The 54985-nt window shown below is 73.3% G+C and carries 51 protein-coding genes (1 of these 51 cut by a window edge); 27 read left to right on the top strand and 24 right to left on the bottom strand.

Annotated features, from left to right (window positions below):
• A protein-coding gene (locus ACFV2S_RS19105; protein ID WP_385560097.1) for an acyl-CoA dehydrogenase family protein crosses the window boundary here: on the bottom strand, nt 1-380 show its 5' end (the start). Its footprint begins 772 nt before the window's first position; only the first 380 of its 1152 coding nucleotides appear in the window; the start codon lies at nt 378-380; the stop codon falls past the left edge of the window.
• A gap of 65 nt (nt 381-445) precedes the next feature.
• Between ACFV2S_RS19105 and ACFV2S_RS19100 the strand changes: the two genes are divergently transcribed.
• From ACFV2S_RS19100 to ACFV2S_RS19085, 4 genes are all read left to right on the top strand, one after another.
• Complete coding sequence (locus ACFV2S_RS19100; protein ID WP_383797930.1) at nt 446-1126, top strand: TetR/AcrR family transcriptional regulator; 681 nt, start codon at nt 446-448, stop codon at nt 1124-1126.
• A gap of 18 nt (nt 1127-1144) precedes the next feature.
• The gene (locus ACFV2S_RS19095) at nt 1145-1840 is read left to right on the top strand and encodes an ArsR/SmtB family transcription factor (protein WP_385560093.1); all 696 of its coding nucleotides are present in this window, start codon (nt 1145-1147) and stop codon (nt 1838-1840) included.
• A gap of 168 nt (nt 1841-2008) precedes the next feature.
• Nucleotides 2009-2923: a DMT family transporter gene (locus tag ACFV2S_RS19090; RefSeq protein ID WP_385560090.1), complete on the top strand. Its 915-nt coding sequence runs from the start codon at nt 2009-2011 to the stop codon at nt 2921-2923.
• Between the two features lie 214 nt (nt 2924-3137).
• Nucleotides 3138-3863: a TetR family transcriptional regulator gene (locus ACFV2S_RS19085; protein ID WP_385560087.1), complete on the top strand. Its 726-nt coding sequence runs from the start codon at nt 3138-3140 to the stop codon at nt 3861-3863.
• Here ACFV2S_RS19085 and ACFV2S_RS19080 read toward each other — a convergent pair.
• Nucleotides 3846-4514 carry a TetR/AcrR family transcriptional regulator gene (locus ACFV2S_RS19080; RefSeq protein WP_385560084.1) on the bottom strand — a complete coding sequence of 223 codons (669 nt, stop codon included), beginning with the start codon at nt 4512-4514 and terminating at the stop codon, nt 3846-3848. The genes ACFV2S_RS19085 and ACFV2S_RS19080 overlap by 18 nt on opposite strands.
• A gap of 121 nt (nt 4515-4635) precedes the next feature.
• Here ACFV2S_RS19080 and ACFV2S_RS19075 point away from each other — a divergent pair, with 121 nt between their 5' ends.
• The 10 genes from ACFV2S_RS19075 to ACFV2S_RS19030 all read left to right on the top strand — a co-directional run bounded on the left by ACFV2S_RS19075 (nt 4636) and on the right by ACFV2S_RS19030 (nt 13526).
• Nucleotides 4636-5574, top strand: a complete 939-nt coding sequence (locus ACFV2S_RS19075) for a DMT family transporter (protein ID WP_383797940.1) — start codon at nt 4636-4638, stop codon at nt 5572-5574.
• Between the two features lie 74 nt (nt 5575-5648).
• Nucleotides 5649-6449: an MBL fold metallo-hydrolase gene (locus tag ACFV2S_RS19070; RefSeq protein ID WP_385560080.1), complete on the top strand. Its 801-nt coding sequence runs from the start codon at nt 5649-5651 to the stop codon at nt 6447-6449.
• A gap of 37 nt (nt 6450-6486) precedes the next feature.
• Nucleotides 6487-7188: a DsbA family protein gene (locus tag ACFV2S_RS19065; protein WP_383797944.1), complete on the top strand. Its 702-nt coding sequence runs from the start codon at nt 6487-6489 to the stop codon at nt 7186-7188.
• A 220-nt stretch (nt 7189-7408) separates the two neighbouring features.
• The gene (locus ACFV2S_RS19060) at nt 7409-8587 is read left to right on the top strand and encodes an aminotransferase class I/II-fold pyridoxal phosphate-dependent enzyme (protein ID WP_383799943.1); all 1179 of its coding nucleotides are present in this window, start codon (nt 7409-7411) and stop codon (nt 8585-8587) included.
• Nucleotides 8577-9122 (top strand): DUF6190 family protein, encoded by a 546-nt coding sequence (locus ACFV2S_RS19055; RefSeq protein WP_385560075.1) that lies wholly within the window; start codon nt 8577-8579, stop codon nt 9120-9122. Before ACFV2S_RS19060 ends, ACFV2S_RS19055 begins: the two co-directional genes overlap by 11 nt.
• A 26-nt stretch (nt 9123-9148) precedes the next feature.
• Nucleotides 9149-9955 (top strand): dihydrodipicolinate synthase family protein, encoded by an 807-nt coding sequence (locus ACFV2S_RS19050; protein WP_383799949.1) that lies wholly within the window; start codon nt 9149-9151, stop codon nt 9953-9955.
• Entirely contained in the window at nt 9952-10833 is an 882-nt protein-coding gene (locus ACFV2S_RS19045; RefSeq protein ID WP_383799952.1) for an iron-containing redox enzyme family protein, read from the top strand. The genes ACFV2S_RS19050 and ACFV2S_RS19045 overlap by 4 nt, the downstream gene beginning before the upstream one ends.
• A complete protein-coding gene (locus tag ACFV2S_RS19040) occupies nt 10830-11153 on the top strand; it encodes a Rieske (2Fe-2S) protein (protein ID WP_385560071.1) in 324 nt (107 codons plus the stop codon). The genes ACFV2S_RS19045 and ACFV2S_RS19040 overlap by 4 nt, the downstream gene beginning before the upstream one ends.
• The gene (locus ACFV2S_RS19035) at nt 11150-12601 is read left to right on the top strand and encodes a purine-cytosine permease family protein (protein ID WP_383799957.1); all 1452 of its coding nucleotides are present in this window, start codon (nt 11150-11152) and stop codon (nt 12599-12601) included. The genes ACFV2S_RS19040 and ACFV2S_RS19035 overlap by 4 nt, the downstream gene beginning before the upstream one ends.
• Nucleotides 12602-12605: 4 nt before the next feature.
• The gene (locus ACFV2S_RS19030; protein ID WP_385560068.1) at nt 12606-13526 is read left to right on the top strand and encodes a PDR/VanB family oxidoreductase; all 921 of its coding nucleotides are present in this window, start codon (nt 12606-12608) and stop codon (nt 13524-13526) included.
• Nucleotides 13527-13599: 73 nt separating this feature from the next.
• Here ACFV2S_RS19030 and ACFV2S_RS19025 read toward each other — a convergent pair whose 3' ends face one another.
• From ACFV2S_RS19025 to ACFV2S_RS18980, 10 genes are all read right to left on the bottom strand, one after another.
• On the bottom strand, nt 13600-14679 hold the full coding sequence (locus tag ACFV2S_RS19025) for a Zn-dependent alcohol dehydrogenase (protein ID WP_385560065.1): 1080 nt from the start codon (nt 14677-14679) through the stop codon (nt 13600-13602).
• 25 nt (nt 14680-14704) lie between these two features.
• Nucleotides 14705-16096 (bottom strand): aldehyde dehydrogenase family protein, encoded by a 1392-nt coding sequence (locus ACFV2S_RS19020; RefSeq protein WP_385560062.1) that lies wholly within the window; start codon nt 16094-16096, stop codon nt 14705-14707.
• A 457-nt stretch (nt 16097-16553) separates the two neighbouring features.
• A complete protein-coding gene (locus tag ACFV2S_RS19015) occupies nt 16554-17318 on the bottom strand; it encodes a class F sortase (RefSeq protein ID WP_385560059.1) in 765 nt (254 codons plus the stop codon).
• Entirely contained in the window at nt 17305-18036 is a 732-nt protein-coding gene (locus tag ACFV2S_RS19010) for a hypothetical protein (RefSeq protein ID WP_385560056.1), read from the bottom strand. Before ACFV2S_RS19010 ends, ACFV2S_RS19015 begins: the two co-directional genes overlap by 14 nt.
• A 134-nt stretch (nt 18037-18170) precedes the next feature.
• Entirely contained in the window at nt 18171-19604 is a 1434-nt protein-coding gene (locus tag ACFV2S_RS19005) for a CitMHS family transporter (RefSeq protein WP_385560053.1), read from the bottom strand.
• Nucleotides 19605-19751: 147 nt separating this feature from the next.
• The gene (locus ACFV2S_RS19000; RefSeq protein WP_385560050.1) at nt 19752-21950 is read right to left on the bottom strand and encodes a molybdopterin-dependent oxidoreductase; all 2199 of its coding nucleotides are present in this window, start codon (nt 21948-21950) and stop codon (nt 19752-19754) included.
• Between the two features lie 75 nt (nt 21951-22025).
• The gene (locus tag ACFV2S_RS18995) at nt 22026-22700 is read right to left on the bottom strand and encodes a TetR family transcriptional regulator (protein ID WP_385560047.1); all 675 of its coding nucleotides are present in this window, start codon (nt 22698-22700) and stop codon (nt 22026-22028) included.
• Nucleotides 22701-22795: 95 nt separating this feature from the next.
• Nucleotides 22796-24091, bottom strand: a complete 1296-nt coding sequence (locus ACFV2S_RS18990; RefSeq protein ID WP_385560044.1) for a hypothetical protein — start codon at nt 24089-24091, stop codon at nt 22796-22798.
• On the bottom strand, nt 24088-25050 hold the full coding sequence (locus tag ACFV2S_RS18985; RefSeq protein ID WP_385560041.1) for a hypothetical protein: 963 nt from the start codon (nt 25048-25050) through the stop codon (nt 24088-24090). The genes ACFV2S_RS18990 and ACFV2S_RS18985 overlap by 4 nt, the downstream gene beginning before the upstream one ends.
• Complete coding sequence (locus tag ACFV2S_RS18980; RefSeq protein ID WP_385560037.1) at nt 25047-27122, bottom strand: hypothetical protein; 2076 nt, start codon at nt 27120-27122, stop codon at nt 25047-25049. The genes ACFV2S_RS18985 and ACFV2S_RS18980 overlap by 4 nt, the downstream gene beginning before the upstream one ends.
• A gap of 189 nt (nt 27123-27311) precedes the next feature.
• Here ACFV2S_RS18980 and hmgA point away from each other — a divergent pair, with 189 nt between their 5' ends.
• The 3 genes from hmgA (at nt 27312) to ACFV2S_RS18965 (ending at nt 30830) form a co-directional block, all read left to right on the top strand.
• Entirely contained in the window at nt 27312-28625 is a 1314-nt protein-coding gene (hmgA, locus tag ACFV2S_RS18975; protein ID WP_385560034.1) for a homogentisate 1,2-dioxygenase, read from the top strand.
• A gap of 40 nt (nt 28626-28665) precedes the next feature.
• Nucleotides 28666-29415, top strand: a complete 750-nt coding sequence (locus ACFV2S_RS18970; RefSeq protein ID WP_385560031.1) for a GntR family transcriptional regulator — start codon at nt 28666-28668, stop codon at nt 29413-29415.
• A gap of 263 nt (nt 29416-29678) precedes the next feature.
• Nucleotides 29679-30830 (top strand): type ISP restriction/modification enzyme, encoded by a 1152-nt coding sequence (locus ACFV2S_RS18965; RefSeq protein ID WP_385560406.1) that lies wholly within the window; start codon nt 29679-29681, stop codon nt 30828-30830.
• Here the strand turns inward: ACFV2S_RS18965 and ACFV2S_RS18960 are convergent.
• On the bottom strand, nt 30817-31560 hold the full coding sequence (locus ACFV2S_RS18960; RefSeq protein WP_385560028.1) for a TetR/AcrR family transcriptional regulator: 744 nt from the start codon (nt 31558-31560) through the stop codon (nt 30817-30819). The two genes, ACFV2S_RS18965 and ACFV2S_RS18960, sit on opposite strands and share 14 nt — an antisense overlap.
• Nucleotides 31561-31623: 63 nt before the next feature.
• Between ACFV2S_RS18960 and ACFV2S_RS18955 the strand changes: the two genes are divergently transcribed.
• Genes ACFV2S_RS18955 through ACFV2S_RS18945 form a run of 3 tightly spaced genes read left to right on the top strand, consistent with a single transcriptional unit; the run spans nt 31624 to nt 34602 of the window.
• The gene (locus ACFV2S_RS18955) at nt 31624-32562 is read left to right on the top strand and encodes an ATP-binding cassette domain-containing protein (protein WP_385560025.1); all 939 of its coding nucleotides are present in this window, start codon (nt 31624-31626) and stop codon (nt 32560-32562) included.
• Nucleotides 32559-33335 carry an ABC transporter permease gene (locus tag ACFV2S_RS18950; RefSeq protein ID WP_385560022.1) on the top strand — a complete coding sequence of 259 codons (777 nt, stop codon included), beginning with the start codon at nt 32559-32561 and terminating at the stop codon, nt 33333-33335. Before ACFV2S_RS18955 ends, ACFV2S_RS18950 begins: the two co-directional genes overlap by 4 nt.
• A gap of 49 nt (nt 33336-33384) precedes the next feature.
• Complete coding sequence (locus ACFV2S_RS18945; RefSeq protein ID WP_385560019.1) at nt 33385-34602, top strand: CaiB/BaiF CoA transferase family protein; 1218 nt, start codon at nt 33385-33387, stop codon at nt 34600-34602.
• A gap of 156 nt (nt 34603-34758) precedes the next feature.
• Here the strand turns inward: ACFV2S_RS18945 and ACFV2S_RS18940 are convergent, their stop codons facing one another.
• Nucleotides 34759-35031 (bottom strand): hypothetical protein, encoded by a 273-nt coding sequence (locus ACFV2S_RS18940; protein ID WP_382861354.1) that lies wholly within the window; start codon nt 35029-35031, stop codon nt 34759-34761.
• 322 nt (nt 35032-35353) lie between these two features.
• Here ACFV2S_RS18940 and ACFV2S_RS18935 point away from each other — a divergent pair, with 322 nt between their 5' ends.
• Nucleotides 35354-36307 (top strand): protein kinase, encoded by a 954-nt coding sequence (locus tag ACFV2S_RS18935; protein ID WP_385560015.1) that lies wholly within the window; start codon nt 35354-35356, stop codon nt 36305-36307.
• On the opposite strand, the gene ACFV2S_RS18930 is transcribed toward ACFV2S_RS18935, so the two are convergent.
• Nucleotides 36291-37097: an SGNH/GDSL hydrolase family protein gene (locus ACFV2S_RS18930; protein WP_385560012.1), complete on the bottom strand. Its 807-nt coding sequence runs from the start codon at nt 37095-37097 to the stop codon at nt 36291-36293. The two genes, ACFV2S_RS18935 and ACFV2S_RS18930, sit on opposite strands and share 17 nt — an antisense overlap.
• A gap of 203 nt (nt 37098-37300) precedes the next feature.
• Between ACFV2S_RS18930 and ACFV2S_RS18925 the strand changes: the two genes are divergently transcribed.
• Nucleotides 37301-38431, top strand: coding sequence for a DUF5925 domain-containing protein (locus ACFV2S_RS18925; protein ID WP_385560009.1), 1131 nt, complete (start codon nt 37301-37303; stop codon nt 38429-38431).
• Between the two features lie 48 nt (nt 38432-38479).
• On the opposite strand, the gene ACFV2S_RS18920 is transcribed toward ACFV2S_RS18925, so the two are convergent.
• Nucleotides 38480-38854 (bottom strand): GntR family transcriptional regulator, encoded by a 375-nt coding sequence (locus ACFV2S_RS18920; RefSeq protein WP_383794461.1) that lies wholly within the window; start codon nt 38852-38854, stop codon nt 38480-38482.
• Between the two features lie 73 nt (nt 38855-38927).
• Here ACFV2S_RS18920 and ACFV2S_RS18915 point away from each other — a divergent pair, with 73 nt between their 5' ends.
• Nucleotides 38928-39851, top strand: coding sequence for a GNAT family N-acetyltransferase (locus ACFV2S_RS18915; RefSeq protein WP_385560005.1), 924 nt, complete (start codon nt 38928-38930; stop codon nt 39849-39851).
• Entirely contained in the window at nt 39832-40347 is a 516-nt protein-coding gene (locus ACFV2S_RS18910; protein ID WP_385560002.1) for a DUF402 domain-containing protein, read from the top strand. Before ACFV2S_RS18915 ends, ACFV2S_RS18910 begins: the two co-directional genes overlap by 20 nt.
• Here the strand turns inward: ACFV2S_RS18910 and ACFV2S_RS18905 are convergent.
• The 4 genes from ACFV2S_RS18905 to ACFV2S_RS18890 all read right to left on the bottom strand — a co-directional run bounded on the left by ACFV2S_RS18905 (nt 40308) and on the right by ACFV2S_RS18890 (nt 43851).
• Entirely contained in the window at nt 40308-40682 is a 375-nt protein-coding gene (locus ACFV2S_RS18905) for a DUF6299 family protein (RefSeq protein WP_385560403.1), read from the bottom strand. The two genes, ACFV2S_RS18910 and ACFV2S_RS18905, sit on opposite strands and share 40 nt — an antisense overlap.
• A 149-nt stretch (nt 40683-40831) precedes the next feature.
• Nucleotides 40832-42331 (bottom strand): tripartite tricarboxylate transporter permease, encoded by a 1500-nt coding sequence (locus ACFV2S_RS18900; protein ID WP_385560000.1) that lies wholly within the window; start codon nt 42329-42331, stop codon nt 40832-40834.
• A gap of 3 nt (nt 42332-42334) precedes the next feature.
• Nucleotides 42335-42871 (bottom strand): tripartite tricarboxylate transporter TctB family protein, encoded by a 537-nt coding sequence (locus ACFV2S_RS18895; RefSeq protein ID WP_385559997.1) that lies wholly within the window; start codon nt 42869-42871, stop codon nt 42335-42337.
• Nucleotides 42868-43851 (bottom strand): Bug family tripartite tricarboxylate transporter substrate binding protein, encoded by a 984-nt coding sequence (locus ACFV2S_RS18890; protein ID WP_383794445.1) that lies wholly within the window; start codon nt 43849-43851, stop codon nt 42868-42870. Before ACFV2S_RS18890 ends, ACFV2S_RS18895 begins: the two co-directional genes overlap by 4 nt.
• Before the next feature lie 135 nt (nt 43852-43986).
• Here ACFV2S_RS18890 and ACFV2S_RS18885 point away from each other — a divergent pair, with 135 nt between their 5' ends.
• Nucleotides 43987-44655, top strand: coding sequence for a response regulator (locus ACFV2S_RS18885; protein WP_383794442.1), 669 nt, complete (start codon nt 43987-43989; stop codon nt 44653-44655).
• 124 nt (nt 44656-44779) lie between these two features.
• Nucleotides 44780-45772 carry a lytic polysaccharide monooxygenase gene (locus ACFV2S_RS18880; protein ID WP_385559993.1) on the top strand — a complete coding sequence of 331 codons (993 nt, stop codon included), beginning with the start codon at nt 44780-44782 and terminating at the stop codon, nt 45770-45772.
• On the opposite strand, the gene ACFV2S_RS18875 is transcribed toward ACFV2S_RS18880, so the two are convergent.
• The 3 genes from ACFV2S_RS18875 to ACFV2S_RS18865 form a co-directional block, all read right to left on the bottom strand.
• Entirely contained in the window at nt 45769-46635 is an 867-nt protein-coding gene (locus ACFV2S_RS18875; protein ID WP_385559990.1) for an esterase/lipase family protein, read from the bottom strand. The two genes, ACFV2S_RS18880 and ACFV2S_RS18875, sit on opposite strands and share 4 nt — an antisense overlap.
• A gap of 156 nt (nt 46636-46791) precedes the next feature.
• Nucleotides 46792-47751 carry a hypothetical protein gene (locus ACFV2S_RS18870; RefSeq protein WP_385560401.1) on the bottom strand — a complete coding sequence of 320 codons (960 nt, stop codon included), beginning with the start codon at nt 47749-47751 and terminating at the stop codon, nt 46792-46794.
• Entirely contained in the window at nt 47748-51191 is a 3444-nt protein-coding gene (locus ACFV2S_RS18865; RefSeq protein WP_385559987.1) for a DNA polymerase III subunit alpha, read from the bottom strand. The genes ACFV2S_RS18870 and ACFV2S_RS18865 overlap by 4 nt, the downstream gene beginning before the upstream one ends.
• A 152-nt stretch (nt 51192-51343) precedes the next feature.
• Between ACFV2S_RS18865 and ACFV2S_RS18860 the strand changes: the two genes are divergently transcribed.
• The gene (locus ACFV2S_RS18860) at nt 51344-52384 is read left to right on the top strand and encodes a DUF3533 domain-containing protein (protein ID WP_383794426.1); all 1041 of its coding nucleotides are present in this window, start codon (nt 51344-51346) and stop codon (nt 52382-52384) included.
• Between the two features lie 52 nt (nt 52385-52436).
• Here the strand turns inward: ACFV2S_RS18860 and adhE are convergent.
• On the bottom strand, nt 52437-54985 hold a 2549-nt coding region (gene adhE / locus ACFV2S_RS18855), incomplete at its 5' end, for a bifunctional acetaldehyde-CoA/alcohol dehydrogenase (RefSeq protein ID WP_385559983.1).

The raw sequence follows: 54985 nt of genomic DNA, 5'->3' as shown, positions 1-54985 counted from the left end.
TCGGTGAGGCCGAAGCAGCCGAGGGCCTCGCCGGAGGCGAGCCGGGGGAGCCACCGCCGCTTCTGGTCCTCGTCGCCCCAGGCGGCGATCGTCTTGGCGACCAGGCCGAGGGAGACGGAGACGATGCCGCGCACGGAGGAGTCGCCGCGGCCCAGCTCCTCGGTGACGAGGCAGTACGCGAGATGGTCGCCGCCCGAGCCGCCGTACTCCTCCGGGATCGTGAGCCCGAGGAAGCCGACGGAGCCCAGCTTCTTCACGATGCCCCGGTCCACCTCCTCGGCACGGTCCCACGCGGCCGAGTGCGGGGTGACCTCGCGTGCGACGAAGTCCTCGGCGAGCCGGCGCACGGCCTCCTGCTCCTCGCTGAGTTCCAGATTCATGCGGTGCCACCCACCTCTTTAATTACCACTGCTAGTTTTGTCGTAGCGGGCCTACTATGTGCGCCATGGCCCGACCGCGCAAGCCCCTGCTCAGCCGAGACCGCATCGTCGAGACGGCGGGCGCGCTCGTGGACGCGGAGGGACTCGCGGGGCTCTCCACCCGGCGGCTCGCCGCCGAACTCGGGGTGAGCGGGCCCTCGCTCTACAACCACTTCCGCACCAAGGACGAGATCCTCGACGCGATCGCGGACGCGGTGAGCGCGAAGATCGACCTGTCGATGTTCGCGGAGGACGACGGCCGGGACTGGCGGAGCGCCCTGCACGACTGGGCGGTCTCCTACCGCGCCGCGCTCGCCGACCACCCGCACATCGTCCCCGTCCTCGCCCAGGGCCCCGGCCGCCGCCCGGCGGGCCTGAAGGTGGCCGACGCCGTCTTCGGCGCCATGGTCCGGGCGGGCTGGCCCCCGGCCCAGGCCACCTCCATCGGCGCCCTGATGCGGTACTTCGTCACCGGCTCCGCCCTCGGCTCCTTCGCCCGGGGCTTCGTCGACGACGAGACGGCCTACGACCCCGCCGACTACCCGCACCTGGGCCGGGCCCACCTCCTCGCCGAGCACCGCCAGAAGGTGGACGAAGGCGCCTTCGAGACGGGCCTGCGGGCGCTGCTCGACGGCCTGCGGCTCCAGTACGAGGCGCTCCCCGCCCGCCCCCGCGCACCGCACGGTTCGGCCTCCGCCGAAACGTGAGTGCGGCAGGCTTGGACCATGGCAGCCAGTGATCTCGCCGCGCTCGCGGCGCTCTTCGCGGACGAGAGCCGCGCCGCGTTCCTGCTCGCCCTGCTCGACGGGCGGGCCTGGACCGCCGGGGAACTCGTCCGGCACGCCGGGGTGGCACCGTCCACCGCCAGCGAACACCTCGGGAAACTCGTCGCGGGCGGGGTGCTCGCGGAGGAGCGACAGGGCCGGCACCGGTACGTCCGCCTCGCCGATCCCGGGATCGCGCACCTCGTCGAGGACCTGGCCGCCCGGTCCGAGCCCGAGGTGCCGCAGGCCCCCCGCTCACTGCGGGCCGCGAGCGCGGGCCGGGCGATGGCGCGCGGCCGGACCTGCTACGACCACCTCGCGGGGCGGCTCGGCATCGCGATCACCGACGCGATGACGGAGCGCGGACTGCTGCGCCAGGACACCGGGTTCGCGCTCACGGACCGGGGCCTGGCCTGGTTCGACGAGCAGGGCATCGCCTTCGTACGGAAGGGGCGGCGGCCCGTCGCGCGCGGCTGCCTGGACTGGACCGAGCGCCGCCCGCACCTCGCGGGGCTCGCGGGCGCCGCGCTGTGCCGGCACGCGCTCGACGCCGGGTGGTGCGTACGGATCGGGTCCGAGCGGGCGGTGAAGGTGACGCCGGAGGGCGAGAGCGCCCTGCGGACGGGCCTGGGCATCACGGCGGAGTCGCTGCGCTGAGCGGACCGGGCCCGGCCTGGCACCCCTCGACGCGGAGACGGGCCCCGCCTCGCATCCCTCGACGCGGAGGGGGGCCCGGCTTGGCATGCCTCGATGCTGTGCGGGTCCCGTCTCGTGCCCCTCGATATTGCGGTGGGCGCCGAAGGGTTCGCGCCCTACGGTCGGACCATGCAGAAGCAACCCTCCCGGCTCGCGCTCGTCGCCGCCGGAGTCACCGTCGTCCTGTGGGCCTCCGCCTTCGTCTCCATCCGCAGCGCCGGGGCGGCCTACTCCCCCGGCGCGCTCGCGCTCGGCCGGCTGCTCGCCGGATCGCTGGTCCTCGGGGCCGTGCTCCTGATACGGCGGGAGGGGCTGCCGCCGCGGGCGGCCTGGCCGGGGATCGTGGTCTCGGGCCTGCTGTGGTTCGGGGTGTACATGGTGGTCCTGAACTGGGGCGAGCAGGAGGTCGACGCGGGCACGGCGGCGATGGTCGTGAACATCGGACCGATCCTGATCGCCCTGCTGGGCGCCCGGTTCCTCAAGGAGTCGCTGCCGCCCCGGCTGCTCGCCGGCATGGCGGTCTCCTTCGCGGGCGCGGTGACCGTCGGCCTGTCGATGTCCGGCGGCGGCTCCGGCGGGCACGCCTCGGTGCTCGGGGTGGCCCTCTGCCTGCTCGCGGCGGTCGCGTACGCGGGCGGGGTCGTCGCCCAGAAGCCGGCGCTCGCGCACGGCAGCGCGCTCCAGGTGACGACCTTCGGGTGCCTCGTGGGCGCGGCGGCCTGTCTGCCGTTCGCCGGACAGCTCGTCGAGGAGGCCGGACGGGCCCCGCTGCCGGCGACCCTGAACATGGTCTATCTGGGGGTCTTCCCCACCGCGCTCGCCTTCACGACCTGGGCCTACGCCCTGGCCCGCACGACGGCGGGCCGGATGGGCGCGACGACGTACGCCGTGCCCGCGCTCGTGGTGCTCCTCGCGTGGGGGTTCCTGGGCGAGCTGCCGGGTGCGCTCACCCTCGCCGGGGGTGCGCTGTGCCTCGCGGGCGTGGCTGTATCCCGCTCCCGGGCACGGGCTTCCGCGACCGCCGGAACGGCTGAATCCACCTGACAGGCCATACCCCCGGTTCCGGTCAGTTCGCGGGCGGTCCGCGCGGGCCGGGCGCCCGCGACCTGGGAGGGAGACGCGCGTCAAGCCCCAGTTCCGGCCTGACGGACAAGAAGCCACGTTTCGCCGCTCTCCGGCCGGATAGTTTCGAGTCGGTCACAGGCGCGGGCCGGAAGATAACGCTCCGGCACCTTCTCGCGAGTCCACGGGGGAGCTCATGGCGATTCAGCAGCGGGCGGAACGCACAAGACAGGAGATCCTGTCGTCGGCCGCGAGGGTCTTCGACAGGATGGGCTACGAGCGGGCCTCGCTGGCCCGGATCGCGGGTGAGGCCAGGGTCACCACCGGCGCCCTGGTCTTCCACTTCGCGACCAAGTCGGACCTGGCGACCGCGGTGCGCGGGAAGGCCCGCGCGGTCACCCGGATCACGGTCGAGTCGGCCTGCCTGTCCACGGAGGGCGTGGGCGGCACCGCGATCGACAAGCTGGTGATCACCACCCACGCGCTGATCCGGCTCTTCGAGACCGACCCCATGGCGCGGGCGGGCGAGCGCCTCTCCCGCGAGCTGCAGTCGACCGACCCCGGGCCGGGGCAGGACTGCCCCTGGCGGCGCGAGGTGGGCCGTCTGGCGCGGTACGCGGTGGCGGAGCAGGCCTTACGGCCGGGCGTCGACGCGACGGCGGTCGCGGCGCTGATCGGCTACGTGATCACCGGGGTCGAGCTGGAGATGCGACTCCCGGGCACGCCCGCCGACACGCCCTGGCCGACGGAGAGCGGCGCCCTGCACGACCCCGCGGAGGAACGACTGCGCCGCATCTGGGAGTTGATCCTGCCGGGCCTCGTCCACCCGGCCGCGCCGGCCGCCCCGGCCGGCACCACCACACCGACGCCCCCGACGGCGTCGAAGGCCCCCTCGCAGGGGCGGTCAGCCACCGCCTCCTGAGTGGAGCAGCTGGCGGGCGAAGGCCGTCAGCGAGCGCCCGATGCGCTCGGCCGGCAGGCCGAGCTCGTGCCGCTGGAACTGGAAGAGCTCGGGCGACAGCGGACTGAGCGCGATGTCGATCAGCGGATCCGGGTCCTCGACCCCGTGGTCGACCAGCAGGGTCCGGACGTGGACGCGCCAGAATCCGTACGCGCCCGTCCGGAAGCGCGCGGGACCCGTCTCCGCCCCCAGCGCCAGCGGCAGATGCCGTTCGAGCAGATCGAGCATCGCCAGGTAGAACGCCGCGAGCCGCTCCCCCGCCGGTGCGCCGGGACCGAGCGGCGGCGGCCCGTAGATGAGCTGCCCCTGGAGCCGGCGCTCGTGCTCGTCGAGCAGCGCCACGGCGACGGAGGACGGATCGGGGAAGCTCCGGTACAGCGTCGCGCGGCCCACGCCGGCGGCCTTGGCGATCCGGTCCATGGTCACCGAGCGGGGATCGATCTCGGCGAAGAGCCGCTCGGCCGCGGCCAGGATCTGGGCACGGTTGCGCTCCGCGTCGGCGCGTCTGCGCGGGGCGACCGGCTGCTCGTCCGCGGCCTGCAGATCACCGAGGAGACCGCCGACCCGGTGCACGGAGGCGGCTCCACGACCTCGCTGCTCTTCCTCGCTCATGACCCGACCTTACTTCCCCCGGGGCTAAGTGGACACCTTGTCCGTTTGCCATGTTGCATGGCATGCTAAACGGACTCAGTGTCCACTTATCCGCTCGCCATCCCGCCCCAGGGAGATCCAGATGCACACCGCGCTACTCGCCGCGGCCCTGCTGGTCGGCTGCCTCCTCGCCGTCCAGGCCTCGGTGAACCTCCAGCTCAACGCCGCCGTCGGCACCCCGTACGGCGCCTCGACCATCCAGCTCGGCGTGGCCACCACGCTGCTCGTCGTGCTCGCGGTGGCCGCCGGTGCGCTCGGCGCGCTCGGCAAGCTGCCCGACGTGGAGTGGTGGCAGCTGCTCGGCGGACTCGCCAGTCCCCTCTACATCACCAGCGGCATCCTGCTGTTCCCACGGCTCGGCGCCCTCGCCGCCGTCGGACTCTTCGTCACCGGCCAGATGTTCGCCTCGCTCGCCCTCGACCTCTTCGGCCTCCTCGGGCTGAAGCAGAAGGACCTGAGCATCGGCATCGTCCTCGGCGCCCTGGCCGTCCTCGCGGGCATCGTCGTGATCATCCGGGGCATGAAGGCCGCGGCCCCTCCCGGCGCCCCCAAGATGTCGAGCGCCGGCCGCGTCGGCTGGCTCGTCCTCGGCATCGTCGCCGGCGGTGTCCTCCCGATCCAGGGCGCGGTCAACGCCCAGCTGCGCGCGCAGCTGAAGGAGCCCATCACCGTCGCCGTGATCAGCTTCGCGGTGGCGACCTTCACCATCGCCGTCGTCCTGCTCGCGCTCTACGCGACCCGGAAGACCCCGAAGCCCAAGATCGCCCCGCTCAAGAAGATGCCCTGGTGGGGCTGGCTCGGTGGCGCCTGCGCCGCGGCCTACGTCACCGGCACCTTCCTGCTCATCCCGACCATCGGGGCGGCCGTCACCATCGCCCTGACCGTGACGGGCCAGCAGCTCACCTCGGCGCTGATCGACCACAAGGGTCTCTTCAAGCTCCCGCAGCGCTCCCTGACCAAGCCGCGCGCCCTGGGCCTCGCCCTGCTGATCGCCGGCTCCCTGACCATCCAGCTCGTCTGACCGAGGCCGGCGCCTCCCCCGGGCCCGCGCCCGGGGGACCCCCGGCCCGCTCGGCGCCTCGTGAAAGGCTGCTCATGAAGACGTCCTACACCGCCGGGCCGGACATCCACGTCCTCCCGTCGGCCCTGCCCATCCCCGGCCTCGGCGACCAGCCGGTGAACGCCTTCCTCCTCCGGTCCGGCGAGCCGCTGCTCGTGGACACCGGGATGCCCGTCGACCGGGAGGGCTTCCTGGACTCCCTCTGGTCGCTGATCGAGCCGGGCGACCTGCGGTGGATCGTCGTCACCCACGACGACCGCGACCACACCGGCGCCCTGGCCCGGATCCTGGAGGCCGCGCCGCGGGCGAAGGTGCTGGCCAACGCGATATCACTCACCCGAATATCGGAAGAGTTCAGCATTCCGCAGGAACGGGTGGTGACAGCGAACCCGGGAAGTCGCGTGAAAGTCGGCGATCGTGAGCTGAGTTTTCACCGGCCGCCCACCTTCGATTCACCCGGAACTCTCGCCGTGTTCGACCATTCCGATGGAACGCTCTACAGCTCCGACAGTTTCGGTACCGTCGTCGAAGAAATTCAGCAGGACTTCACCGACCTTTCGGAGGAGGAATTCTTCCACGGCTTCGAGGTGCTGAACCGTGCGATAGCCCCGTGGACCGCGCTGGTCGACGAGGCCAAGTTCCTCCGCCCCGTGCACGAACTGGCCGCACTGCGCCCCGCTCGGCTGCTCAGCGCCCACGGGCCGACCGTCGAGGAGACCGCCGTGCCCCGGCTCTTCGACGCGATGGCCCGCATCCCGTCCCTGCCCGCCTGGCTGCCGGGCGCCGACCTCGACCTCGAGGCGGCCCTGGACGCCCATGAGTCCACCGCGGGCTGAGCACCGCTCCGCCCACGCACCTGAACCGAGGAGAACCATGTCCGACCCGACCACCGCCGACCTGACCCCGCCGCGCGGAGTCGTCACCGTCTTCTCCGACATCTGGTGTTCCTTCGCGCACATCGCCATCCACCGGCTGCACGCCACCCGGACCCGCCTGGGTCTGGAGGAGCAGGTCTCCTTCGACCTGCGCGCCTTCCCCCTGGAACTGCTGAACGACGCCCCGAGCCCGCGCCCCGGCACGGACAGCGAGGTCGCCCGGATGGCCAGCCTGGAGCCGGCCGCCGGCTGGCAGCTGTGGCAGGCCAAGGACTGGCTGTACCCGTCGACGACGCTGCCCGCCCTGGAGGCGGTGCTCGCCGCGAAGGAGCAGAGCCTCAACGCCTCCGAGCAGCTCGACCTCGGGCTGCGCCGGGCCTTCTGGGCCGAGTCGCGCTGCATCAGCCACCGCAAGGTGATCCTGGACGTGGCCGCCGAGACCGGCGCCGTCGACGTCGACGCGCTCACCGAGGCGCTGGACGACGGCCGGGCCCGCCGGAGCCTCGCCGACCAGGCCGCGCTCTCGAAGAGCGACCGCGTGAACTGCAGCCCCCACCTGTTCCTGCCCGACGGCTCCGACCACGCCAACCCCGGCATCGACGTGGGCTGGGAGGGCGCGTACGGCATCGGCTGGCCGGTCATCGCCTCCGACGACCCGAAGGTGTACGAAGACATCCTGCTGCGGGCCGCCACCGAATAGCGAGAACAAGCCGCCGGCGCGGCCGAATAGAGCGAACGACGGGCCAGGCATTCCTTTCGAGGAATGCCTGGCCGTCGTTCCTTTTTTTCTTCCGCAGAACATCGCGGTGATTATTAATTGCGTGACCCGGCCGTTATTCGCAAGGCCGCTCGAAGCTCCTACAGTCATTCACGCCGCCGGAATTCCGGACGGAGATTCGTATCGACAGCGGGAGTTCTTCATGTCGTTGACCGACAAGGCAGACGTCAGCACTTTCGTCGACCTCACCCAGCACGAGATCGAGGCTCTGAAGACCCGGTTCAACCTGGCCGACGCGCACACGCACCAGCGTCAGTCCGACTCGCAGGAGCGGATCGTCTCCCGGCTCCCCGAGCTGTGGCACGAGTCCGAGTCCAAGCAGCAGGCCCACTTCGAGCGCCAGTTCATCGACGCGTTCTTCCGCCTGCACCAGCAGCCCACCGCCCGGGCGATGGACCGGACGCTCCTGTCGTACTCCGCCAGCGTCTCCACGATGGTGGCCGGCATGTTCCTGAAGCAGCGCGGCATGTCCGTGCAGCTGGTGGAGCCCTGCTTCGACAACCTGGTCGACCTGCTGCGCAACATGCAGGTGCCGCTGGGCCCGGTCGACGAGTCGGTGCTGCACGACAAGGACGCCATCTACGAGCGCCTGGTCGAGTCGATCGACGCGGACGCGATCTACCTGGTCGACCCGAACAACCCGACCGGATTCACCCTGCTCGCCGAGAAGCTGGAGGGCTTCGCCGAGGTCGTGCGCTACTGCGTGGACCACGACAAGGTCCTGGTGATGGACTTCTGCTTCGCCTCCTTCGCGCTCTGTGACGAGGGCATCGGCCGGGTCGACATCTACAAGCTCCTGGAGGAGTCCGGCGTCACCTACATGGTCATGGAGGACACCGGCAAGACCTGGCCCATCCAGGACGCCAAGTGCGCCATGATCACCGCCAGCCGGAACATCCAGGAGGAGGTCTACAACCTCCACACCAGCGTCCTGCTGAACGTGTCGCCGTTCGTCCTCAACATGGTCACGCAGTACATCGAGGACTCCATCACCGACGGCTTCGCCTCCGTCCGCGACATCATCAAGACCAACGGCGACGCCGCCCGCGCCGCCCTCGCCGGCACCATCCTGGAGTTCCAGGAGCCGGTCGTCGGCACCAGCGTCGCCTGGTTCCGCATCACCGCCGAGAACCTGACCGCCACCCAGCTGCAGGCCGTCCTCTTCGACGAGGAGGTGTACGTCCTGCCCGGCACCTTCTTCTACTGGAACACCAAGGAGAAGGGCGAGCGCTTCGTCCGCCTGGCCCTGGCCCGCGAGCCCGAGGTGTTCGCCGGCGCGATGGAGCGGATGCGGAAGGTGCTCGAGCGCTATGCCGGCTGACGCCACCACCGCGACCGAGGCGACCGAGCACGCCCCCACGGTGTTCATCGACGCCACGCTCTTCATGGGCATGCACAGCCAGGACGAGACCGTCCGCGTCGCCGCCAAGTCCTTCTTCGCGGCCCGGCTCGCCGCCGGGGACGCCGGCCGGGTCGTCATGAACTGGGAGCAGGTCGGCCGCTGCGACGACCTCGTCTGGGGCTACGAGCGCGAAGTGCAGGACGACTACTACCCGTTCATGGACGTCCTCCACACCGACCTGGCCATCGACCGGGTCCCGTACGACGAGGACGACGTCCGGCGCGCCTTCACCGCTCCCGCGCTCGACGGACTGCCCCCGCACGAACGCCTGCTGCTCGCCCAGGTCATCGGCCGGGAGGGCGTGCTGCACACCGCGAGCCCCCGGCTGCTGAAGGCGGCCGACGGCCTGCCCGTCGTGCCCCTCGGCACCGGCGCGGAGCCCTCGTTCCCCGCGTACCTGGAGGACCTCTACCGGCGCTCGCTGGTGCTGAAGGTCGACTCCGACTCCCTCTGAACCACATCGCGAAGGGCACCCCACTCATGCCTGACTCCTACTCCGGGACCGTCGTCCCCCTGATCACCCCGCTCGACGAGCACGGCACCGTCGACGAGCAGAGCGTCGTCCGGCTCCTGGACCACATCCGGACCGAGGTCACGGGTCTCATGCCGGCCCTGACCTCCGGCGAGGGCTGGAAGCTCGACGCCCGGCAGTGGCAGGACGTCGTCACGTACACCGTCAAGCACGCCGGCGGACTCCCCGTGCTCGCCGGGATCCAGCTCCCCGACACGGCCTCGGTGGTCGACCGGGCCCGCACGGCCGCCGAGATCGGCGCCGACGCCGTCGTCGTCACCACGCCCTTCGGCGCCGACGTGACGCAGGACCAGATCGTCGAGCACTACCGGGCGATCCGGGCGGCCCTCGACATACCGATCTTCCTCTACAACGAGGAGGCGCTGTCGGGCAACCGCATCGAGTTCGAGACCCTGATCCGGATCTGCAAGGAGATCCCCGGGATCGTCGGCATCAAGGAGTCGAGCGGCGACGCCGCCTTCACCCGCAGGATGGCGGAGGCCGGCACCGGCATCCCCGTCTTCGAGGGCTGGGAGAACCTCCTCGTCGACGCCCGCGGCATCCAGGGCTTCATCGGCCCGCTGGCCAACCTCGAACCCGGCCTGTGCAACGCGATGCTGGTCGACCCGACCCCGGACCGCCAGGCGGAGATCAACACGGTCTGCGAGAAGTACGGCGTCTTCCGCGACGACTGGTACCGCTGGGTCAAGAAGGAACTGCACGAGCGCGGCGTGATCTCCTCCCCCACCACGCACGAGGAGGTCGAGGCGGCATGAGCACCACCCCCGCCTCCCCCACCGCCTCCTCCGTCCCGGTGGCCGCGCACTCGATCGCGGCCCCGGCGGCCACCGCCCAGCGCGAACTGCACGCCCTCTACCGGCGGGTGCCCAACCTCGGCGACTACGGCTCGATGACCGCGATCGAGGAGCGGTGGATCCTGCCGAAGGCGCGGGCCTACGAGGCCTCCGCGCCCCGGTTCGGCTCGGCCGGCGAACTGCTCCAGGCGCTCAAGGAGTTCCTCGCCGAGGAGGAGGCCGCGCTCCCGGAGAGCGCGACCTTCCTCGCCGAGCACGCGACGCTCGACCAGTTCAAGCTGATCGTCCGGGAGTTCGCGCTCGACGGGCTCACCGAGTCCGAGTCGCTGCTCCCGGTGGTCCCCCGGCTGCCGTACCGCTCGGCGATGGCGGTCTTCCGCGTCCTCATCGACGAACTGGGCTGCGGCAACGAGGAGAAGGCCCACTCCCAGCTCTACCGGGACCTGCTCACCGAGCTCGGGATGAGCCTGGAGCTCGACGACTACCTCGACGACACGTCCCCGGAGTGCTACGCCTACGTCAACATGTTCCACTGGCTGGCGAGCCGGGCGCCGTCCCCGCAGTACTTCCTCGGGGCGTACGCCTACTTCGAGACGAGCGTCCTGTACGCCTTCCAGAGCTTCGCCCGGGCGGCACGGCGGCTCGGGATCGTCCACGACGCGTACTACACCGAGCACCTGTACATCGACTCGTACCACAGCAACCACATGCGCACGGCGATCCGCGCGCTCGACGAGCCCGACCTGGCGAAGATCTGGGCGGGTGTGCGGCTGGCCTCCGACATCGTCGGCGAGGCCACCGAGACGGCGATCGCGCGGGCGCGGGAGAGCGTCGCGTGACGGCCGTGCCCGCCGGGCGGCGGAGCTCCGGCGAGCCCGTCGTCCGCCAGGTGACCGAGGACCTGGTCCTGGTCGAGGTCGGCGGCCGCAAGGTCCTCGCGGCCGCCCTGTGCCCCCACCGCGGGGGCCGGCTGAAGTACGGGAGGGTCGACGGGGACAGGCTGCGGATCACCTGCCCCCTGCACCACACGACCTTCGACCTGACCAGCGGCGAGCGGACCTCGGGGGCCGCCTGCGCGGCCCTCCGGGTGGTCGACGTGCTGCCCGGCCAGGACCGTCCCGCGGACCTGTCCGAGGAACTCGCCGGGGGCGCCTCATGACCACCACACCGACCGGGGCGGCGTCCACCGTGACGCCGCCCCGTGCGGCGGTCGACCACGACGGCATCGCGCCGGTGCCCGAGGCGGAACGCACCTCGACACCGGGCGACTTCGGCTGGATCTGGCCCTCCGCGCAGTTCTCGTTCGGCACCGTGGTGCTCGGTGCGCTGCCCGTGGTCTTCGGCCTCGGCTGGTGGGCCTCGGCCACCGCGATCGCGGCGGGCGTCGCGGTCGGGACGGCGCTGCTCGCGCCGCTCGCGCGGTTCGGCGTCCGCACCGGCACCAACGATCCGGTGTCGAGCGGGGCGCACTTCGGGGTGCGGGGCCGGGTCGTCGGCAACGTCATCACGGTGGTGACGGCGCTCGGCTTCTTCGCGATCGCGGTGTGGACGGGCGGCACGGCCGTGATGGTCGCGGGGCACCGGCTGCTCTCCACGCCGACCGGCCCGGGCGCGCTGACCGTGGCGATGTTCGTGACGGCGGCGGCGGTCGCGCTGGTCGCCGTGCGCGGCCACGAGACGCTGGTCCGCACGTACCGGATCACGGCCGTCACCGGCGGGGCGGTCCTGCTCGGGACCGCGCTCGTGCTCGCGCCGAAGTTCGACGCGGGCTACGCCGGCGGGAGCCTGGCACTGGACAGCACGCTGCAGACCTGGCTGCTCGCGGCGACCGCGTCCGCGACCGTGCCCCTGTCGTACGCCACCTTCCAGGGCGACTACACCCGCTACATGCCGGCCGGCACCCCCACGGGCCGGGTGGTGCGGGCGAGCGGGATCTCGATGTTCCTCAGCAGTCTCGCCGCGCTGCTCACCGGCGCGTACGTGACGACGCTCTTCCCCGTGCCCGACGAGCCGTGGCTGCAGGGTCTGACGGACGCCGTGCCGGGCTGGTTCGCGGTGGCGGTGGTCGTCTTCGGCTTCGCGGGCACCCTGCCGCAGGCCGGTCTGTGCCTGTACGCGGCCGGGCTCTCCGCCAACTCGGTGTTCTGGCGCTCCTCCCGGGCCGCCGTGACCACGGTGGTCGCGCTGCTCGCGGCGGCCGTGCTGTACCTCGGGGCGGTGGTGTACGACGCCATGGACGCGATGTCGGCGTTCGTGACGCTGCTGCTCACGGTCGTGGCCCCGTGGGCGGCCGTGCTCTCCGTCGGGTACGTGCTCCACCGGGGCCGGTACGACGCGGAGGCGCTGCGCGCGTTCACCACGGGCGGCGGCGGACGGTACTGGTACACGGGCGGGGTCAACGCACGGGCCGCCGCAGCCTTCGCCGCGGGCTCCGTGGTGGGCGTGCTGTGGGTGAACAACCCGCTCTACACGGGCCCGCTGACCGGTCTCACCGGCGGGGTGGACCTGAGCCTGCCGGCCTCCTTCGTGGTCGCCGCCGTGGTCTACGGGGCGCTGTGCCGGGTGTGGCCCGAACCGCTGCTTCCGCCCACCGGGACGCCGAGGTGATGCCATGACCACGGTCCGACTCACGGTCCGCTCCGTCGTCCGGGAGGCCGAGGGGGTGCGGGGGCTGCTGCTCGGCGACCCCGAGGGCGCCGCGCTCGCGCCCTGGGAGCCGGGCGCCCACCTGGAGGTGACGCTGCCGTCCGGGGCGGTACGGCACTACTCGCTCTGCGGCGATCCGGCGGACCGGACCACGTACCGCCTCGGCGTGCTGCGGGAGCCCGCCGGCCGGGGCGGCTCCGAGGAGGTCCACACCTCCGTCGGGGAGGGCACGGTCCTCGACGTCCGGGGCCCGGTCAACCGGTTCCCGCTGGTGCCCGCCGAGCGGTACCTGTTCGTCGCGGGCGGCATCGGCATCACTCCCCTGCTGCCGATGATCCGTTCCCTGCCGCCGGGTTCGTGGTCGCTGGTGTACGGCGGCCGGAGCCTCGCCTCGATGGCGTACCGCGAGGAGCTCGCCGGGCTGCCCGGGGTCACGCTCGTCCCGCAGGACACGGCGGGGCTGCCCGACCTCGACGCCGTCCTGGCCGGGCAGCCCGCCGGGACGGCCGTGTACTGCTGCGGCCCGGAGGGGCTGCTGCGGGCGGTGCAGGACCGGTGGCCGGGGCCGCTGCACCTGGAGCGGTTCGGTGCGGCGCCGGTGGAGAGGCCCTCCGGCGCGGGCGGTTTCGAGGTCGAGCTCCGGCGGACCGGGCGGACGCTGCGCGTGGAGCCCGGACGAACCCTCCTCGACACCGTGCGCGAGGTGGTGCCGGGTGTGGCGTACTCCTGCGAGGAGGGCTGGTGCGGCACCTGTGAGACGAAGGTGGTCGCCGGGACCCCCGAGCACCACGACACCGTCCTCGGCGAGGACGAGAAGGCGTCGGGGACGACGATGATGATCTGCGTGGGACGCTCGCGCGGCGACCGTCTCGTCCTCGATCTCTGACCCGCCTCGGCGGGTCGGACCCGAGGAAGCCCGTACCGGACCCCCGCCGGTACGGGCTTCCGCGTGCCGCGGGTCAGAAGACGACGAGGGCCCGACCGCCCTTGCCCGCGAGCATGTTCTCGAAGGCGCCCGGGATGCCGTCCAGGGTGATCCGCTCGGTGACGAGGGCGCCGAGGTCGAGCCGCCCCGCCCGGATGTGACCGGCGAGCACCGGGAGGTCCTCGGCCGGGTTCGAGTTGCCGTAGACGCAGCCGGCCAGGGTGCGGCCCCAGTGGAAGAGCTCCAGGGCGTTGAAGGTGACCTGCTGGTCCTTGCCCCCGATGCCGACGACGGTGGTGCGGCCGCCGCGCCGGGTGGACTCCCAGGCGGTGCGGATGGTGACCGCGCGGCCGACGCACTCGACGGCCACGTCGACGCCCTGGCCCCCGGTCAGCCGCCGGATGTCCTTGGCGGTGGTCCCGGAGGAGACGACGTACTCGGTGGCCCCGGCGGCCCGTGCGAGCGCCTCCTTCTCCGGGGACACGTCCACGGCGACGATCGTCGAGGCGCCCGCGATCCGGGCGGCCTGGAGCGTGGCCAGGCCGACCCCGCCGACGCCGAACACGGCGACGGTCTCGCCCTCCCGGACCCGGGCGGAGTGGTGGACCGCGCCCCAGCCGGTCAGGACGGCACAGCCGAGGAGGGCGGCGTCGGTGAGCGGCACGCCGTCGGGGACGGGCAGGACGCAGTTCGCGGCGACGACCGTCTCCTCGGCGAAGGCGGCGACGTTGAGCCCCGGGTGGAGCTCGGTGCCGTCCTCGGTGCGGGCGTGCACGTTCGCCGTGCCGGTCAGGGCGTTCGCGCAGAGCCAGACCTCGCCGAGCGAGCACGGGTGGCAGGCTCCGCAGGACGGAGCCCAGTTGAGGACGACGCCGTCGCCGGGGGCGACGTGGCCGACCCCCTCGCCGACGGAGACGACCGTGCCGGCGCCCTCGTGTCCGAGGACGGCGGGGACCGGGACGCGCATGGTTCCGTCGGTGAGGGAGAGGTCGGAGTGGCAGACCCCTGCGGCGGCGAGCCGCACCCGGACCTGGCCGGGTCCGGGCGGGGGCAGTTCGATGCCGGTGATCTCCAGCGGAGAGCCGACGGCGGGCAGGACGGCGGCGCGGATCACGCGTCTCTCCTCGATTCCTGGGAGCCTAGAACTGCAGGGACTTGGTCGTCAGGTACTCGGCGAGGCCGTGCGCGCCGAGCTCCCGGCCGACGCCGGACTGCTTGTACCCGCCGAAGGGGGCCAGCGGGTTGAACCGGCCTCCGTTGATGTCGACCTGGCCGGTGTCCATGCGGCGCGCGAAGGCGACGGCCGCCTCCGGCTCGCCCCAGACCGCCCCGCCGAGTCCGTAGACGGTCCCGTTGGCGAGGGCGAGGGCCTCCTCCTCGTCCTCGTACCGGAGGAGGGAGACCACCGGGCCGAAGATCTCCTCCTGGGCGATGGTCATGTCGGGGGTGACGTCGGCGAAGACCGTCGGGGAGACGTAGTAGCCGGTCTCGCGCGGGGCCTCGGGGCCGCCGGCGACGAGCCGCGCGCCCTCCTCGACGCCCTTCTCGATGTAGCCGCGCACGCGCTGCTGCTGCCGGGCGTTGACGAGCGGGCCGACGCGCTCCCCCGGGACGTACTTGGCGACGGCCTCGGCGGCGAGCGCCACCGCCTCCTCGTACCGGTCGGCGGGGATCAGCATCCGGGTCCAGGCGCTGCACGTCTGGCCGGAGTTGGACATGACGTTCGCGATGCCGACGGAGACGGCCTTGGGCAGGTCGGCGCTCGGCAGGATCACGTTGGCGGACTTCCCGCCGAGTTCGAGGGCGACCCGCTTGACGGCACCGCCCGCGAGGGCGCCGATGCGGCGGCCGACGGCGGTGGAGCCGGTGAAGGAGACGAGGTCCACGCCGGGGTGCTCGGCGAGCGCCTGCCCGGCGACCGGGCCGAGACCGGTGACCAGGTTGAAGACGCCGGCGGGCAGGCCCGCCTCGTGCACGGCCTCGGCGAAGAGCTGCGCGGTGAGCGGGGTGTCCTCGGCGGGCTTGAGGACCGTGGTGCAGCCGGCGGCGAGGGCCGGGGCGACCTTGGCGACGATCTGGTGGAGCGGGTAGTTCCAGGGGGTGATCGCGGCGACGACGCCGACCGGCTCGGCGTAGACGGTGGAGTTGCCGACCTTCTCCTCGAAGGAGTGGGTGGCGGCGAGTTCGGCGAAGGTGCCGGCGACGGCGATCGGGAGCCCGGCGTGGACGGCGGCGGCGAGCTGCGGCGGGGCGCCTAGTTCGGCGGTGACGGTGGCGGCGATCTCCTCCGCGCGGGCGGCGAGCGCGTCGCGGAGGGCGGCGATCCGGGCTCCGCGCTCGGCGGGCGGGGTGGCGGCCCAGCCGGGGAGCGCGGCGCGGGCGGCGCGCACGGCGGCGTCGACGTCCTCGGCGGTGCCCGCCGGGACGTGGGCGATGACCTGCTCGTCCGCCGGGTTCAGCACCGGGATGGTGTCCGTGGAGGAGGCGGGGCGCCACTCCCCGCCGATGTACATCGCGTCGTGGGCCTTCATCCGCTGTCTCCTCACGTGACCGGTTCCTCGTCCGACCCAAACTAGCGCTGTTAGTTTTTGGGCGCCAGGGTCTGCCGGGGTGCCCCCGGTCTCACGGGGCTCACGCGGGACCGGGGGCACACGCGTGACCGGCCGGTCGCACGCGGTCTCACGCGTGACCGGCCGGGGTCCGCAGGGATCAGCCGGGGCCCGCCGGTCGATCGTGCCGCCCCGGACCGCGGAATGTCCACGTCGAACCCGCACAGGCGCACGCCACCGGAACTGGCGGAACCCCCCTTGCCCCGCCGGGCGGGAACGCACGGCACGCCCCGGTCGACGGAGCGGCTGGGTCCGTCGACCGGGGCGTGGGTGCTGGATCGGAGCGGTGGATCGGAGCGGTGGATCGGAGCGGTGGATCGGAGCGGTGGATCGGAGCGGTGGATCGGCGTACCGGATCGGGGCGCCGGCTCCGACCGCGTCAGATCTTCTGGGCGATCTCGGTGAGGTGGGCGAAGACGACGATGTTCGCCTCGTAGCCCTTGCCTCGGTCGAAGGTCCCGCCGCAGGTGAGCAGCCGCAGTTCGGGCCGCCCGGTGTCCCCGTACACCTCCTTGTCGGGAAAGTCGTTCTTCGCGTACGTCCGGACGCGGTCGACCGTGAAGACGGCGACCTTGCCGTCGGCGCGGGCGACCCGGACCGTGTTGCCGGCGCTGAGCGAGTTGAGGTTGAGGAAGACGGCGGGCCCGGTGCGGGTGTCGCGGTGACCGACGACGACGGCGGTCCCCCGCTCGCCGGGGGTGGGCCCCTTGGCGTACCAGCCGACGATCCGCGGGTCGTCGGCCGGCGGGGTGCCGAGCCGCCCGGTGGCGTCGAGGCCGAGTTCCATCACGGGGGCCTCGATGGTGATGGCCGGTACGGCGACGGTGACCGGGCGCGACCGGGACAGCGGCGCGGGCGCGGGCGCGGGCCGTGGTGCGGGCGCGGCCTTGGGCAGTGCCCTGGCCTTCGCCTTGTGGTCCACGGCGGTGTGCGCCCCGGCCGCCGTTCTGGACCGGCCCGGGACGGCCGCGCCGGAGGCGGCCGGCGCGGCGGCCGACGCGGCGGCGAGTGGCGGGTCGGCCGGCTCCCCGTCACCGGCCCACCAGAACCCCCCGGTCACCAGGGCCGTGGTCACCGCCACGGTCCTGGTGAGCCGGAGCAGACGCCGCTGCCTGCGCGTGTAGCGGGACCTACGCGGCGCCATGGGCGCGGCGGCGCGAGCGGCGGATCAGGACCAGTCCGGCCGTACCGGCGAGGCCGGCGGCGAAGGCCGCCCCGACGCCGAAGGCGGAGGAGTCCTCGGCGGCGATCTGCGCGCTGCCGCCGCCGCCCGCTCCGACCGCGCCGTGCGGGGGCTTGCCGTGGCCCTGACCGCCACCGGTGTAGCCGCCGTTGCCGTTGCCCCCGTTCCCGTTGCCTCCGTTCCCGTTACCGCCGTTCCCGTTACCGCCGTTGCCGTTGCCTCCGTTGCCGTTACCGCCGTTGCCGTTGTCCGGCGGGCAGTCGACGCGGAAGACCTTGGACTTCGCGGCACCGTTCTGGCCCACCCACGTCCACTCGACCTTGTACATCCCGGTCCGCAGGCCGCTGATGTCGTCCGTGTGCCCGTCGCCGTTGCCGTCGACGGCGATGCTGCCGTTCCTCAACGACGGATCCTGGTTTCCTGGCTGGCCCGGCTGTGCGTAGATGTTCCACTGGATGCTCTGCAAGCCGTCGAAGTTGAAGGCGGCGAAGCGGAACACGCACCCGACCTGGGGCTGGTTGGCCTGGTCGGTGTCGGGGGTGCCCTGCCGGTGGACCTTGACGTCGCCGTTGTCGCCCGGGGCGGCGAGGGCCTGCGGGGCACCGGCGAGGGTCACGGCGCCGAGCGCCAGGGAGGCGAGGGTCGCGCGGAGCAGGGTGCGGGTGGGGGGTGTCGCCATGGGGGAAGTCCTCCAGTCGTGATCACGTGGGCTATTACCGCGATAATCCGACTATTTGTCACACCATGGATACGGAGGGTGGCGACCTGGCCGCACCACCCTCCGACTTCCACCCGTCCGGCTCACTCCCCCGGTCAGACGATCCCGAAGAGGATCCCGGCCGCCAGCACGACCAGCGAGGTCAGCGCGGCCCACTTCACCGTGAACCGGGTGTGGTCGCCGAACTCCACCTTCGCCATGCCGACGAGCACGTACACCGCGGGCACCAGGGGGCTCGACATGTGCAGGGCCTGGCCGACCAGCGAGGCCCGGGCGATCTCCAGGGGCGACACGCCGTGCGCCGCACCGGCCTCGGCGAGGACCGGCAGGACACCGAAGTAGAAGCCGTCGTTCGACATGAAGTACGTGAGCGGGAGGCTCAGCACGCCGGTGACCAGGGCCATGTGCGGGCCCATGCCCTCGGGGATGGCGCCGACGAGCCAGTCGGCCATGTGCTTGACCATGCCCGTGCCGGTGAGGACGCCGGTGAAGACGGCTGCGGCGAAGACCATGCCGGCGACGTTGAGGACGTTGTCCGCGTGGGCGGCGATGCGCTCCTTCTGCTCCGCCATGTTCGGGTAGTTGACGGTGAGCGCGAGGGCGGCGCCGAGGAGGAACAGCACCGGGATCGGCAGCAGTTCGAGGATCATCGCGGCGAGCAGCGCGACCGTCAGGGCCGCGTTGAACCAGTACAGGCGGGGCCGCAGCGTCGCGCGGTTCGGGTCGAGCCCCTGGAAACCGTCGTCCTTGCCCTCGCCCGCACCGGCCGTCGCCCCGGGGCCGTCGCCGGCGGCGCCCGTACGCTCGCCCCTGACCTTCCCGTCGACGCCGCCCTTGGTCGTGACCGTACCGCCGCCGCCCGCCGTGACCAGTACCGCGTCGGCCTCCGGGACCAGGGCCTCGTCGAGGGTCAGGTAGCCGATGCGGCTGCGCTCGCGGCGCCCGAGCACGTACGCCAGGACGAAGACGAAGAGCAGGCCCACGCCGAGCGCGGGGATCATCGGCACGAAGATGTCACCGGCGTCGAGCTTCAGCGCCGTCGCCGCCCGGGCGGTGGGGCCGCCCCACGGCAGGGTGTTCATGACGCCGTTGGCGGTCGCGGCCACACCGGTCATGACCACCAGGCTCATCCCGAGCCGCTTGTAGAGCGGATACATCGCCGAGACGGTGATCATGAAGGTGGTGGAACCGTCGCCGTCCAGGGAGACGATCGCGGCCAGCACCGCCGTGCCCACGACGACCCGCACGGGATCCGCCTTGCAGAAGCGCAGGATGCCCCGGACGATCGGGTCGAAGAGACCGACGTCGATCATGACGCCGAAGTAGACGATCGCGAACATCAGCATCGCGGCCGTCGGCGCCAGCTTGCCGACCCCTTCGATGACGTAGTCGCCGAGCTGGGCCCCCTGTCCGACCGCGACGCAGAACAACGCGGGGATCAGGACGAGCGCCGCGATCGGCGACATCTTTTTCAGCATGATCAGGACCAGGAAGGTCGCGATCATGGCGAAGCCGAGGACGGTCAGCATGGAGGACACCTCACGTTCACCCTTGAACTGCCGCCGAGCGGCGGTCCGGATGACGGTAGGTGTCCTCTTCTGCCGTTAACAAGATGTTGACGCGTGAGCAATACGAGCAAAACCCCAGGTCACGGCGGGGGTGGAGGACAGGGCCGCCTACCGGGGCGACACCTCGACGGGGAAGCCGTTCAGGACGGCGGTGCCGGAGAGGGGGTCGATCCGGGAGCCGTCGAGCAACTGGTTGACGTTGACGCCGGGGCGCGCGGACGCGACGGCGAGCCGGGTGCCCTGCCGGTCGTGCCCCCAGCCGTGCGGAAGGCTGACGACACCCGGCCGCACGCCGTCGGTGACCTCCACCGGCACTTCCAGCTCACCGCCCTCCCCCTTCACCCGGGCCACCCCGCCGTCGGTGAGCCGGAGCCGCTCCGCGTCCCGGGGGTGCACCTGGAGGGTGCAGCGGTTCGAACCGCCGGCGAGGGACGGCGTGTTGTGCAGCCAGCTGTTGTTCGAGCGCAGGTGCCTGCGCCCGACGAGCTGAAGGGTCCCCGGCTCCGGTACGGCGTCGAGGGCGGCCCGCAGCCGGGGCAGGTCGGCCGCGAGGGGCGCCGGGAAGAGTTCGATCCGACCGCTGCGGGTCCTGAGGAGCGCCGGCAGGCGCGGCTTGAGCGGCCCGAGGTCGATGCCGTGCGGGTGCGCCTTCAGCTCGTCGAGGGTGAGGGCGTACGGGCCGAGCCGCAGCATCAGGTCGAGTCGCCGCTCGGCCCCGGTGGCCCCGGTGAGCCGGGCGGCGAACTCCTCGGGGTCCGCCCCGTACGCCGGCGAGTGCTCCTGCGTGACGGCCTTGGCGAGGGTGGTGCCGATGGCGAGGTCGTCGACGGCGGACGGCGGGGCGCCGTGCATCCCGGACACGGCGAGGATCAGCCGGGCTTGGATCTCGCACTCGTCCATGCGGTCCGCTTCGAGGGGGACGGCGGCGGGCGTGTAGCGGGCCTGGTCGCGGACGGCGAAGGCGTTGAAGGCGAAGTCGAAGTGGGCGCTCCGGGAGGGCGGCGGGGGCGGGAGCAGGACGTCGGCGTGGCGGGTGGTCTCGTTGAGGTAGGGGTCGACGGCGACCATCAGGTCGAGGGAGCCGAGGGCCGCGTCGAGGCGCTCCCCGTCGGGCGCGGAGAGGACGGGGTTGGCGGCGACGGTGATCACCGCGCGGATGCGCCCCTCGCCGGGCGTCTCGATCTCCTCGGCGAGGGCGACGAGCGGCAGCTCTCCCTTGACCTCGGGGTGGTGCGAGACCCTGCTGTGGCGGCGGCCGAGGGTGAAGCCCCTGCCGGGCCCCGCCGGGCCCGGGGCGGGAGCGGTGGCGGAGAGCGGGAAGAGCGCGCCGCCGGGCCGGTCGAGGTTGCCGGTGAGGACGTTGAGGACGTCGACGAGCCAGTTGGCGAGGCTGCCGTACGCCACGGTGGAGCTGCCCATGCGCCCGTAGACGGCGGCGGTGGGCGCGGCGGCGAGCTCCCGGGCGAGGGCGCGGATGGTGTCCGCGTCCACGTCGCAGGCCGCCGCGACCGCCTCGGGGCTGAACTCCCGCACCGCGGCCCGTACCTCCTCGATGCCTTCCACCAGGGCGGCGAGCGGGCCGGGGGCGGTGAGGTCCTCCTCGAAGAGGGTGTGGACGAGGGCGGCGAGGAGCAGGGCGTCGGTGCCGGGGCGGATCGCGACGTGCCGGTCGGCGAGGCGGGCGGTGCGGGTGCGCCGGGGGTCGACGACGGTGAGGGTGCCGCCGCGGCGGCGCAGCGCCCTCAGCCTGCCGGGGAAGTCGGGGGCGGTGCACAGGCTGCCGTTGGAGTCGAGCGGGTTGGCTCCGAGGATCAGCAGGTGGTCGGTGCGGTCCAGGTCCGGCACGGGGACGGCGAAGGGGTCCCCGAAGAGCAGTCCGCTGGAGACGTGCTTCGGCATCTGGTCGAGGGTGGAGGCGGTGAAGAGGTTCCGGGTGCGCAACGCGCCGATCAGCAGGGGCGGGTAGAGGGCGCCGGCGATGGTGTGCGCGTTGGGGTTGCCCAGGACGATACCCACCGAGTCGGGCCCGTACTCCTCGACGAGCGGACGGATCCGGGTGGCGATCGCGTCGAACGCCTCGGCCCAGGTGGCCTCCTGGAGTCTGCCGTCCTTGCGGACCATGGGGGTCCTGAGCCGGTCGGGATCGGCGTCGATCCCGGGGAAGGACGCGCCCTTGGGGCAGATGAACCCCCGGCTGAAGACGTCGTCGCGGTCGCCGCGCGCCCCGGTGACGCGGCTCCCGTCGAGCGTCAGGGTCAGTCCGCAGGTCGCTTCGCAGAGGGGGCAGATGCGCAGGGCGGTGGACATGGCGTCTCCCTGGGTGCGTCGGGTGACGCCGAGCCTACCGACCGGTAGGCATGGGCGGGAGGGGCCTGCGCGAGGTCACGAGAGCGAGGGCGCCAGGTAGGCGTGGAGCAGGCACCGGGTCTCGGCGACGAGCGCCGGGTCCCCGGCGGGGTCCGCGCGGAAGGCGAGCCGGACCAGGGCGTCGGCGGTCTCGACGCCGACGAGGACCTTCCGGTGCAGCTCCTCGTCCGCGGAGCGGCCCAGGTGGGTGGCGAGGAGCGCGCAGAGCCGTTCGGCGACGAGCCGGTTGGGGTCTTCGGCTGCGGGCTCGGCCGGGTCCTCGCCGGGGCCGCCCGCAGCGGCTTCCCCGGGTGCGGCGGCGGGCACGCCGAAGTCGACGAGCGCGAAGCCCGGGACGGTCCGCTTCATCGCGATGAACTCGTCGAGGACGCTGTCGATGGCGCCGTGCGCGTCGAGGAGCGGCGCCGCGGCGAGGCGGTCCGAGACCCGCTCGGCGTACCGGTCGAGGTTGCGGTGGGCGAGGGCGGCGACCATCGCCCGCTTGTTGCCGAAGAAGCGGTAGACGGAGCCGATCGGGACGCCGGCTCGGGCGGCGACGGCACGGGTGCTCAACTGCTCGTACCCGGTCTCGTCGAGGAGTACGGCGCAGGCGTCGAGGATGCGGGCCAGCCGCTCGGCGCTCCGCTGCTGCACGGGGGCGCGGCGGAGCGCCGGCTGGGTTCGGGGGCGGGTCTGGGGCACGGGGTCCATGATGCCGTTTCCGGTCCGGATGAGGCGATCGGCCTGTCGGGCGCCCGGTCCGGCCTGTCGGGGGCCCGGTCGGGCCCGTCGGCCGGGGCGGGCTCTCAGGCGATGAGCAGGCCGATGCCGCCGAGGGTGTACGCGATCATCAGCACGAACAGCGGGAGTTGGCCGGCGACGGCCCGGGCGGGCGGGAAGAGGCGCACGGACCTGTCGTGCGCGGCGACGACACCGAGGACGTGGCCGGTGACGATCGCGGCGACCTGGAGGGTGGCGAGGCCCCCGGGGCCCAGGGGTGGAGCGGGCGAGGGGGCGTTGTCAGTGCCCGCTGCCATGATGACTGTACGTGGCCCTTCGATCACGAGAAGTGAGAAGTAGTGGGCCGTGAGGTAGCCGAGGGCGATGGGCAGGAGCGAGTGCGCGAAGGAGGTGAGCGGAGTGGTGAGGGCGGGGTTCATCAGGCGCAGGGCGCCGGCGCAGAGGCCGTAGAGGGCGGCGACGAGGGCGACGGTGGCGAGGAGGCCGAGGGTGGCGGTGGGGACGGGGCCGAGGGCGGAGGTCTGGAGGGTGGTGATCCAGCGGGGGTTGTCGGAGAGGCCGTCGTAGGCGGTGGAGCCGAGGAGGACGCAGACGGTGGCGACGAGACCGGGGGTCTGCGGGGTGGAGTCGAGTCCGTGGAAGGGGGAGCGCAGGACCAGCCGGCCGTCGGTGCGGCGGCCGAGCGGTGAGAGCCGTGCGAGAAGGGAGGAGTACGCCTCGAAGGGGTCGGCGTGGGCGAACCATCGGTCGCCGTGGCGGGCGGCGCCCAGGAGCTGGACGGCGGTGTGGACGGCGAGGGCGATGAGGAGGGTGGTGGTGGAGGTGTTGTCGGGGGCGACGAGCTCCAGCCAGGTGAAGAGGAGGAGTCCGGCGGCGGCGGGCCGGATGCCGAGCGCGGCGGGCAGGGGGCGCGGGTTCCGTGGTGGCCGGAGGGCGTGCAGGGCGCGCAGGGGGTTGAGGAGGCGCCAGACGGGGCCGAGGAGGAGGGAGGCGGGGACGAGTCCGACCCAGAGGAGGACGTAGAGGGCGCCCGGCGCGGGGTTGCGGTCCGGGTCGTCGGGGCCGAGGAGGAGGTGGAGCAGGAAGAGGAGGGCGGTGGCGGCGCCGAGGAGGCGGAGGGCGGTCCGGGTGGCCGGGGCGTCGGCCACCCGCTGGACGGCGGCGGGGAGCGGGCGGCCGGATCGGTCGCCGCGGAAGCGGGAGGAGGACCAGAGCAGTCCGAGGGCGAGGAAGGAGACGAGGAGCGCGGTGAAGGCACCGGCGTAGGCGTAGAACGGGGAGAGGGGGAGGTCGTGCCGGGACCCCACGCCGTGGGCGAGGGGGATTCCGAGGGGCCCGGCGGGTGCGGGGACGGGGCTCATCGGACGACGAGTTGGGTCAGCACGAGTCCGGACTCGTGCGTCTCGACCTCGAAGAGACCCGTCCGGTCCGCGATGAGGGTGAGCGAGGCGGGCGTGCCGGGAGAGAGGCGCAGTTCGCGGTCGTAGCCGTGCACGTGGAGCGTGTCGGCGCGGTCGCTGGTGACACGGAGGGTGAGGCGCTCGCCCTTCTTCAGTTCGATGCGGGAGGGAGGTGGCTGGACGGTCGTTCCGGTGATGGTGAGGGTGACGGTCCGCCCGGGGTCGGCGGGCCGGTCGGTGGGCCGGGGGCCGGTGGGCCGGGGGCTCGGCGGGGCGGTGGCGGGGGCGGAGGACCCGGCGGAGGGGGAAGCGTCGGCGGGAGTGCCGTCGAGGCGGACCGTGGCCTGGACGGGGGCGCCGGCGACGGCCCAGACGGTGTGGTCGTCCGCGTGGAGGCGGACGGTCAGGGTGTGGGCGCCGGGCGGCACGTAGCCCCAGGGGCCGTACAGACGGGCGGTCTCCCGGCCGTCGACGAGGAGCCGGACGTGGCCCCGGCCCGGGATCGCCGCGCCGCCGGTGCTCTCGGGGGTGAAGCGGAACCTCTCCACCGTGAGGTGGACGTTCCAGCCGCCCTCGGAGTCGGGGCGGGCCTCGGCCCTGACGGTGGGCGCGTCCGCCGCGGGGAGTTCCCGGAGCCGGTGCCCGCCCTCGTCCCGGGCCGCGAGCAGGGTGCCGCTGCTCCCGGTGGCCTCCTGGTGGCTGGTGCCGGGCTTGTGGTGGGTGGTGGCCCGGCCGCCGCATCCGGTGAGGAGCAGCGCGGCGGCGGTCACGGCGGCGAGCAGAGGGGCGGTGGCGCGGCGGGCGGTGGAGGCGGGCGGGGCGGCGCGGCGCGTGGTGAGGACGGGGGCGGGCGCGGCGAGCAGAGGGACGGTGGCGTGGTCGGCCGTGGGGGCGGGGGCGGTGGTGTGTCGGGGGGTCATGCCGTCGCCTCTTCCGGGTGGCCGGCCGGGGGTTCCGCCTGGGGTTCCGTCGAGGACTCGGGGGCGGGGGCGGTGCGGGTGCCGGCGGCGATCACTGCCCACAACACCCAGACGACGCCGAGCAGGAGGCGGAGCCAGGCGGGGCTGACGGGGATGCCGGGCACCATGAGGACGGCCTTGTCGAAGGCGTCGAGCAGGGTGAGGGCGCCGAGGGCCACCGTGGTCCAGGCGAGGACGGGGCGGGTGGGGCGCAGGGCGAGGCCGACGAGGGTCCACCACGCGCCCGTGAGGAGCAGCGCGACGGCGGGGAGGGGGGTCGGGGTGAGGGCGAGGGTGGAGCCGGCGACGTCGAGGGCCAGGCCCGCGAGGCCGATGAGGGTGGCCGCGCCGGCGAGGCGGTTGCCGCGCAGTCTGCGCCACCAGAGGGCGCCGCCCACGAGCGCGAGGACGAGGGCGCTGCCGAGGGCGAGCTGGGTCTCGACGCGCTGGAGGCCGCGGGCGCCGTACCAGTCGCAGCCCGCCGGGAGGCGGCGGGCCTGGACGTTGTAGTCGGCGCAGACGAGGAGCTGGGCGAGTTTGACGGGTTCGCCGACGAGCCGGTCGGTGTTGCCGGAGACCTCGCCGCGGCGGGCTCCGCAGGCGGGCGGGGCGCCGGGGGTGGCGGCGCCGGCGTCGGCCTGCCAGCAGTTGCCGTCGCCCTGGCCGTCCCACCAGACGTCGGTGCGGTTGGGGCGGGCGTTGCCTGCCTTGTCGACGCCGAGGCGGTTGCCGGCGTAGCGGTTGTGGTGGGAGGTGTCGGTCTGCTTGCCCCAGGCGGACTCGCCGCGGATGAAGGCGGGGACGGCGCTGAGGAAGAAGGCGGCGCGCTGGTGGCCGTAGACCCAGTTGTCCTCGTAGAGGTTCCAGTTGCCGCCTGCGGTGATGATGCCGGTGCCGGGCGGCATGGAGATCTGGGGGCAGACGACGCCCTGTTCGTAGCCGCGGTCGACGGGCGGCTTCGCGCAGGTGCCGTCGGCGACGTGGGGGTAGTAGTTCTGGTTGTTGTCGTGGATGACGTTGCGTTCGAAGCGGGCGTGGTTCTGCGGCAGTCCGGGGTGGCCGGGGAAGGCGGAGTCCATGGAGGCGCCGCCCATGTTGTGGTCGAACTCGTTGTCGTGGACCCAGACCGAGTCCCCGGCGGTGCCGGAGTAGCCGACCATGTTGTGGTGGCTGCGGCAGCCGGTGATCTCGATGGCGTAGCGGGGGACGTCGTAGCCGTACCCGTCGTTGATGTTCGAGGCCGAGCCGGGGTAGATGCCGGAGTCGCCGTTCCCGTAGGACTCGCAGTTCTTGTAGAGGCCGTGGTCGGAGGCGAAGGTCAGGAAGCCGTACTCGTCGTTCCAGCGGGTGAGGACGTCGTCGATGACGAAGCCGTCGGCGGCGAGCACGTACAGGGAGTTGAAGGTGGTGCGCTGGGCGGTGAAGTTGCGGAAGTAGACGCCGTCGGAGCCGTCGGCGCGGATCGCGTTGAGCTTCTGGTACTTGGCGTCGACGATGACGTCGAGGCGGGAGGCGCCGGTCCCCTCGATCTGGAGGTTCTTCTTGCCGAGGATCGCGACCAGGTTCTGGTTGTGGGGGCACTGGAGCTGCTGGGCGTAGCTGAGGATCTGGTAGCCGAGCGCGGACTTCGGGGCCTTGAGCGTGGCGCAGGCGCCGGTGGGCGGCGGCAGGGAGGGCTCCTCCTCGTAGAGGCCGGGGAGGATCGCGATGGTGAGGCCGGGGCGTTCGACGGCGTCCACGGCCTGCTGGAGGTGGCGGTAGCCGCCGCGGGCGCAGCGCTCGAAGAGGACGAGGTTGCGGGCCTTGAGGGCGGCCGGGAAGCCGGAGATCCGGCGTTCGAAGTCGGCGCGGTCGGTCTTGCAGACGAGGAGGTCGGGTTCGCCGGTGCGGAGTTCCGGCACGCTGCCGGTTCCGTCGGGGAGGGTGACGGGGCGCTCCTCGTGGGCCTGGGCGCCAGGAGCGGTGAAGAGGGCCGCGGCGAGCGCCACGAGCACGACCGAGAGCACGGAGACGAACCTTCGGGTCCACGACATGCGCGTGAGAGTAGAGCATTGTTCATCTTTTTGAACCCCACGTGCAGGCACCAATCCGGGCACGGACCTCCGGCGCCCCGTTGACGTAGGACGCGCGGAATCCTACGGTCATCCATAGGATTCCCTTGCGGAGTCAGGACGAGCCTCAGGACAGGGCCCCGGAGCAGGGCCTCAGGACAGGAGCGGGCGATGACCACGGAGCAGGCCAGGAAGACGGCCGAGGCGCTCACCTACAGCACCGGTTTCGGCAACGAGCACAGCTCGGAGGCGGTCCCCGGCGCGCTGCCGGACGGCCGCAACTCGCCGCAGCGCGCGCCTCTCGGGCTCTACGCCGAGCAGCTCAGCGGCAGCGCGTTCACGGAGCCGCGGTCCCACAACCGCCGCTCCTGGCTCTACCGGATCCGCCCCTCGGCCGCGCACCCGCCGTTCACCCGCACCGACAACGGCGCCCTCGCCGGCGCCCCCTTCACCGAGACCGTCCCCGACCCCAACCGGCTGCGCTGGAACCCGCTGCCCCAGCCCGCGCCCGGCACCGACTGGCTCGCCGGCCTGTGGACCCTCGGCGGCAACGGCGACGCGACCCAGCGCACCGGCATGGCCGTGCACCTCTACCACGCGAACGCCTCCATGGAGCGGGTCTTCGGCGACGCCGACGGCGAGCTCCTCATCGTCCCGGAGCGCGGCGGCCTCCTCCTGCGCACCGAGCTGGGCCTGCTCGCCGCCCACCCGGGCGAGGTGGCGCTGATCCCGCGCGGCGTCCGCTTCCGCGTCGAACTCCTCGACGAGACGGCCCGCGGTTACGTCTGCGAGAACTACGGCGCGCCGTTCCAGCTGCCGGACCTCGGCCCGATCGGCGCCAACGGCCTCGCCAACGCCCGCGACTTCCGCGCCCCGGTCGCCGCCTACGAGGACGTCGAGGGCCCGGTCGAGGTGGTCAACAAGTACTGCGGCAACCTCTGGTCGGCGACGTACGGCCACTCGCCGCTGGACGTCGTGGCCTGGCACGGCAACCACACCCCGTACGTGTACGACCTGCGCCGCTTCAACGTCATCGGGACGATCTCCTACGACCACCCCGACCCGTCGATCTTCACGGTCCTCACCTCGCCCTCCGACACCCCGGGGCTCGCGGGCGTCGACTTCGTGGTCTTCGCCCCGCGCTGGCTGGTCGGCGAGGACACGTTCCGCCCGCCGTACTTCCACCGGAACGTGATGAGCGAGTACATGGGCCTGATCGAGGGCGCCTACGACGCCAAGGCGGAGGGCTTCGTGCCGGGCGGCGGCTCCCTGCACAACATGATGTCCGCGCACGGCCCCGACCGGGAGACCTTCGACAGGGCCAGCGCGGCCGAGCTGAAGCCGCAGAAGATCGACGACGGCCTTGCCTTCATGTTCGAGACCCGCTGGCCGGTGACCGCGACCCCGCAGGCCGCGGGCGCGGAGCATCTGCAGAAGGGGTACGACGACGTATGGCAGGGTCTGGAGCGCCACTTCCGGCCGTAATGTCTCGGCCGTAAGCCCGTAGCCTTCGTACGGAGGTCCCGTGACCGCCTTCGCTCCCGACTCGCTGGTCCTGAACCGCAAGCTGCCGCTCTGGTATCAGGTCTCGCAGTCGCTGCGCGCCTCGATACTGGGCCGCACGCCCGACGCCTCGCTGCGCCTGCCCACCGAGGAGCAGCTCGCCGCCCACTACGGCGTGAGCGTGCTGACCATGCGCCAGGCCCTCAAGGAACTGGAGGAGGAGGGCCTGATCAGCCGGCACCGGCGGCGCGGCACCTTCATCGAGCCGGGCGCGCGGCGGTCGACCCCGCGCCGGCTGCTCGGCTCGATCGACGCGATCGTGGCCCAGCAGTCGGGCGAGCGGACGACGGTCCTCGGGCACGGCACGGAGCCGGTGCCCGGGGAGCTCACCGAGTACTTCCCGGACGTGCCGGAGGTCGTGGCGTACCGGCGGCTGCGCAGCGACGGGGAGAGCGGCGAGCCGACGAACTGGGCGGAGAACGCAGTGCGGCCCGAGCTCGCCGCCGCGATCGACCCGGCCGACCTGGAGCGCTGGCCGATGACGAAGGTGCTGCGGGACGTGGTCGGGGTGCGGATCAGCCGCATCACGGACACCGTCGAGGCCCGCCTCGCGGACCCGGAGACGGCGGGCCTGCTCCGGGTCCCGCTGCTCTCCCCGATCCTGCACTACACCGGCGTCACGTACGACGAGGACGGCCGGGTCGTCGACGTGGCCCGCATCCGCTACCGCGGCGACCGCTTCTCCTTCACGGTGACGGTCGAGGCGCAATGACGCCCGCGGGCGTCGGGACGTGAGGACGGAAGGCCCGACCCGGTGGGCACCGGCTCCGTACGGACGGGCCCCGACCGGTGGGCACTGGCTCCGTACGGACGGCGCTCGTTAGCATGCGGGGCGTGACGGAAGCCCCACGAGCCGAAGCCCACCGAGCCGAAGCCCCACGAGCCGAAGCCCACCGCGCCGAAGCCCACCGGATCGAAGCCCCCCGGACGGAAGCCCCCGGTGCCGCCGGCGACGCGCCCCTCCTCGACGAGCTGATGCCGTGGTCCGTGGCCCCGTTGCGGTTCGGGCGGGCCTGGGTCGTCGCACCCGACGCCCGGACCCTGCGGAACCGTTGGGACCGGCTGGTGGCCGCCGAGGGGGCCGAGCGGGAGGCGCTGTTCCGGCCGAGCCGGGCGCGGACGCCCGCGAGCGCCGTGGGTGCGCTGCCCGGGCAGCGGACCGGGACCACGCGCTTCGCGCGCGAGTCGGGGCCGTGCCCGGAACCGGTGCGGGTGGCGCACGGGCCGTTCGACGAGCAGTGGCTGCTGCCGGACCACCGGCTGCTCGACACCGCCCGCCCCGAGCTGTGGCGTGTCGCCGGGGAGCCGCAGATCTTCGCCGTCGAGCAGGGGTACGTGCCGGGGGCGGAAGGACCCGCGCTGCTGGTGACGGCGGCACTGCCGGAGGGCCGTTCCCCGGCGGGCCGTCCGGGCCGCATCCGGCCGCTGTTCCGGCGTCCCGGGGGCCGGGAGCCCAATCTCGCGCCGGGCCTCCTGGAGTTCCTCGGGCAGCGGTACGGCCGCGAGGTCGGCGCCCGGGAGTGGCTGGCGTGGACGGTGGCGGCGGCCGTCCCCTCCCCCGCCGGCTGCCGTGTGCCGCTCCCCGGGGACCCGGAGGTGTGGGCGGCGGGCGTGGCGCTCGGCGGGGAGCTCGCCGACGTGCAGCTGCGCGGCGCCCTGAGCGGGGCGCGGCCCCGGCTGCCGGGCGGGCGCCGGCCCTATGTGCGGGCGGCGGTGCCGGCCCGTCCGGCGACGCTGGCGTACGACGCCGAGGCCGAGGCCCTGGACGTCGGCGGGGGCGTGATCTCCCCCGTACCGGCGGAGGCCTGGGAGTACCGGGTCGGCGGGGTGCGGGTCCTGGAGCAGTGGTTCGCGCACCGGACGGCCCCCGCGGAGCCGGGCTCCCTGGAGGCGATCGGTCCCGCGGCCTGGCCGCAGGAGTGGACCTCGGAACTGCTGGACCTGGTCACCGTGCTCGCGCTGCTCGGGGCGCGGGAGCCGGAGCGGGCCGCGTTCGCGGCCGGGGCGGTGGGCCGGGAGGAGCTGCGGGCGGCCGGGGTCCTGCCCCCGCCGCCCGCGTCCCGGCGCCCCGCGTCCGTGCTGGACCATCAGGAGGAGGGCCCGGAGGGGCAGTTCATGCTCCTGTGAGCACGCCCCGGCCGTCGCCCGGGTCGAACGAGTCGAGCAGCCGGGCGATGGTCATCGCGAAGATCTCGTCCGGGTCGGCGGGCGCGGCGGGCGCCTCGGCGAGCAGTCCGGCGAGGTGCGGGTACCGGCCGCTCGCCACCTGCCCCATGAGGTAGGCGCCGCGCACGGCCTGCTCCTGCTCCTCGGACCAGGGCAGTCCGCGGGCCCGTTCGGCGACGGCCTGCTCGTTGGCGACGGTCGCCATGACCGTGCCGTTGACCATGGCGATGAGCTGCATCTTCAGCCCGGCGGGCACGTCCAGGGGGACGAGGCAGCCGAGGCACCACTCCAGGAAGCGGAGGGCGTTGGGGCTGAAGCCGTAGGCGGTGGTCATCACCCGGGGCAGCCAGGGGTGCCGGTACATGATCGCGCGGCTCTGGTGGGCGATGGCCGTCATGTCGGCGCGCCAGTCGCCGCTGGGCTCGTCGGGGAGCTCGTACTCGCCGCTGACCGCGTCGACCATGAGCTCGTACAGGTCCTCCTTGCGGGGGACGTAGTTGTAGAGGGACATGGTGCCGCAGCCGAGTTCGGCGGCGACGCGGCGCATGGAGACCGCGTCGACGCCGTCCGCGTCGGCGATGCGGACGGCCGCGTCCACGATGTCCCGCCGGGTGTAGGCCGGCTTCGGGCCGCGGCCCGCGCGCTCGGGCCGCGCCCAGATCACTTCCGGTTCGGCCGCTCGGCCCGCCATGGATCATCACCTCGCCCCCCATCGTAGTTACGTACACCGTACGCAGTGGGGTAGGGTCGCGCCATGACAACTACGTACGCTGTACTTAGTGAGGGTCTGCGGAAGCGTTACGGCGACGTCCACGCCCTCCGCGGCCTCGATCTCGCCGTCCCCGAGGGGACGGTCTGCGGCGTCCTCGGCCCCAACGGCGCCGGCAAGACCACCGCGGTCCGCGTGCTCACCACGCTGGTCGCGCCCGACGGGGGCAGCGCGCTGGTCGCGGGCCACGACCTGGTGCGCGACCCGGCGGGGGTACGGAAGCGGATCGCGGTCACCGGGCAGTACGCCTCCGTCGACGGCGACCTCACCGGCGCCGAGAACCTCCGCCTCTTCGCGAGGCTGCTCCGCGCCCCGCGCTCCCGCGCCGACGAGCTCCTGGAGCGGTTCGGCCTGGCCTCCGCGGCCGGACGGCCGGCCCGCACCTACTCCGGCGGCATGCGGCGCCGCCTCGACCTGGCCGGGAGCCTGCTCGTGCCGCCACGGGTGCTGTTCCTCGACGAGCCCACGACCGGGCTCGACCCGCACAGCCGGAACGGGATCTGGGACGCCGTACGGGAACTGGCCGACGAGGGCACGACCGTGCTGCTGACCACGCAGTACCTGGAGGAGGCCGACCGGCTCGCCGACGACATCGTCCTGATCGACGAGGGACGGGCCGCGCAGCACGGCACCCCGGCCGAACTGAAGGCCCTCGTCGGCAGCTACGCCGAGGTCGTCGTCGCCGACCCCGCGTCCCTGGAGGCCGCCGCGGCCGTGCTCGACCGGCTGACCGGCTCGGAGCCGGTCCTGGACGCCGAGCGGCGCACGGTCGGCGCGGTGACCACGGACACCACGCTCACCCTCCCCCGGATCGTCCGCGAGATCGACGCCGCCGGGGTCCACATCGTCGACGCCTCCCTGCGTCCGCCCACCCTCGACGAGGTGTTCCTGCGCCTCACCGACCGGAAGGAGCTCGTCGCGTGAGCGCCCTCGTGCACGACGGGACCGCCGTCCTCGGCCGCCACCTCCTGCGGATCAGGCACGCGCCCGCGATCACGGTCATGACCCAGACGATGCCGATCGTCTTCCTGCTCTTCTTCGGGTACGTCTTCGGCAGCGCGCTCGCCGCCCCCGGCGCCGAGTACCGGGCGTTCCTGGTGCCCGGCATGCTCGTCGCGACGGCGGCGGGCGGCCTGATGACGGGCATGTTCCAGGCCGCGCAGGACTCCCACCGGGGCGTCATGGACCGCTTCAGGACCCTGCCCGTCAGCCGCGCCGCCGTCCCCCTCGGACAGGCGCTCGCCGACCTCCTCGCGAGCGCCGTCGGCACGGTCCCGCTGCTCCTCGTCGGCCTCGCCATGGGCTGGCGGATCGAGGGCACTCCCCTGGAGGCCCTGGGCGCCGTCGGCCTGCTGCTGCTGTTCCGCTTCGCGACGACCTGGGTGGGCATCCTGCTCGGGCTCGCCTCGAAGAGCGAGGAGGCCGCCGGACAGCTGGGCAGCGCCACCTTCGTGCTGCCGCTGCTGTCGAACGCGTACATCCCCACCGACGGCATGCCCGGCTGGCTGCGGACGGTCGCCGAGTGGAACCCCATCTCGGCGGTCACGACGGCGGTCCGGGAGCTCTTCGGGAACGCGCCGGTCCCGGCGGACGCGGCCTGGCCGGTGGCCCACCCGGTCGCGGGCGCGCTGCTCTGGTCGCTCGGCCTCCTCGCCGTCTTCGCCCCGCTCGCGGTACGGCGCTACGCCCGGGGGTGACGCACCCCCTGATGACAGGGAGCGGCCGGGCGCGGTAGGCCTGACGGTCATGAGCACTCAGCCCCTCCCTCCGGCCCCTCAGCCCCTCCCGCTCGCCGGGGTCACGGTCGTCGCCGTCGAGCAGGCCGTCGCCGCACCCTTCGCCACCCGGCAGCTCGCCGACCTCGGCGCCCGCGTCGTCAAGATCGAGCGCCCCGACGGCGGGGACTTCGCCCGCGGCTACGACACGGCCGCCCGGGGCCTCGCCTCGCACTTCGTGTGGTGCAACCGCGGCAAGGAGTCGGTCGCGGTCGACCTCAAGGACCCCCGGGGCCTGGCGCTCGCGCGGAGGCTGGTGGCCGGCGCCGACGTCTTCGTGCAGAACCTGGCGCGGGGCGCCGCGGCCCGCCTCGGCCTCGACGCCGCGACCCTCTGCGCCGCGCACCCGCGGCTGATCGCGGTGGACGTCTCGGGGTACGGGGCGCGGGGGCCGTACGCGGACCGGCGGGCGTACGACATGCTCGTCCAGTGCGAGGCGGGCCTCGTGTCGGTGACCGGGACCCCGGAGCAGCCCGTCAAGTCGGGGATCCCGGCCGCCGACATCGCGGCCGGGATGTACGCCTTCTCGGGCGTCCTCGCGGCGCTCGTGCGCCGGGGCACGACCGGCCGGGGCGGTCCGGTGGAGGTCTCCCTGCTCGACTCGCTGGCCGAGTGGATGGGGCATCCGCTGCACCACGGGATGCACGGGGGCGCGGCACCGGCGCGCACGGGGCTCGCGCACGCCGTGATCGCCCCGTACGACGCCTATCCGACGGCGGACGGCGGCCTGGTCCTGCTGTCGGTGCAGAACGACCGCGAGTGGCGGCGGCTCGCGGAGCGGGTCCTCGGCAGTCCCGAGCTCGCCGACGCTCCGGAGTTCGCGACGAACACGGCACGGGTGGCGGGGCGCGCGGCGACGGACGCCGTGGTCGCGGCGGCGCTCGCCCCGCTGACGGCCGCCGAGGCGCTGGCCCGCCTCGACGCCGCGGGCATCGCCTGCGCCCGGCTCAACTCGGTCGCGGAGCTCGCGGACCATCCGCAGCTGACGGCCCGTGACCGCTGGCGGGCGGTGGAGTCCCCGGTCGGGCCGCTGCGTGCGCTGCTGCCGCCGATCGTGTTCCCGGACGCGCCGGAGGCCCGGATGGACCGGATCCCGGCCCTCGGACAGGACACGGACGAGGTGCTCGCCGGGCTCGGGGTGCCGGAGGCGGAGGTGAAGGAGCTGCGGAGTGCGGGAGTGATCGCCTGACGGAGGTCGGGCACGGGCACGGTCCGGGGACGAGCGGGTCCGGGGACCGTGCCGGCGGCCACGGGGTCGGAGGGTGCTGCCCCGGGCGCGACGGAGCGCCGGACGGGCGGGGACACGTCCGGCGGGGTCGCGGTCGGGGCCGTACGGGCGGCCGGACTAGTGGCGCGTGCCGAAGAGCGAGCGGCGCAGGCGCCGCAGCGGGGCGAAGAGCGAGACCCGCGCGCTGCGGCTGCGGTGACTGTGCACCGGCGCCTCACGCGTACGCGTCGTCAGTTCCCGCATGAGCAGCGTCGCCTCGGCCACCTCGCGCTGGGGCACGGCGGGGCCGCCGAGCACCGCGAGATGGCGGTCGAGTCGCGAACTGGTCGCGCTGCTCCCGCAGGTGATGGCAGGCACTCGCGGCCTGCTGCGCATTGCTATCTGTTCCATGTCACTCCCCACCCGTACAAGGGCACCCGGCCCGGGCAGGTTAACCCTATCGCCCCATCGCGACACCCGGGAATCCCGCCTGCGGGATTCACCGCACTCGTACGGGGGTTGACGGTGACTGTCCGAATCCATCTGATTCCAGGGCGAGTTGGACAGCACTCGAACACCTGCCGAACCGTCACGAACCATCCTGCACTCCGGGCCCTCCGCGACCGGCACGCGGACCGGTGTGATCTCCGCCACCAAGATCGTCCGAGCCGTCCGCCGGGGGACCTCCGCGGGACGGCAGCCCTCGCGGACTCCGCTCGGCTACCGTGGATCCATGACGGTGATCGCGGGTCGTTACCGGCTTCTCGACGTGCTCGCCGAGGGGACGACGGGCACCGTATGGCGTGCCCTGGACGAGACGGACCGCCACGAGGTGGCGCTCAAGGAGTTCCGCGCCCCCGCCGGACTGCCGGCGGACGAGGCGCTGCTGCTGTACGCGCGGCGGGAGCGCGGGGCGCGGGCCGCCGCCCGGATCTCGCACCCCTCCGTCGTACGGGTGCTCGGCGTGGCCACCGAGGACGGCCGGCCCTGGGTCGTGACGGAGCTGGTCCGCGGCCTCACCCTCGCCGAGACCCTCGACGCGGCCGGTCCGCTGCCCGCGCGCGAGGCCGCGCGGGTCGGCGCCGAGGTCCTCGCGGGCCTGCGCGCCGCCCGGGAGGCGGGCGTGCCGCACCGGGGCGTGCGGCCGGAGCAGGTGCTCCTCGCGAACGACGGGCGGGTCGTGGTCACCGGCTTCGGCGGCGCGCCGGGCGACGCGGCGGACCCGGAGTCGGATCTGCGCTCCCTCGGGGCGCTCCTCGACGCGGCGGCGGACGACCGGTCCGGGCCGCTGGGCGCCGTCGTCGACGCGCTGACGGGTGAGGAGCCCGGCATGACGGCCGATCAGGTGGAGCGCGAGCTGCGCCGGACGGCGGGAGGCGGTGCGCCGAGACCGGAGCCGGGAACCGCGGCGGAGGCGTCCGCGCGACCCCGGACGGCCGGGGACGACGACGCCGGCGCCGGGACCGGACCGGCGCCCTCCCCGCGGACGGGGCGGCGACGGACGGCGCCCCGCCGGGGTCCCGTCCTGGCGGCCGGGATCGTCGGGGCGCTGCTGATCGCCGGGGCGTGGACGTATCAGGTGGTACGGGACGACGGACCGGGCACCGGGCCGGAGCCGGGCGGTGTGACGAGCACCGCTCCGGCGCGGCCCGGCGCCGGCGGCGGGACGGTTACACCGCGCCCCTGAAGGAGGGGAGGTAGCCGCCGGACTGTCCGGCGGCGGTCGGGTGGTACGACTCGCCGATGTTGAGCCAGTTGACGCTGTGCAGCCAGGCGGAGCCCGAGCAGATCTCGTGTCCGGTGAAGGCCGGGACGACACTGGCGTAGGTGAAGCCGTGGTCGGCGGCACGCTTGGCGACGGCCGCGTTGAGGTAGTCGGAGGCGCCGTTGATGGCGTTGCGCTCGTTCTCGCTCAGGCCCGCGATGCAGCTGCCGCCCAGCTGGTAGAAGCGCGGGTAGCCGAGGACGACCACGTGCGCGGAGGGCGCCTTGGCGCTGATGGCGTTGTAGACGGAGTCGAGCTTGCCGGGGAGCGTGCTGTCGACGTACGCCTTGGCCTGATTCACACGGCTGATGCAGGTGGATTCGGACTGCAGCACACACGTCGTCATGACGTCGGCGAAGCCGGCGTCATTTCCCCCGATCGTGAGGGAGACCAGGTCGGTGGCGGTCGAGAGGGGTCCGAGCTGATTCGCGGTCACATCACCCGTTCGGGCGCCCGAGCAGGCGGTGAACGCGAACGAGGAGGGGGCGTTCGCGTTCTTCCACAGGACCGGATACGCCTTCGTGGAGCGCTTGCAGTCGCCGCTGGCGCTGTCGTAACTCCCGGAGCCGACCCCGGAGGAGTACGAGTCCCCCAGGGCCACGTAGTCGAGTGCGGCGTTCTCGGCGGCCTGGGCCGCGCCCGTCCCGGTGAGGGCGAGCACGGCACCGAGGAGGAGCGAGGACGAAAGGGCGGCAAAGCGGGACAGTCTCATGGAACCTCCCTGTAGCAGGATCTCTGCGTTACCAGGTAGTAGCATCGGATCCGGCCGACCGGAAGTGTTCATGTCAAAAGTGGGGGTGAATCCCCGCCGCTCCTCCGTCAGGGACGGTCGATATCCGGCCACTTCGGGACACGGCTCGGGACAGCGGGGCGAGGCCGCAAAACCCGGTGCGCGGGTCCGTGCCGTGACGGATCATGGGCGGCATGTCTGACACCCCCGTCGCACCGTCCGCCTTCCGGCAGCCGTCGGCCGCGTCGCTGCCCGTCATCGTGAACCTCGACGACAGCGACTCGCCGGGGGACGTCCTGGACGCGCTGTTCCTCGACCGGTTCGCCACCGGGGAGCAGCCGCACGCGCACAGCACCAGCCTGGACCGGACGAAGCCCGACGCGACGCTGCTCCCGGAGGGGGCCAGGGTGCTGCGGGCCGCGAAGGACGACGACCGCAGCTCGGTGCTGGCCGAGGGAGAGGGCTGGACGATCCTCTCCTCCCGCTGGAACCGGCGGGCGGACGTGACCGTCACGGCGACCGACCCGGAGCTGGCGAAGCGGATCCTCGACGAGGCCACGGACGGCGCGAAGGACGAACCCGAGCCGGAGCCCGAGGACGTCACGATGGGCTTCTGGTACGTGGCGCCGCAGCGCGGCCCGCGCCGGATGACCCGCCCGATCAGCGCCGGGACCTGGGAGGAGGTCCGGCCCAACTACACGGCGTCGGTGGCCGAGTCGATGGACCGGCTGATGAAGGTGACCCCGGAGGACATCACCGGCCGGCTCCTGCTGCTGCACGGCCCGCCGGGGACGGGAAAGACCTCGGTGCTGCGGACCCTGGCCCGCTCGTGGCAGGACTGGTGCCAGGTGGACTGCGTGCTCGACCCGGAGCGGCTCTTCAACGACATCGGCTATCTCATGGACATCGCGATCGGCGAGGACGACGGCACGTCGAAGGAGCGCTGGCGGCTGCTGCTCCTGGAGGACTGCGACGAGCTGATCCGCGGCGGGGCGAAGCACACGGCGGGGCAGGCCCTCTCGCGGCTGCTCAACCTGACGGACGGGCTGCTCGGCCAGGGGCGCAACGTCCTGGTCGGGGTCACCACCAACGAGGACCTGGAGCGGCTGCATCCGGCGGTCGTCCGGCCGGGCCGCTGCCTGGCCCGCGTCGAGGTCGGACCGCTGAGCCGGGCCGAGTCGGTGGAGTGGCTCGGCCGCGAGGAGGACGTGCCGCGCGAGGGCGCGACGCTCGCGGAGCTCTTCGCGCTGCGCCGCGGCACGCCCTCGGCGGACCTCCCGGAGCCCCGTACGGCGGGGGCCGGACTGTACCTGTAGGACCCGGACCGGGCCCGTCGGCCCGACCCCGGACCGGACGAGGCCCCGTCAGTTGTCGTACGCCGCCCGCAGGGCCTCGTTCAGGGCCGCCTCCGCGGCCTCGCGGCTGAGGCCGAGACGGCGGGCCTCCTCGGCGTACTGGGCGGCGGCGGTGGCGGCCCTGCGGGTCGCCGCGTCACCCGCGGCGGCGACGAAGGTGCCGTGGCGCCCGCGGGTCTCGATGACGCCGTCCGCCTCCAGCGCCTTGTACGCCTTGGCGACCGTGTTCGCTGCGAGGCCCAGCTGCTCGGCGAGCCCCCGTACCGTCGGCAGCTTGTATCCGACCGGCAGTCTGCCCGACCGGGCCCGCTCCGAGATCTGGGCACGCAGTTGCTCGTAGGGAGCGGTGGTGGATCCGTGGTCCACGGCGATGGTGAGTGTCACCCCGCCGATTCTGCCCCCACCCCGCGGGAAAATGGGAGGCGGCGGCACGTCCCCGCCCGTAGCGTGCCACCACATGACTGTGATCGTCCGTGATGTACGGCCCCCCGACGCCGAGGGCTACGCCCGGGTCCGCCGGGCCGCCGTGCCCTACATGCTCGCGACCGCCGAACAGTTCGCCTTCGACTGGGCGCACGCCCACCCCGACAGCCACGCCCGCCCCCTCGTCGCCGTGACCGAGGACGGCGAGATCGTCGGGACCGCGCAGCTGAGGATCGCCCACGACGCCCCGGAGCCCGGGATCGGCTCCGTCAACGTGTACGTGGACCCCGCGCGCCTGGGCCTCGGCGCGGGGACGCTGCTGCTGCGCGCCGCCGAGGAGCACCTCGCCGAGCGGGGCGCGCGGACGCTGTACAGCTGGGTGGTGGACGAGCCCGCGAGCCGGGCGTGGGCCGAGCGGCGGGGGTACGCGCCCCGCCGCAGCGCGCACTTCCTCCGGCTCGACCTGGCGAAGGCCGGGCTGCCGCCGCTGGAGGACCCGCCGGCCGGCGTCGAGCTGCGCACGGCCGAGGACTTCGCGGCCGATCCCCGGCCGCTGTTCGAGCTGGACGCCGTGACGACGGCGGACGAGCCGGGCGACGTGGGCGCGGCGCTGGACGACTACGCGCACTGGCTGAAGACCACCTGGGGCCATCCGCTGCTCGACCGGGCGCTGACGACGGTCGTGGTGGTGGACGGGGTGCCGGCGGCCTTCACCGCGGCGCAGACGGACGGTCTGGGCCGGTACTCCTCGGGGATGACCGGAACCGCGCCCGCGTTCCGGGGGCGCGGCCTCGCGAAGCTCGCCAAGAGCACCTCGCTGCACCGGGCCCGGGCCGCGGGCTGCGTGGAGGCGTTCACGAGCAACGACGCGGACAACGGCCCGATGCTGGCGATCAACGAGTGGTTCGGTTACGGGATCGGCGCGACGGAGGTGCGGCATGTCCGGACGATCGGTTGAGGTCACCCTGACGAAGGCGGGGCGGACGAAGATCCGTTACCCGGCCGAGGTGCTGTCGGAGGAGGGCGCCCGGCTCTCGGTGCGCGCGCCGTGGGCGGCCGAGGGCGTACGGGACTTCGGCTTCGTGCGGTTCGAGCCGGGCGACGTGTTCGTGGAGCACTACTGGAGCGACCGCTGGTTCACGGTCAAGGAGGTGTGGGCCGCCGACGGCGCTCTGAAGGGCTGGTACTGCGACATCACGCGGCCGGCCCTGATCGAGGGTGCCGGGGTGGTGGTCGAGGACCTGGACCTGGACCTGTGGGTGTCGGCGGACGGCAGCGAGGTGCTGCGGCTCGACGAGGACGAGTTCGAGGCGAGCGGTCTCGCCGCCTCCGACCCGGAGGCGGCGGCCCGTGCCGTGGTGGCCCTCGACGAGCTGGAGGCGCTCGGCAAGGAGGGCCTGATCGACCTGCTGGGTCAGCGCAGCTCGACGTCCGCCCGCTCGGCGGCGAGGTAGCCGGGGAGCGGCAGGCCGGACGTGCCGGCCGTGAGCTGCAGGAGGGTGGCCTCCACGCGTGCGGCGCCCGGCCGGTAGGCGGGGTCCTTCACCACCGCGCTGTTGGTCCAGGTGTGGAGGTGTCCGTCGCAGACGGCGCGGGTGCCGCCGATCCCGGTGGAGCGGTCGCCCTGCTCGACGGTGGAGCTGACGAAGACGGGGCCTTCGCTGTCGTCGAGGCAGCGGTACGTGCCGGAGACGCTGACCGTGGCGTCGGCGGCGAGGGTGCCATACCCGTCGACGGTGAGGCCGTCGGGGCCCCCCCCGGGGGGGGGGGGGGGGGAACGGGAGGGGATGCGCGCAGGAAAGGTGGGGAAGGAGGAGGACCTCGTGGGTGTGGGGTACGAGATGGGTGGGGGGAAGGTGCTGCCCGCCAGGGATACCGGATCCGGCCGCCGACTGTCCGAATCTCACCCCATCGGCGGCGAGTTGGACGACCGGGCGCTCATACCGTCCTACGGTCGGTGCGCGCCGCCGCGGCCCTCCTCAGCAGAGGCCAGGCGAGCAGTACGAGGACGACCGTGTAGACGGTGACCGAGAACGGGGTGTTCACCAGGCCGGTCAGCGAGCCGTCGCTGATCTGCAGGGCACGGCGCAGCTGCTGCTCGGCGGCCGGGCCGAGGATGACGCCGATGACGGCCGGCAGCACCGGAAGGCCGTACCGGCGCATGCCGAGGCCGATCAGGCCGATGACGAGCAGCACGATCAGGTCGAGCGCCTCGCCGCCCACCGCGTACGCGCCGACGGCGGCGAAGAAGAGGATGCCGGCGTAGAGGTACGGGCGCGGGATGCGCAGCAGCTTGGCCCAGACGGGCGCGAGCGGCAGGTTGAGCGCGAGCAGCAGCACCATGCCGACGAACAGCGAGGCGATGAGGCCCCACACGAGCTCGGGTTCCCGCTCGAAGAGCAGCGGGCCGGGCTGGATCCCGTACTGCTGGAACGCGGCCAGCATCACGGCGGCGACGGCGGTCGTCGGCAGGCCGAGGGTCAGCATGGAGACGAGCGTGCCCGCGGCGGAGGCCGAGGCGGCGGACTCGGGTCCCGCGACGCCCTCGATGGCGCCCTTGCCGAACTGGTCCCGGTGCTTCGAGAGCCGCTTCTCCGTGACGTACGAGAGGAAGGTCGGGATCTCCGCGCCGCCGGCCGGGATCGCGCCGAACGGGAAGCCGATGAGGGGGCCTCGCAGCCAGGACTTCCAGGTCCGGCGCACGTCCTCCCTGCCGAGCCAGGGGCGGCCGACGGGAATGGCCTCGCCCGCCGTGCGGCGCAGGTGCGCCGCGACCCAGAGGGCCTCGCCGATCGCGAAGAGGCCGACCGCGACGATGACGACGTCGACGCCGTCGGCGAGCTGGAGCGAGCCGAAGGTGAGGCGCTGCTGCCCGGTCATCTGGTCCAGGCCGACCAGGCCGATGGTGAGGCCGATGAGCAGCGAGGCGAGGCCGCGGATGCGGGAGGAGCCGAGGACGGAGGTGATCGCGATGAAGGCGAGGACCATGAGGGCGAGGTAGTCGGGGGCACCGATGTCGACGGCGAGCGCGGCGACGGTCGGGGCGAGGACGACGAGCAGGATCGTGCCGATCATGCCGCCCGCGAAGTGGCCGATGGCGGCGGCCGCGAGGGCCTGCGCGCCGCGCCCGCCCTTGGCCATCGGGTTGCCCTCGATCGCGGCGACGACGGCCGCGCTCTCGCCCGGGGTGTTGAGGAGGATCGAGGTGGTGGAACCGCCGAACATGGCGCCGTAGTAGATGCCGGCGAACATGATGAAGGCGCCGGTGGGCTCCAGTCCGTAGGTGACCGGGAGCAGCAGGGCGACCGCCATGGCGGGGCCGATGCCGGGCAGGACGCCGATCGCGGTGCCGAGGAGCACGCCGATGGCGGCCCACAGCAGGTTCATCGGGGTGAGGGCGGTCCCGAAGCCGTCGATGAGGGAGTTCAGGGAATCCATGGGTCAGATCACTCCCATCAGCGGGCCGCCGGGCAGCGGGACGCCGAGCAGCTTGTCGAAGACGGCGTAGGTGAGGAGGGAGAGGGCCGCCGCGATCAGCGGGTCCCGGTGGAGGTGCCGGCTGCCGAGGGCGTAGGCCGCGCCCCAGAAGAGGAGGGCTCCGGCGACGGGGAAGCCGAGCGGGCCGATGAGGACGGCGAACGCGAGGAACACGCCGGCGAGGAGCAGGACGGTGCGCCAGTCGGCGGGTTCGGTCAGGTCGACGTCCTCGCCGCCCTCGGCCTCGCCGCGGCCGCCGCGCAGCACGTCGGCGGTGAGCAGGACGGCGACGACGAGGAGGCCGCAGCCGACGACGAGGGGCACGGTCGCGGGCCCGACGGGGCCGCGGCCGGCGACGTCCGCGTCGAGGGTGAGGGCGTCGGTCAGGACGAGGACGCCGAGCAGGAACAGGAGGGCGCCGACGCCGAGTTCGGAGCGTCCCCGCAGCCAGGTCCGCACGGTGGATCCGGCCGCCGGCCGGGTCTTGTCGGTGGTGGTCACAGTCCGAGCTCCTTGAGGACGGAGGCGACCCGCCGGTCCTGCTCGGCGAGGAAGGTGCCGAACTCCTCGCCGGGCAGGAAGGCGTCGTTCCAGCCGTGGGTCTTCAGCGACTCGCGCCACTGCGGCGAGTCGTGCAGCGCGGTCACGAGGGCGACGAGCTTGTCGCGCTCGGCGTCGGAGAGGCCGGGCGGGGCGACGATGCCGCGCCAGTTGGTGAACTCGGTGTCGAGTCCCGCCTCGCGGAGCGTGGGGGCGTCCAGGCCGGGGACCCGCTCGGGGCCGGTGACGGCGAGGAGGCGCAGCTCGCCCGCCTCGATCTGGTCCAGGTACTCGCCGACGCCGGAGACGCCGAAGCCGACCTTGTTCCCGAGGATGGAGGCGAGGAGTTCGCCGCCGCCGTCGAAGGGTACGTAGTTGACGTCCTTCGGCGCGATCCCGGCGGCCTGCGCCATCAGCATGGGGGCGAGGTGGTCGGGGCCGCCGGGCGAGGAGCCGCCGCCGACGGGCAGCTTGCCGGGGTCCTTCCGCCAGGCCGCGAGCAGGTCCTGGATCGTCCGGTACGGGGAGTCCTTGCCGACCACGACGATGTCCTGCTCCTCGGTGAGCCGGGCGATGGGCGTGGTGTCGGCGAGGGTCCTGGGCGTCTTGTTGGTGTGGACGGCGCCGACGACACCGAGGCCCATGGACATGGCGAGACGGCCGTCGCCGCGCTCGCCGACGAGCCGGGTGAGGCCGACGGTGCCGCCCGCACCGGGCAGGTTGAAGACCTCGACGTCGTCGGTGAGGCCGGCTTCCTCGGCGTTCTTCGCCGCGGTGCGGGCGGTGATGTCGTAGCCGCCGCCGGGGGTGTTGGGGACCATGAAGCGCAGGCCGGGTATCGCGGTGCCCGTGTCGGAGCCGGTGCCCGGGCTGAGCAGTGGCGGACCCACGAGCACCAGGAGAGCCGCCCCGAGGAGGGCGAAGGGGGTGCGCAACCGCACGTGTGCCGCCTCTCAGATAGGAGGGAATGGGGGGTGTGAGGTGGCCCACATGTTGCCCGCGCGTTAAGAAGCTGTCTCTCTTCCGCAATCAACGGACGTTGTGGTCGTTGTGGTCGGGACCTAGCGTGGGTCGGCGTGACGAAGGTGCTGGTCGTGGACGACGACTTCATGGTCGCCAAGCTGCACTGCCGGTACGTGTCGGCGGTGCCGGGCTTCACCGTGTCCGGGGTCGCCCACAGCGGCGCCGAGGCGCTCCGCGCGGCCGACCGGCTCCGCCCCGACCTGGTGCTCCTCGACGTCTTCCTGCCCGACATGGACGGGATCCGGGTCCTGCGGGAGCTGCGCGCGGCGGGCCTGGGCATGGACGCGCTGTTCATCACCGCCGCCCGGGACGTCGGCACGATCCGCTCGGCGCTGCGCGCGGGCGCCCTGCACTATCTGATCAAGCCGTTCACGCAGGCCGCCCTGCACGAGCAGCTGCGGCACGTCGCCTCCCTCCGGAGCCGCCTCGACGAACTCGACGAGGCCCGCCAGGAGGACGTCGACCAGATCTTCGGCACCCGCCCCCGCGGCTCCCGCGAGCTCCCGAAGGGCCTCGCCGCCCACACGGCGGACCTGGTCGACTCGGTCCTCCGCGCCCACCCGGAGGGCCTGTCGGCCACGGAGTGCGCGGAGGCGGGCTCCCTGTCCCGCGTGAGCGCCCGCCGCTACCTGGAGTACTTCGCGGAGACGGGCCGCGCGGAGGTCACCCTCCGCTACGGCGGCACGGGCCGCCCGGAACGGCGCTACCGGCGACTCGGCTAGCAGTTCCTGAGCAGCCTCTTACCTGCGCCTTAACGCCGCCCTAAAGGCCGCGATCCGTGCTTCTTCCGGGGCTAGTTTGCTCGGCAACCCCCCACACACACCCTCGTGAAGGAGTTGTCCCCCCATGACCTCTCGCCCTACGGCAACGGCCGCCGTCACCGCCGCTCTGGTCCTGTCCGGTCTCGCCGTGGCTCCCGGTGCGTTCGCGCACGGGTCGATGACCGATCCCGTGAGCCGGGTCTCGGCCTGTTACGCGGAGGGGCCCGAGGCGCCGAAGTCGGCTGCCTGCAAGGCGGCCGTGGCGGCGAGCGGGACGCAGGCGTTCTACGACTGGAACGCGGTGAACATCGCCAACGCGGCCGGGCAGCACCGGCAGCTGATCCCGGACGGCAAGCTGTGCAGTGCCGGAAACGACAAGTACCGGGGGCTCGACCTCGCGCGGGCCGACTGGCCGGCGAGCAGCATGACGTCCGGGGCCCACACCTTCCACTACAAGGGGACCGCCCCGCACAAGGGCTCGTTCGAGCTGTACGTGACGAAGGACGGGTACGACCCGTCGAAGCCGCTGAAGTGGTCGGACCTGGAGGCCAAGCCGTTCGTGACGGTGACCGACCCGGGGATGCAGAACGGCGACTACGTGTTCCAGGGGACCGTGCCGAAGAAGTCCGGCCGCCACCTCATCTACTCGGTCTGGCAGCGCTCCGACTCCCCCGAGGCGTTCTACACCTGCTCCGACGTGGTGTTCGGGAAGGACGACGGCGGTACGGCCCCGGCGACGAACGGTCCCTCCGCGCCCGCCCCGACCGCCTCCGCGCCCACCGAGGAGCAGATCCAGGACGGCGCGGACAAGTCCACGGTCCAGCACGGCGGCCACGGCGGGCACGGGGCGACGGCCACCGCCCCCGCGCCCGCCGCCCCGGCGGCCGGCACGCACGCGGCCGGCGCTCCGGCGGCGAACGCGCCCGCCCCCGCCGCCGGTGAGGGTTCCGGCGCGGAGCTGGCGGAGACGGGCGGCGACGCCGCCACGCCGTTCGTCGCGATGGGTGGCGCCGCCGGTCTCGCGCTGGGTGCCGCGCTGCTCTTCTCGACGGCCCGGCGGCGCCGGACCCGCGGCTAGCCGACCACCGAGAGGCAGGTCGTCGGGGTCGCGTGGGCCGGGTCGAGGGCGTTGGCCACCTCGTGGAAGGTGACCCGGTCCACCGTGCCGATCGCCACGTGCTCGGAGAGGTCGAGCGCGCACTTGTCCTGGATCAGGACGTTGGTGACGTTCGGGCCGCTGAGGAACTGGGAGCGGTACGGGGTGACGACCTCGTCGTACTGGCTGGCGATGACGTGGTAGCGGACGCCGGGCACGGTGTCGCCGCCCTCGTTGAGCTTCGTGATGAAGGCCGAGCCGGCGATCTGGTCGGCGAGGCCCGGGGTGGCGGAGCTGATGAGGTCCTCGGCGCCGGGGAAGTACGGCAGGAGCTTGGTGAGGCCGAGCAGGGTGGTGCCGTGGTTGTCGGGGGCGATGCCGACGAGCGTGTTCACCTTCGCGGCCCCGCCGAGGAACTTGAGGTACCAGCGCGGCATCATGCCGCCCTGGGAGTGTCCGACGAGGTCGGCCTCGGGGGCTCCGGTGGCGGCCAGGACCCGGTCGACGTAGGTGTCGAGCTGTCCGGCGGACGCGGCGATGGGTCCGAGCCCGTTGAAGAGGGGAACGCCCGGCAGCTGGCCGTAGTCGAGCGAGAAGACGCAGTAGCCCCGGTTGACCAGGTAGGGGGCGAGGGCCAGCCAGTTGTCGACGGAGTTCCCGAAGGTGCCGTGGACGAGGACGACGGGGCGCGGGTGCGCGGCGGACGGCTTGCAGGAGAAGTCGTTCCAGCCGCGGCTGGGGGCGGCGGCCTGGGCGGCGGCGGTGGGGGCGAGGGTGGCGGCGGCGGTCAGGAGCAGGACGGACAGTGCTCTGACCGTGCGCTTCCAGGACTTCGCGGACAGCATCGGGCGATCTCCTTGCGGCTCAAGGGGAAGGTGGGGGTGCTGTGCCCTGCGGTCCGGACCACAAGTGGGGATGCTCTCCAGCCAAATTACGCACGGGTAGCCTCGACTGGGAAGTTACGCGTCGGTAAAAAGTGAGGTGTCGTCAGAGGGGCGTGATCAGGCCGCGAGCGAGCCGGGCAGGATCGCCCGCGGGCCGAACCTCGCCCGGGCCCGGTCGGCCACCGCCTCGATCCGCCGGGTCTTCTCGTCCGCCGGGTCCAGGGACAGCTGGTGCGCGGAGCCCTCGGCGTCCCGCAGGCCCTCGGCGCGCAGCGCGATGCCCCGCACCCGGGCCCGCTGGAGGCCGAGGGAGTCGTGGACGGCGTACGCGAGGGCGGTGAGCGCCGCCGAGTGGGCGGTCGGTTCGGGCAGGGTGCGGCTCCGGGTGGTGGTGCTGCGGTCGGCGTACCGCACGGTGACGGCGAGCCCCCGGCAGACCTGGGCCCCGGTCCGCAGCCGGACGCCCAGCTCTCCGGCGAGCGAGAGGAGGGCCCTGCGCTGCGCGGTCCGGTCGGTCTCGTCGTGCGGGAAGGCGCGCTCGGCGGCGATCGACCGGGAGGCCGCGTTCGGGACGACGGGGGTGCGGTCGATGCCCCGCGCCCTCTCCCACAGTTCGCGGCCGGCCTTCGCGCCGACGAGCCGCTGGAGCACGGCGAGCGGCGCGTCGGCGACGCGGCCGGCGGAGTCGAGTCCGTAGCCGCAGAGGGTACGGGCGGTGGCGCGGCCGACGCCGTCCAGGGCGGCGACCGGGCGGTCGCGCAGGAAGGCCGCCGGGTCCTCGACGACCAGGGTGACGCCGGGCCGGGCCTCGCGGGCCGCGAGCCGGGCCAGCATCGGGTTGGGTCCGGCGCCGATGACGCAGTCGACGCCGTACAGGGCGAGCGCGCGGACCCGGACGAGCGAGGCGAGTTCGGCGGGGCTCCGGCCGAAGTAGCGCAGCGCGCCGCGCACGTCGGCGAGCGCCTCGCAGGGCGGGGCCGCCTCGACGACGGGGGTGAACTCGCGGAGCAGGTCGACCAGTCGGGGCAGTGCCGCTTCGTCGGCCGGTTCCAGGCGGAACCGTACGCAGAGGATCATCCGGCGCTCCCGGGGCTGCTGTGCCACAGCTTCCGCGACGGCGTCGCGGAGCCTTCCCCGGCCGGCCGGAGGTCGGCCCAGGGGTTCATCTCGTAGCCGGTGGACATCGTGATGCGCCGGCCGTTGTCGGTGTGCTCTCCGGCGGGCGCCGTCTCGGCGAGCCGCTCCCCCACCGCGTCCAGGCCGCCGGAGGCCCGCAGTTCGACGAGTTCGGCGAGGTTCCAGGCGGCGGAGCCGACGACGCTGAGGCTGCGCGGGCCGCGCCGCTGCACCACGCCCCGGACGAGGAGCAGCCAGGAGTGGAAGACGGTGTGGGCGCAGCGTTCGTGGGCGTCGTCGAAGAAGGCGAGGTCGACGAGGCCGGTGCCGTCGTCGAGGGTGCTGAAGATGACGCGTTTCCCGGAGCGGATGGGCGGGGTCTGGGTGGCGGCCTTGGCGCCCGCGACGAGGACGGTCTGTCCGTGGGCGGCGGAGCGCAGCCGCTGGGCGGAGACGACGCCGAGTTCGCGGAGGAAGGCGTGGTGGTCGCTCATGAGGTGGCGGGAGGCGTCCATGCCGAGGATGCCGAGTTCGGCGCTGAGGCGTTCGGTGTCGTCGAGGTCGGGCAGGCCGACGGGTGCGGTCTTCCCGCCCTGGGCGAGCGGCAGCTGGCCTCCGTGGGAGGCGGCTCCCCGGTGGACGCGGCGGAGTTCGGTGAGGTGGAGCAGCAGGTCGCGGCGGTTGGCGCCGAAGGCGTCGAGGGCGCCGACCTGGGCGAGGCGTTCGGCGACGGGGGTGCGCGGGCGGGCCCGCTCCCAGAAGTCGAGGAGGGAGGCGTAGGGCTGTCCGTCCTCGATGCGGGCGCTCTCGGTCTCGGCGATGCCGTGGACGTCGGCGAGGCCGAGGCGGAGGCCCCACACCGGAGGTTTGTCGGACACCAGTTCGATACGATGGGTGACCGCCGAGCGGTTCACGTCGAGCGGCAGCACCGGCACCCCGCGCCGCCGGGCGTCCGCGAGCAGCAGCCGCTTGGGGTACATGCCGGGGTCGTGGGTGAGCAGGCCCGCGTAGAAGGCGGCCGGGTGGTGGGCCTTGAGCCAGGCCGACTGGTACGTCGGCACGGCGAAGGCCACCGCGTGCGCCTTGCAGAAGCCGTACGAGCCGAAGGCCTCGACGATCTCCCAGGTGCGGGCGACGACCTCGTCGGCGTACCCCCGGGCCGAGGCCCGCGCGGTGAACCAGACCCTGATCCGGGCCTGCGACCCGGGGTCGGAGAGCCCGCGCCGGGCCTGGTCGGCCTCGGCCCGGTCGCAGCCGGTCATGATCCGTACGATCTCGATGATCTGCTCGTGGAAGACGACCACGCCGTACGTCTCCTTCAGGGTCCCCTCCAGGTCGGGGTGCGGGTAGCGGACGGGGGCGCGGCCGTGCCGGGCCTCGATGAAGGGGCGGACCATGTCGGCGGCGACGGGGCCCGGCCGGAAGAGCGAGATGTCGACGACGAGGTCGTGGAAGGTCGCGGGCTGGAGCCGGCCGACCAGGTCGCGCTGGCCGGGGGACTCGATCTGGAAGCAGCCGAGGGTCTCGGTGGAGCGGATGAGCCGGTACGTCTCGGGGTCGCCCTCCGGGACCGCGTCGATGTCGGGCCGGGTGCCGGTGGCGCGCTCGACCTCGGTGACGGCGTGGGCCATCGCGGACTGCATGCGCACGCCGAGGACGTCGAGCTTGAGCAGTCCGAGGTCCTCCACGTCCTCCTTGTCGAACTGGGACATGGGGAACCCCTCGCCGCTGGTGGGGACCACGGGGGTGCGGGTGAGCAGCGAGGCGTCCGAGAGCAGGACGCCGCAGGGGTGCATGGCGATGCCGCGCGGCAGCGCGTCGAGCGCCTCGACCAGCTCCCAGAGCCGGCCGAACTTCTCGCGTTCGCCCGCGAGTTCCCGCAGTTCGGGCAGTTCGTCGAGGGCGGCGAGCGCGTCCCTGGCGCGGATGTGCGGGAAGGCCTTGGCGATCCGGTCGGTCTCGGCCGGGTCCAGGGAGAGGGCGGCGCCCACGTCCCGCACCGCGTGGCGGACCCGGTAGGTCTCGGGCATGGAGACGGTGGCGACCCGTTCGGTGCCGAAGCGGTCGATGATCGCCCGGTAGACCTCCAGGCGGCGGGCGGACTCCACGTCGATGTCGATGTCGGGCAGGGCGGTGCGGCGCTTGGAGAGGAACCGTTCCATCAGCAGGCCGTGCTCGACCGGGTCGGCGTGCGCGATGCCGAGCAGGTGGTTCACCAGGGAGCCGGCGCCGGAGCCGCGGGCGGCGACCCGGATCCCCATGGACCGGACGTCGTCGACGACCTGGGCGACCGTCAGGAAGTAGGTGGCGAAGCCGTGGTGGGCGATGACGTCCAGCTCGCGGTGCATCCGGTCCCAGTATCCGCGCCGCTTCTCGTACCCCTTCAGGACCATGCCGGCGGCGGCCCGGGAGGCGAGGACGCGCTGGGCGGTGCGGTGCTCCGCGCCGACGAGGTGCGGCTCGGGGAAGTGCGCGGAGCCGATGCCGAGGTCGTCCTCGGGGTCGACCAGGCACCCGGCGGCGACCTCCGCGGTCCGGTCGAGCAGCCGGTGGGCGGCGTCCCGGCGGAAGCCCGCGGCCTCGACGGTCCGCTCGGCGGCGGCCAGCATGCCGTCGGGCCCTTCGGCGCCCTTGAGCCAGGCCTCTCCGCTGTCGAGCTCCTTGCGCGGGTCGACGGGGACGAGGCGCCGGGCGGAGTCGAGGACGTCGGCGACGGGGCCCTGGCCGGGGTCGGCGTACCGGACGGCGTTGCCGAGGACCGGCCGGACGCCCTGCTCGGCGGCGAAGCCGAGGGTACGGGCGGCGAGCCGCAGGGAGCCGGGCCCGGTACCGGTGCGCCCGTGGTGGACGGTCTCCAGGCACAGCGCGTCGCCGTACCGCTCGCGCCAGGGGGCGAGCAGCCGGGCGGCCCGGTCGGGGCGGCCGGCGGCGAGGGCGCGGCCGACGTCGGAGGCGGGGCCGAGCAGGACGTACACGCCCTCGCCGGCCTGGGCGGTCCCGGGCAGCAGGGGGCGCTCCGCTCCCCGGGCGTGGGCGGCGGTGACCATCGCGCAGAGGGTGGCCCAGCCGGTGCGGGAGCGGGCGAGGAAGAGGGCCCGGGGCGCGGACTCGTCGACGAAGGCCCCGCCCCGGACGGGGACCCGGCGGGCGGATCCCCGGTCGGCGGGATCGTGCTCGGGGACGGCGGCCTCGTACGCGAGGTCCACGCCGAAGAGCGGGCGGACGCCCTCCTTCTCGCAGGCCTTGGCGAAGCGGACGGCGCCGGAGAGCGTGTCGCGGTCGGTCAGGGCGAGGGCGTCCATGCCCCGCTCGGCGGCGCGGGCGGCGAGGGTCTCGGGGTGGGAGGCGCCGTAGCGCAGGGAGTAGCCCGAGGCGGTGTGCAGATGCGTGAAACCTGGCACGGCCGGCGCACCTCCCACACTTCCGCATCGAATTCGTACATACGTTCCCACCCCCTCGCTCCCACCTTAACCCACTTTCGAACATCCGTGCGATAACTCGTTCAGACCCATCCCACCTGCGGAAACGCCCCCCGCCCCGGAGCCTGGGGGGCATGAGCTTCGTCGACGAACTGAAAAGCGCCGTCACGCCCCGAGCCTTCCTGCTGGTCGTCGGCGTCTTCGCCCTCCAGCTCCTGTTCATCACCTCGTACGTCGGCGCCCTGCACGACCCGAAACCCACGGACGTCCCCTTCGGCGCGGTCGCCCCCCAGCAACCGGTCGCCACCGCCCTGGCGGACCGGCTGGAGGAGCTCCCCGGCGACCCCCTCGACCCGCGTGTGGTCGCGGACGAGGCCGAGGCCCGGAACCAGATCCTGGACCGGGACATCGACGGAGCCCTGATCGTCGACCCGCGGGGCCGCACCGACACCCTGCTCGTCGCCTCCGGCGGCGGCAAAGTGCTCTCCGGGACCCTGGAGGCGATGATCACGCAGCTGGAGGCGGCCAACCAGCGCCTCGTGCGGACCGTCGACGTGGCTCCGTCCTCCTCCGAGGACTTCAACGGGCTCTCCGCCTTCTACCTGGTCATCGGCTGGTGCGTCGGCGGCTACATCTGCGCCGCGATCCTGGCGATCAGCGCGGGCTCCCGGCCCGCCAACCGGGAGCGCGCGATCATCCGCCTGGGGGTCCTGGCGCTCTACGCGCTCCTCGGCGGTCTCGGCGGCGCGATCATCGTCGGCCCGATCCTCGGCGCCCTCCCGGGCAGCGTCGCGGCCCTGTGGGGCCTGGGCACCCTGGTGATCTTCGCCGTCGGGGCCGTGACCCTCGCCCTCCAGTCCGTGTTCGGGATCGTCGGCATCGGCCTGGCGATCCTGCTCATCGTGATCGCGGGCAACCCCAGCGCGGGCGGAGCCTTCCCGGGGCCGATGCTGCCGCCGTTCTGGCGGGCGATCGGCCCGTACCTGCCACCGGGCGCGGGCACCTGGGCGGCGCGGTCGATCGCGTACTTCAAGGGCAACGACATGACCACCTCGATGGTGGTCCTCTCGGTCTGGGCGGTCGTCGGCGCCACCGTCACCCTGGTGATGTCCTCGCTGAAGCGGAAGCCGCAGGCGGAGCCGATCGCCTCGGAGGTGGGCGGGACCGCGGCCTGACCGCACGACGGAGGCCCCCGCGGCGGCGGGGGCCTCCGCCGTGTGCCGGGGTCTACGCGCCGTAGTACGCCCGGGTCATCAGCTCCTTCATCTCGTCGATCATCGGCATCCGCGGGTTGGCGGGCGCGCACTGGTCGGCGTAGGCGTTCATCGCCTGCTGCGGCAGGGCCGCCAGGAAGGCCTCCTCGTCGACGCCCTCCTCCCGGAAGGAGGCCGGGATGCCGCAGCGGGCGCGCAGCTCCTCGACCGCGCGGGCGTAGGACTCCACGCCCTCCTGCGGGGTGGCGGCCGGAAGACCGAGCGTCCGGGCGATCTCCTGGTAGCGCTCCGGGGCCCGGTAGACCTCGGCCTTCGGCCACGGCACGGCCTTGTGGGTGACGGTGCCGTTGTGCCGGATCACGTGCGGGAGGAGCAGTGCGTTGGTGCGGCCGTGGGCGACGTGGAAGGTGTTGCCGAGGGTGTGCGCCATGGCGTGGACCAGGCCGAGGAAGGCGTTGGCGAAGGCCATGCCGGCGATGGTGGACGCGTTGTGCATCCGCTCGCGGGCCTCGGGCGCCTTCGCGCCCTCCGTCACGCAGGTCTCCAGGTTCTCGAAGACGAGCCGGATCGCCTGGAGGCACTGGCCGTCGGTGAAGTCGTTGGCGTAGGCCGAGACGTACGCCTCGGTGGCGTGGGTCAGGGCGTCGAAGCCGGAGTCGGCGGTGACCGTCGGCGGCAGGTGCAGCGGGAGCACCGGGTCGACGATGGCGACGTCCGGGGTGAGGGCGTAGTCGGCGAGCGGGTACTTCCGCGCGGCCTCGGGGTCGGAGATCACGGCGAAGGGGGTGACCTCGCTGCCGGTGCCCGAGGTGGTCGGGATCGCGACCAGCTTCGCCTTCTCGCCGAGCTTCGGGAAGCGGTAGGCGCGCTTGCGGATGTCGAAGAACTTCTCCTTGGTGTCCGCGAACTCGACCTCGGGCCGCTCGTACATCAGCCACATGATCTTCGCCGCGTCCATCGGGGAGCCGCCGCCGAGGGCGACGATGGTGTCGGGCCGGAAGTCCCGCATGGCGGCGGCGCCGGCGCGGACGGTGGCGAGCTCGGGGTTGGGCTCGACGGAGTCGATGACCTGGACCGTGACCGGTTCCGGGCGGCCGCTCAGGATGTCGGTGACCTTCCGGACGAAGCCGAGGTCGCTCATCGTGCGGTCGGTGACGATCGTGACCCGCTCCAGGCCCTCCATCTCGCCGAGGTGGCGGAGGGCGCCGCGCTCGAAGTAGATCTTCGGCGGGACCTTGTACCACTGCGTGTTGGTGGTGCGCCGTCCGATCCGCTTGATGTTGAGGAGGTCGACCGCGGTGACGTTGCCCGCGACGGAGTTGTGCCCGTACGAGCCGCAGCCGAGGGTCAGCGAGGGGAGGAAGGCGTTGTAGACGTCGCCGATGCCGCCGAAGGTGGAGGGGGCGTTGACGATGACCCGCATCGCCTTGACCCGCTTGCCGAACTCCTCGGCGAGGGCGTCGTCCTCGGTGTGGACGGCGGCGCTGTGGCCGAGGCCGTGGAACGCGACCATGCGGGCGGAGAGGTCGAGGCCCTCCTCGGTCGAGCCGGCCCTGAGGACCGCCAGGATCGGGGAGAGCTTCTCGCGCGTGAGCGGCTCGGCCTCGCCGACCTCGGCGCACTCGGCGAGGAGGACCGAGGTGCCCTCGGGGACCTGGAAGCCGGCCTGCTCGGCGATCCACACCGGGGACCTGCCGACGACGGCGGGGTTGAGCCTGGCGCCGCCGCAGTTCACGGCGTGGGCGGTGGTGCCGAAGACGTACTGCTCCAGCTTGGTCTTCTCGGCGGCGGTGACGACGTGGGCGCCGAGCCGCTCGAACTCGGCGATGCCCTCCTCGTACACCTCGGTGTCGAGGACGACGGCCTGCTCGGAGGCGCAGATCATGCCGTGGTCGAAGGCCTTGGAGAGGACGATGTCGTGGATCGCGCGCCCGAGCTTCGCGTCCTTGGCGACGTACGCGGGGACGTTGCCCGCACCGACGCCGAGGGCGGGCTTCCCGCACGAGTAGGCCGCCTCGACCATCGCGTTCCCGCCGGTGGCGAGGATGGTGGCGACGCCCTCGTGGCGCATGAGGAGGCCGGTGGCCTCCATGGAGGGCTCCTCGATCCACTGCACGCAGTCCTCGGGGGCGCCGGCGGCGACGGCGGCGTCGCGGACGATCCGGGCGGCCTCGGCCGAGCACCTCTGCGCGGAGGGGTGGAAGGCGAAGACGACGGGGTTACGGGTCTTCAGCGCGATCAGCGCCTTGAAGACCGTGGTCGACGTCGGGTTGGTGACGGGGGTCATCGCGCAGATCACGCCGACGGGCTCCGCGATCTCGGTGATGCCGCTCAGCTCGTCGCGGCGGATCACCCCGGCGGTCCTCAGGCCGGCCATGGAGTGGGTGACGTGCTCGCAGGCGAAGAGGTTCTTCACGGCCTTGTCCTCGAAGAGGCCCCGGCCGGTCTCCTCGACGGCGAGCCGCGCCAGGTCGCCGTGCGCGCCCAGCGCGGCGAGCGAGGCCTTCGTGACGATGTGGTCGACCCGCTCCTGGTCGAAGGTCTCGAACCGGGCCAGCGCCC

Origin of the sequence: Streptomyces sp. NPDC059695 (assembly GCF_042733785.1) — a bacterium.
In the GTDB taxonomy this organism is placed as follows: domain Bacteria; phylum Actinomycetota; class Actinomycetes; order Streptomycetales; family Streptomycetaceae; genus Streptomyces.
This window is presented reverse-complemented; position numbering and strand designations above follow the sequence as displayed.

Bases quoted from the DNA above. Each gene is read 5' to 3' on its own strand.
- ACFV2S_RS19100 (WP_383797930.1), top strand. From the start codon at position 446: ATGGCCCGACCGCGCAAGCCCCTGCTCAGCCGAGACCGCATCGTCGAG.
- ACFV2S_RS19095 (WP_385560093.1), top strand. From the start codon at position 1,145: ATGGCAGCCAGTGATCTCGCCGCGCTCGCGGCGCTCTTCGCGGACGAG.
- ACFV2S_RS19090 (WP_385560090.1), top strand. From the start codon at position 2,009: ATGCAGAAGCAACCCTCCCGGCTCGCGCTCGTCGCCGCCGGAGTCACC.
- ACFV2S_RS19085 (WP_385560087.1), top strand. From the start codon at position 3,138: ATGGCGATTCAGCAGCGGGCGGAACGCACAAGACAGGAGATCCTGTCG.
- ACFV2S_RS19080 (WP_385560084.1), bottom strand. From the start codon at position 4,514: ATGAGCGAGGAAGAGCAGCGAGGTCGTGGAGCCGCCTCCGTGCACCGG.
- ACFV2S_RS19075 (WP_383797940.1), top strand. From the start codon at position 4,636: ATGCACACCGCGCTACTCGCCGCGGCCCTGCTGGTCGGCTGCCTCCTC.
- ACFV2S_RS19070 (WP_385560080.1), top strand. From the start codon at position 5,649: ATGAAGACGTCCTACACCGCCGGGCCGGACATCCACGTCCTCCCGTCG.
- ACFV2S_RS19065 (WP_383797944.1), top strand. From the start codon at position 6,487: ATGTCCGACCCGACCACCGCCGACCTGACCCCGCCGCGCGGAGTCGTC.
- ACFV2S_RS19060 (WP_383799943.1), top strand. From the start codon at position 7,409: ATGTCGTTGACCGACAAGGCAGACGTCAGCACTTTCGTCGACCTCACC.
- ACFV2S_RS19055 (WP_385560075.1), top strand. From the start codon at position 8,577: ATGCCGGCTGACGCCACCACCGCGACCGAGGCGACCGAGCACGCCCCC.
- ACFV2S_RS19050 (WP_383799949.1), top strand. From the start codon at position 9,149: ATGCCTGACTCCTACTCCGGGACCGTCGTCCCCCTGATCACCCCGCTC.
- ACFV2S_RS19045 (WP_383799952.1), top strand. From the start codon at position 9,952: ATGAGCACCACCCCCGCCTCCCCCACCGCCTCCTCCGTCCCGGTGGCC.
- ACFV2S_RS19035 (WP_383799957.1), top strand. From the start codon at position 11,150: ATGACCACCACACCGACCGGGGCGGCGTCCACCGTGACGCCGCCCCGT.
- ACFV2S_RS19030 (WP_385560068.1), top strand. From the start codon at position 12,606: ATGACCACGGTCCGACTCACGGTCCGCTCCGTCGTCCGGGAGGCCGAG.
- ACFV2S_RS19020 (WP_385560062.1), bottom strand. From the start codon at position 16,096: ATGAAGGCCCACGACGCGATGTACATCGGCGGGGAGTGGCGCCCCGCC.
- ACFV2S_RS19015 (WP_385560059.1), bottom strand. From the start codon at position 17,318: ATGGCGCCGCGTAGGTCCCGCTACACGCGCAGGCAGCGGCGTCTGCTC.
- ACFV2S_RS19010 (WP_385560056.1), bottom strand. From the start codon at position 18,036: ATGGCGACACCCCCCACCCGCACCCTGCTCCGCGCGACCCTCGCCTCC.
- ACFV2S_RS19005 (WP_385560053.1), bottom strand. From the start codon at position 19,604: ATGCTGACCGTCCTCGGCTTCGCCATGATCGCGACCTTCCTGGTCCTG.
- ACFV2S_RS19000 (WP_385560050.1), bottom strand. From the start codon at position 21,950: ATGTCCACCGCCCTGCGCATCTGCCCCCTCTGCGAAGCGACCTGCGGA.
- ACFV2S_RS18995 (WP_385560047.1), bottom strand. From the start codon at position 22,700: ATGGACCCCGTGCCCCAGACCCGCCCCCGAACCCAGCCGGCGCTCCGC.
- ACFV2S_RS18990 (WP_385560044.1), bottom strand. From the start codon at position 24,091: ATGAGCCCCGTCCCCGCACCCGCCGGGCCCCTCGGAATCCCCCTCGCC.
- ACFV2S_RS18985 (WP_385560041.1), bottom strand. From the start codon at position 25,050: ATGACCCCCCGACACACCACCGCCCCCGCCCCCACGGCCGACCACGCC.
- ACFV2S_RS18980 (WP_385560037.1), bottom strand. From the start codon at position 27,122: ATGTCGTGGACCCGAAGGTTCGTCTCCGTGCTCTCGGTCGTGCTCGTG.
- hmgA (WP_385560034.1), top strand. From the start codon at position 27,312: ATGACCACGGAGCAGGCCAGGAAGACGGCCGAGGCGCTCACCTACAGC.
- ACFV2S_RS18965 (WP_385560406.1), top strand. From the start codon at position 29,679: ATGCCGTGGTCCGTGGCCCCGTTGCGGTTCGGGCGGGCCTGGGTCGTC.
- ACFV2S_RS18960 (WP_385560028.1), bottom strand. From the start codon at position 31,560: ATGGCGGGCCGAGCGGCCGAACCGGAAGTGATCTGGGCGCGGCCCGAG.
- ACFV2S_RS18955 (WP_385560025.1), top strand. From the start codon at position 31,624: ATGACAACTACGTACGCTGTACTTAGTGAGGGTCTGCGGAAGCGTTAC.
- ACFV2S_RS18945 (WP_385560019.1), top strand. From the start codon at position 33,385: ATGAGCACTCAGCCCCTCCCTCCGGCCCCTCAGCCCCTCCCGCTCGCC.
- ACFV2S_RS18940 (WP_382861354.1), bottom strand. From the start codon at position 35,031: ATGGAACAGATAGCAATGCGCAGCAGGCCGCGAGTGCCTGCCATCACC.
- ACFV2S_RS18935 (WP_385560015.1), top strand. From the start codon at position 35,354: ATGACGGTGATCGCGGGTCGTTACCGGCTTCTCGACGTGCTCGCCGAG.
- ACFV2S_RS18930 (WP_385560012.1), bottom strand. From the start codon at position 37,097: ATGAGACTGTCCCGCTTTGCCGCCCTTTCGTCCTCGCTCCTCCTCGGT.
- ACFV2S_RS18925 (WP_385560009.1), top strand. From the start codon at position 37,301: ATGGGCGGCATGTCTGACACCCCCGTCGCACCGTCCGCCTTCCGGCAG.
- ACFV2S_RS18915 (WP_385560005.1), top strand. From the start codon at position 38,928: ATGACTGTGATCGTCCGTGATGTACGGCCCCCCGACGCCGAGGGCTAC.
- ACFV2S_RS18910 (WP_385560002.1), top strand. From the start codon at position 39,832: ATGTCCGGACGATCGGTTGAGGTCACCCTGACGAAGGCGGGGCGGACG.
- ACFV2S_RS18900 (WP_385560000.1), bottom strand. From the start codon at position 42,331: ATGGATTCCCTGAACTCCCTCATCGACGGCTTCGGGACCGCCCTCACC.
- ACFV2S_RS18880 (WP_385559993.1), top strand. From the start codon at position 44,780: ATGACCTCTCGCCCTACGGCAACGGCCGCCGTCACCGCCGCTCTGGTC.
- ACFV2S_RS18875 (WP_385559990.1), bottom strand. From the start codon at position 46,635: ATGCTGTCCGCGAAGTCCTGGAAGCGCACGGTCAGAGCACTGTCCGTC.
- ACFV2S_RS18870 (WP_385560401.1), bottom strand. From the start codon at position 47,751: ATGATCCTCTGCGTACGGTTCCGCCTGGAACCGGCCGACGAAGCGGCA.
- ACFV2S_RS18860 (WP_383794426.1), top strand. From the start codon at position 51,344: ATGAGCTTCGTCGACGAACTGAAAAGCGCCGTCACGCCCCGAGCCTTC.